Source organism: Phenylobacterium kunshanense (assembly GCF_003254525.1).
GTDB classification, from domain to species: Bacteria; Pseudomonadota; Alphaproteobacteria; order Caulobacterales; family Caulobacteraceae; genus Phenylobacterium; species Phenylobacterium kunshanense.
Genome location: NZ_QFYS01000001.1, coordinates 1 through 55,059 on the forward strand (window position 1 = coordinate 1; position 55,059 = coordinate 55,059).

Sequence of the window (55,059 nt, forward strand, 5' to 3'; positions counted from 1 at the left end):
TTCTGCAGCCTCAAGCACTTCCGACGCATCGCCACCCGCTTCGACAAACTAGCCAGGAACTTCCTCGCCACCGTCCTCCTCGGATCAGCACGCCTCTGGCTACAGGCTTATGAGTCCACGCCCTAGGCGGTCAGGCGGCGACGGGCTCGCGGCCCAGGACGTCGTCGCGCACGCTCTCGGCGATCTTGGCCACCTCCGCGATGTCGCTCGCGGGCACGCCCAGCTCCGTCAGCGTGGCGGCAAGGTTCTCCACCACGGCGTCGAAGTGGCCGTCGTTCAGGCCGCGCGCGACGAGATGGGCGTGGCCGCGGCGCATGTCGGCGCCGGTGTAGGCGTTGGGGCCGCCGAAGGCCATGATCAGGAAGGCCCGCTGCTTGGCGTTCTGGTTGGCCATGTCCACGCCGTCGAAGAAGTGCGCGATCCGGTCGTCGGCCAGCACCTTGCCGTAGAAGATGTCCACCGCAGCCTTCACAGCCGGAGCGCCGCCGATGCGTTCGTAGAGCGTGGTCATGAGTCCCCCATTAAGTGGAATTTCAGATACCTATTTGAGAAGCGGCGCCTGATATACCACTTTTGTGCGAGCCACAAGCGCCCGTGGCCTTGAGGGTCTGCCGTTGCGTCTCAGCCTCCACACCGACTACGCGCTGCGGGCGCTGATCTATCTGGCCGCGATGCGGGAGCCGTCGGCGACGGCGGGCGCCATCGCCCAGTCCTATCGGATCTCGCAGAATCACCTGGTGAAGGTGCTCCAGCGGCTTCGGTCGCTGGGGTATGTGACGACGGTCCGGGGACGCGGCGGCGGCGTGCGGCTGGCCAGGGACCCGGCGGAGATTCGCGTGGGCGAGATCGTGCGCCAGACCGAGGACCTGGGCGAGATCGTCGAGTGCTTCAATCCTGAGACCAACACCTGCCCTGTGGCCCCGGTGTGCCTGCTGCCGCGTCGGCTCGGAGAAGCGATGGAGGCCTATCTGGCGGTGCTGGATCGCTACACCATCGCGGACGTCTCGGCGAACCGAGACGCGCTCGGGCGGATTCTTGGGACCTAGGCCCGCTTGTTGAGCGTGATCGCGGTGGCGGTCGCCGTGCTCACCTGGGCGCCAGCCGATCCGTAGACGCTCGCCTGGCTGCGCTGGCTGGCGACCTCCTCGGCGATGCATTTCACAAGGCCTTCGGTCACGATCCGGGCGGCCTCGATCGCGCGACCCTGGCGGGCCAGCACCGCGTCGAACGCCTCGGTCGCCCGGGCGAGCTTGGCGCGGAGCTGGAGGGGCGCGCCCTCCACAAGGCGTTTGTCGGCCCGCACCCGGGCGCTCTCGTGGCGATAGAGGTTCGCGAGGCGCGAGGTTTCCTCCAGCAGGGCGGCGGCGTCCTGCGGGCGGCGTTGCTCGAACGCCTGCGCCTGGGCGGCGATCAGCTCGGTCAGCCGCTCGGTGAGGACGATGAGCTGCTCACAGCGGTCGGTGGCGTCGTCGGCGGCGAGGGCCATCAGGTCAGTCCCTGCATCTTCAGGATTTCGCGCTGGATCGTGTCGGCCAGGCCGATGCCGCCCGCCTTGGTCATCTGTTTGCCCATGGCTTCGGTCATCATCGAGCGGAACATCTCCTCGCCCTGACCGCCGCCGAAGGGCCCGTCGGTCTCGACCCCTTGGAACATCTGCTGCAGCATGATCGAGAGAAACTGGCTTTCGAACTTCTCGGCCGCGTCGCGCGCCTTGCCACGGGCGAGATCCGCCGTCGTGGCCTGGGCCGTGGGAGTCAGCAGGGCAGGGGAGACGCTGACGGGCGTCGTGAAGCCGCTCATCACATCACCTCGATTTCGGCCTGCAGGGCGCCGGCGGCCTTGATGGTCTGCAGGATGGAGATCATGTCGCGCGGGGTGACGCCCAGGGCGTTCAGCCCGGCCACGAGGGTCGACAGCGAGGCGCCCGACTTCACCGTCAGGAACTGCTTGCCCTTCTCCTCCTCGACCGACACGTCCGACTGCGGAACCACCGCCGTCTGTCCGCCGCGGGAGAACGGCCCGGGCTGGCTCACCGCGGGGCTCTCGCGGACCGTGATGGTCAGGTTGCCCTGCTGGATGGCGACCGTCGAAACGCGGACCGCGTCGCCCATCACGATCACGCCGGCGACCTCGTCGATGACCACCTTGGCCGCATTGTCCGGCTCGACGGCCAGGTTCTCGATCTGCGCCATGAAGGCGACCAGGTTCTCGCCGGCCGGCGGGCGCACCGAGACGATCGTGGGGTTCTCGGCCACGGCCGAGCCCGGATGGTTGGTGTTGATCACGTCGGCCACGCGACGGGCGGTGGTGAAGTCGGGGTTGCGGAGGGTCATCCGCAGCTGGTCCAACTGGGCGAGCTGGAAGCGGATTTCCCGCTCGACCGTCGCGCCGCCCGCGATCCGGCCGGCCGTCGGCACGCCTTTCAGCACCGTCGAGCCCGAAGCGCCGCCGGCGCTGACCGAACCGGTCTGCACCGTGCCCTGGGCCACCGCGTAGGCCTGGCCGTCGGCGCCCAGCAGCGGGGTCACCAGCAGCGTGCCGCCGAGCAGGCTCTTGGCGTCGCCGAGGGCCGAGACCTGGGCGTCGATCTGGGCGCCCGGCGCGGAGAACGGCGGCAGCTTGGCCGTCACCATCACGGCGGCCACGTTCTTGGTGTTGAGGTTCGTCTCTCGCACGTTGACGCCGAGGCGCTCCAGCATCGCCTCCAGGCTCTGCTTGGTGAAGGGCGCGTTCCGCAGCGCGTCGCCCGTGCCGTTCAGGCCCACGACGATGCCGTAGCCGATCAGCTGGTTCTCCCGCACGCCCTCGAAGGCGACGATGTCCTTGATGCGCGACTTGGCCGTCGCCGCCTGGGGCAGGCAGGCCGTCGCGGCGAGGACGAGAGCAGAGAGGAGTCGGGCCAGGTTCATGGGCGCCCTTCGTACGAAAGAGTTCGGCTCCCCTTCGCCAGATGTGTGCCAGCCGGAAAACGCTGAAAAATCAGTGCTCCGACGGATCGGTCGGCAAGTTCGACTAGGCAGAATCCTCCCCTCGTTAACCATGCTGCAAGTTTGGCCGGCAATGCTGCGCGTGAGAGTCGAGGGCCCAGGCGTCCATTCATGAAGGTCACCGGTACAGGCGGTCTGTCGCAGACGTCGGGCGCCAAGCCCGCGCGCAGCGGCGGCGGAGGCGAGGGGTTCCGCGTCGGCGCGTCTTCGGCGCCGGCCGCGCCCGCCCAGGTCGCAGCGGCCAGCGGCGTCGCCAGCGTCATGGGGGTCGAGGCGCTGATCGCCCTGCAGGACGTCGGGACGCCCACCGAGCGCCGTCGGCGGTCGGTCAGCCGGGCCGGCCGGCTTCTGGACTCCCTCGATGACCTGAAGGTCGCCCTGCTGGGCGGCGATCTGTCGGCCGCCCAGGTCGAGGCGCTCGGACGGGCCGTCCGGGAGCAGCGCATGGCCACCGACGACCCCAAGCTCGAAGCCGTTCTAGATGAGATCGAGACTCGCGCCGCGGTTGAGCTTGCGAAGCTGGAAGCCGTCCGTGGGCGCCGATAGTCCGCTGCGACGTTCCAGCGACGTTGAAACCATCGGTCGTTTTGCTATACAGCCCGCGCGTGTCTCAGGGTTCCTAGGGGCGTGAGGTTTTCATGAAGGCAGCCGCTGTGTTGGCTGAAGGTCCTGAATACCGTCCTTCCGAGGACGAGGAATTCATGAACGAGCGCCAGCTTGAGTATTTCAAGCAGAAGCTCCTGGCGTGGAAAGAGGACATTCTCCGCGAATCTCGCGAGACGCTGTCCCATCTCCAGAAGGAGACCGAGAATCACCCCGATATTGCTGATCGGGCGTCCTCGGAAACCGATCGGGCTCTTGAGCTTCGTACCCGTGACCGGCAGCGTAAGCTGATTTCCAAGATCGACGACGCCCTGCGCCGGATCGAGGACGGGTCCTACGGCTACTGCGAGGAGACGGGCGAACCCATCGGCCTGGCGCGACTCGACGCCCGCCCGATCGCGACGCTGAGTCTCGAGGCCCAGGAGCGGCACGAGCGCCGCGAGCGCGTCCACCGCGACGACTGACGGCGCCCGGGGGTGTTTTTGCCCCGCTGACGCGGCTAGACTATATATGCTCAAAGTGAGCATTAGTCCGGTCGGGAGCTGGCGGTGACGAAGGCGTTCCACTCGATCCACACGCACGGGTTCGTCCGGGCCGCCGTCTGCACGCCGGCCGTCCTCCCGGGAGAGCCCGGTTTCAACACCGACGAGACGCTGCGCATGGCCCGGCAGGGCGATGTGGAGAGCTGCGATCTCATGCTCTTCCCGGAACTGGGGATCTCCGCCTACGCCATCGACGACCTGCTGCTGCAGGACGCGCTCCTGGCCCGGGTCGACGCCGAGCTGCGCCGCCTGGTGGAGGCGAGCGCCCACCTGAAGCCGGTGCTGATCGTGGGCGCGCCCCTGGCCCACAACGGCCGCCTCTACAACTGCGGGATCGCGATCTCCCGCGGGCGCGTGCTGGGCGTCACGCCGAAGAGCTTTCTGCCCAACTATCGGGAATATTACGAGAAACGCTGGTTCGCGCCGGGCGCTGGCGTCACGGGGCTGGAGATCGCCGTGGCGGGCCAGACGGCGCCGTTCGGGACCGATCTGCTGTTCGCGGCCGAGGACTATCCGGACTTCGTCTTCCACCTGGAGATCTGCGAGGACTTCTGGGCGCCGACCCCGCCCTCGACCCAGGGCGCGCTCGCCGGCGCGCTGATCCTCTGCAACCTCTCGGCCTCGAACGTCGTCGTCGGCAAGGCGGACGAACGGGAGCTGCTGTGCGCCAGCCAGTCGGCGCGGTGCCAGGCGGCCTATCTCTATTCCGCCGCCGGGCCGGGCGAGAGCACCACGGACCTGGCCTGGGACGGGCAGGCCTCGATCCACGAGTTGGGCCGGCGCCTGGCGCAGACCGAGCGCTTCCCTGCGGCCTCGGAGATGGCCGTGGCGGACATCGATGTGGAGCGCCTGCGGCTGGAGCGCATGCGCACGCCGACGTTCAATGACGCCGCGGTCGCCGCCGGCCATCCCGAGCGACGTTTCCGGCGTGTGGGTTTCGCGCATCGCCCGCACTACGACGACGTCGGCCTGATCCGCCCGCTCGACCGCTTTCCCTTCGTCCCGGACGATCCCGCGCGCCTGGACAAGGATTGCTACGAGGCCTTCAACATCCAGGTGCAGGGCCTGGCCAAGCGCCTCCAGGCCACGAAATCGAAGCACATCTGCATCGGCGTCTCGGGCGGGCTGGACTCAACCCACGCGCTCATCGTCGCCGCCAAGGCGTTCGACTGGGTCGGACTCCCGCGCGCCAACATCCTGGCCTTCACCATGCCCGGCTTCGCCACCAGCGAGGGGACCAAGGCCAACGCCTGGGCGCTGATGCACGGCCTCGGCGTCACCGGCGAGGAAATCGACATCCGGCCGACGGCGCGGCTGATGCTGGAGGAGATGGGCCATCCCTTCGCCAAGGGCGAGCCGGTCTACGACATCGCCTTCGAGAACGTTCAGGCGGGCCTGCGGACCGACTTCCTGTTCCGGCTGGCGAACCAGAGGCACGCCTTCGTGCTCGGCACGGGCGACCTGTCCGAGCTGGCGCTGGGCTGGTGCACCTACGGCGTCGGCGACCAGATGAGCCACTACAACGTCAACGGCTCGCTCGCGAAGACCCTGATCCAGCACATGATCCGCTGGGTCGTGAAGACGAAACAGTTCGAGGAGGGCGCCTCGGCGACCCTGCTCTCGATCCTCGACACCGAGATCTCGCCCGAACTGGTGCCGGCCGACGCCACGGGCGCGATCCAGTCGACCCAGGCCAAGGTCGGGCCCTACGAGCTGCAGGACTTCAACCTCTTCCACATCACCCGCTACGGCCTGCGCCCCTCGAAGGTGGCGTTCCTGGCCTGGCATGCGTGGCATGACGCGGAGCGCGGCGACTGGCCCGAGCATTTCCCGGAAGAGGCGCGCAACCAGTACGACCTGGCGACGATCAAGTCGTGGCTGCGCGTCTTCCTGTTCCGCTTCTTCGAGATCAGCCAGTTCAAGCGCTCGGCCATGCCCAACGGGCCGAAGGTGATCTCGGGCGGGGCGCTCAGCCCCCGGGGCGACTGGCGCGCGCCCAGCGACGGCGTGGCCCGGGTGTGGCTGGACGAGCTGGAGACGGGCGTTCCCTGAGCCGCCGCTCAGCGGAGGGTCAGCGCTTGCTTCAGTGCGCGGCGTTCGCCCTCGGCCGAGCGCCACTGGCGGGTCAGCGCCCTCACGGCCGGGAGGACCCACGCCGTCCAGTATCCGAATGGAACGTCCTTATGGATGCGGTGCAGCTCTTCCATGGTCGGTCATCTCCCGTCAGGGCTTGTCCCTGCCTAGGTAAGATGATCTTCAGGACCGTGCGGAACAAACGGGTTCTCCTGCTGTATCCATAAGGTGGACTTATGAATGACCCGCTGGCCTCTCTGCCGCTAAGCGCCATCCGGGTGTTCGAGGCGGCGGCTCGGCTCGGCAGCTTCACCCGGGCGTCGGAGGAGCTGGGTATGACCCAGGCCGCCGTGAGCTGGCAGGTGAAGGCGCTGGAGCGCCGGCTGGACCAGCCCCTGTTCCGCCGCCTGTCGCGCGAGGTGGCGCTGACGCCGGCGGGCGAGCGTCTGGCCCGCGCGGCCACCGAGGCCATGACGGCCCTGCGCGCAGCGGTCGCCGACCTGACCGACACCGGTGAAGGCATCCTGTCGATCACCACGCTGCAGACCTTCGCGACGCGCTGGCTGGCCAGCCGCCTGGGCGCGTTCCAGGTGGCGCATCCGTCGATCGCGGTGCGCCTCGACACCGATTCCCGTGTCGTCGACCTGCTGCGCGGGGAGGCGGACCTCGCGATCCGGGCCTCCCGCCAGCGCGAGTGGCCGGCGATGGAGAGCGTCCTGCTGTTCCCCTCGGCCCAAACCGTGCTGGCCACCGCCGAGGCGATGGCGAGGCTGCCGCCGGAGCCACGGCCAGCCGATCTGCTGTCGGTCCAGAGGGTCGGGTCGGAGGCGGAATGGGCGGCGTGGTTCCGCAACGCCGGGGTCGAGGCCGTGGGACCTGCGCCGGAAGGGCCGCGGCTGACGGCGGACAATCAGGTGCTGGAAGTGGCCGCGGCCCAGGCCAGCGGCGGCGTGGCGATCGGCTCGCCGGTCATGTTCGCGACCGAGATCGCGGCCGGACGGCTGGTCCAGCCGTTCGAGGTCTATATCGGGGAGGAGGGCGGCTACTGGCTGGTCTATCCGAAGGACCGGCGCCGGGCCCGCAAGATCGCGGCCTTCCGTGACTGGCTGCTGGCCGAGGTCAGGGCCGACGCCACAGCGCAGAAGCTGCTGCAGGATCGGCCCGCCCCCACCACGGGAGATTAGAAGCGGTAGCTCGCCGTCACGCGGAAGCTGTCGACCTCGAAGTCGTCGTCGGTGCGCCGGAAGTCGGTCCCGGCGGTGTTGACCAGCAGGAACGGGTTGGTGGCCGCGGTCGTGCCCGAGTTGGACGCCCGCACGCCAAAGTCGTCGTCGTCGAGGCTGGTGCGCAGCCACTCGACGCCCAGGGTCACGTTGTCGGTCAGCTTGCGCTCGTAGCCGAGGCCCAGTTGGTGGCCCTTGGCGTCGCCGCCGCCCGAACGCGGGAAGGCGTTGACCGTGTTGGTGGTGGTGAAGCTGTGCTTCATGTTGCCCTGGGCGTAGCCGCCGGTGGCGTAGACCAGGTTGTCGCCGAAGGCGTAGCCGCCGCGCGCGCGGACGGCGAACAGGTCGGTCAGCTTGCGGGTGAAGTTGTAGGCCGCCGGCGTGGTCGAGAAGGCGGTCACGCCGTCCTGCAGCTCGAGCCGGCTGTATTCCACCACGCCCCCGACCACGAACGAGCCGATCTGGTAGTCGTAGCCGGCGCGCACGCCGATCTCGACGTCGGTGCCGTCGTCCTTGCGGCAGCCGCCGGGCGCGGCGTTGGTGTTGAACTGCCCGCCGCAGAAGCCGGGCGAGAAGGCGTCGGCGCCGGCGGCCGTGCGCACCGTGTCGCCATAGGTCCCGTCGAGGTTGGTGTCGAAGCCGATCGTCTCGCCGCTGCTCTCGTTGCGGTCGGCGTAGCCGGCGACGACGCCGACGTAGGCGCCGGTCCAGTCGGCGGTCTGGGCCTGGGCGGCGCCGGCGATCGCGAAGGCGGCCGTGGCGAGAAGAAGGGTGCGCATCTGTGGGCTCTCCTGGTCGTAGTCTCTGGTGCGGGATCGCCCTCGGCGCGCCCGTCCCCGGCTCTACGGTCCGTCAGGAACAGCGGATGCGACGCCCTGCCGCGTTCGACGGCAGGTGTGTCTTTCCACCCACAGTTGTCCGTCAGCCCCGGCGCCCCACCGCCGCTTCGGACGGATAGGGCTCGCGCCCCTGGTCGAGGAGGGCGGGGACGATCTGGTCCACCGTGTCCACGGCCACCCACGCGTCCATGAAGCCCGCCGGCGTCAGCCGCTCGTCCACCGTGTGCTGGAACAGCCGGAACAGCGGGTCCCAGAAGCTGCGGGGATTGTAGAACACCACCGGCTTGGCGTGCAGGTCGAGGCGGCGCCAGGAGAGAAGCTCGACCACCTCCTCCAGCGTGCCGATGCCGCCTGGCAGGATCACGAAGCTGTCCGAGCGCTGGAACATGAGCATCTTCCGCTCATGCATGTTGTCGACGATGACGTGCTCCACCTCGGCGAGGGCGCGTTCCTTGGCCACGAGGAAGGTCGGGATGATGCCGAGCACGTCGCCGCCGGCCGCATGGGCGGCCCGCGCGGCCGCGCCCATCAGGCCGACTCCGCCGCCGCCATAGACGAGCCGGATGCGCGCATCGGCCAGCGCCTTGCCCAGGGCGCGGGCGGCCTCCAGGAACGCCGGGTCGGCCTCGTCCGACGAGCCGCAGAACACGCAGGCCGATTCCAGGCGTTGGCTGAGACGCCCCATGACGCGTACTCCAATGGAAATCGAGTCTGGCCGCTTGCTTGCGCGGCGAGCACGTCCAAATAGCTAGGGCCAGGCTTCAGGAGTAGCAAGCACACCGTGACCGCCCCTCCCGAGTCGATGCGAGCGCGTCCGCCCCGGCGCGCGGGTGGGGGCTGAGCCCATGGTCCACGGACATATGGCGCACGGGCGTTTCCACGGGCCCGGCGCGGTCGAGCCGCCGGCGGCGCGCTTCGCCTTCTGGGGCTCCATGCGCGACCTGCTGGCGCTCGTCATGCGCTCGGAGGCGCCGCAGCTCAGGCTGAGGATCGGCGCGGCGCTGGTGCTGGTGCTGGTGGGCAAGCTGGCGGCGGTCATCGCGCCGGTGATGCTGGGCGAGGCGATCAACAGCCTGACCCCGACCGCGCAAGGCGTCGTCGTGGTGGGCGCGGGCTTCATCGGCATGGCCGTCGGGTTCGCCGTCCTGCGGCTGGTGGCCGCCTGCGCGCCTTATGCCCGCGATGCGATCTTCACCCGCGTCTCCCAGTCCACCATGGCGCGGGCGGCGGTGGAGAGCTTCGGCCACGCCCTGGCGCTGTCGCTGGACTTCCACCAGACCAAGCAGTCGGGCGCCCTGGCGCGGGTGATCGACCGGGGCGCCCGGTCCACCGACTTCCTGATCCGCAGTCTGATCTTCAGCCTGGGTCCGACCTTCGTCGAGCTGGTGCTGGCCATGACGGTGATGGCCGTTCGGCTGGACTGGCGCTTCGCGCTCACCGCCTTCGTCACCCTGGTCGTCTATGCGGTGATCACCTTCCGCATCACCGACTGGCGCCTCTCGCACCGCCGCGAGCTGAACGAAACCGAGACCCGGGCGGCGGGTCTCTCCTCCGACGCCCTCATGAACTACGAGACCCTGAAGGCCTTCGGCGCCGAGGACCGGCTGGTCCGCACCTATGGCGAGGCCATGGGGCGCTACGTCGACGCCAGCGCCCGGGCGAACGGCTCACTGAACCTCTTGAACGCCGCCCAGGCCCTGATCCTCAACGTCGGCCTCGCGGCGATGACGGTCATGGCGGGGATGGAGGTCGCCGGCGGGCGGCTCAGCATCGGCGACATCACCATGGCGGTGTTCCTGCTCTCCGGCCTCTACGCGCCGCTCGGCATGCTGGGGTTCCAGTACCGCGAGATCCGCCAGGGGCTGATCGACATGGAGCAGATGGTCGCCCTGCGGCAGATCACGCCCGACATCGTCGACGCGCCCGCGTCGCGGCCCCTGCCGCCGGCCAGCGGGCAGGGCGCGGCCATCGCCTTCGACCACGTCAGCTTCCGCCACGATGCGCGCTCGTCCGGCCTCCTCGACGTCAGTTTCGAGGCGCGTCCCGGCCAGACGGTGGCCCTGGTCGGCCCCTCGGGCGCGGGCAAGACGACGGCCGTGCGCCTGGCCATGCGGCTGCTGGATCCGCAGGAGGGCCGGGTGACGATCGACGGCGTCGACATGCGGGAGGTTCCCCAGGTGGAGCTGCGCCGCGCGGTGGCGCTGGTGCCGCAGGACGTGGCCCTGTTCAACGACACCCTCTTCGCCAACATCGCCTTCGCCCGGCCGGACGCCCGCCCGGAGGACGTCCGCGCCGCGGCCGAGGCCGCCGAGCTCGGGCCGTTCATCGACGGCCTGCCGAACGGCATGTCGACCCGGGTGGGGGAGCGGGGCCTGAAGCTGTCGGGGGGCGAACGCCAGCGCGTCGGCATCGCCCGCGCCCTCCTGGCCGGTCCGCGCCTGCTGATCCTGGACGAGGCCACCAGCGCCCTCGACGGTCCCACAGAGGCGGCGATCCAGGAGACCCTGCGCAAGGTGAAGGCCGGCCGCACGACCCTGGTGATCGCCCACCGCCTGTCCACCATCGCGGACGCCGACCAGATCCTGGTGCTGCGCCGCGGCCGCATCGTCGAGCGCGGAACCCACGCCGAGCTGCTGGACCACAAGGGCGAGTACGCCGCCCTCTGGCGGCGCCAGACGCGGGAGAGCTAGAGGTCGGCCGAAAGGGGCGGGATCTCGCCCCGGCCCACGGCCAGTCCCAGCGACAGGCTGCGGCCGATCATCCGGGAGCGCTCCACGAACAGGTCCGCGGCCTTGGGCGGGCAGACATCCCGGGCCGTCTTCTCGAAGAGGGCGAGCCAGATGGGGAAGTGCTCGTCCCTGATCTGCGGATTGCGGGCGTGCGCCGCCATGGGCGAGCCCTTGAACCGGCCGGTCATCAGGGTGACCGAGGACCAGAAGTCGCACAGCTTGGCCAGGTGCTCGTCCCAGTCATGGATGGCGGCGTTGAAGATCGGCCCCAGAACGGCGTCCTGGCGCACCCGTCCATAGAAGGTGTGCACCAGGGTCCTGATCATGGCCTCGTCGACCCCGGCGGCGACGCCGGGGCCTACCCGAAGGCGGGCGTCCATCAGGCCGCCTCGCGCCAGTGGGGCTCGAGCTGCTCGTGCGGCCACACGGCGGGGACCTTCACGGCCGGGGCGATGCCGGCCAGCTCGTTGGCGAAGCCGTGGTTCACGTCGCGGTGGTGGGCCTCGTCGGCGCGGACCACCTCGACCACGTCGCGCAGGGTCGCGTCGGGGCCAAGGTTCCAATAGCGCCGCGCGATCTCGGGCGCGGCCACGTTGGGCGAGCGGCCCTCGTCGATCTCGGCGAGGTAGTGGGTGTAGCTGATCACCGCCTCTTCCTCGAAATAGCCGACCACGCGGTGGGCGGTCTTCGACGAGACAAGATAGAGGCCGAAGAAGAACAGGTAGAACACCCACTGGGCGGCCACGACCACGAAGCGTTCGAAGGCCGTGGGCTTGGCGACCTCGATGAACGTCATCAGGTGCATCCGTTCGTTCTCGGCCTCGTCCATCAGGGTCTTGATCCAGCCCCGGTCGTCTTCCATCCGGCGCAGGCACTTCAGGTGGTTGAGGGTCGCGCCGACCATGCCGGGCACGGCGGCGACGGTCTCCAGCACCACCGCGCGGTGGCCATAGCGCCTGGCGAAGAAGGTGTCGGCGCAGAACCGCAGCGCCTTCACGAATCCGAACGCGACGCGGTCCGAAAGGCCGCGCGGGGTGTGATGGACGGCGTAGTCGGCGAGGGGGGCGATCATGGGGAACTCCTTCACTCACCGGTCGCTGGGGAGGGGCGACCGATGGCGGGGAGATAGACCTCGCCCGAAGCCGCCGCCATTTCGGAGCGGCCCCTACGTGGCGCTACGGAGACTTGGCCGTAGGGGGCAAGCGATGGGCTTGCCCATCCGGACCAGCGGAACCGCCGCCCCGCCCCGGGCGTCCTCGATCGCCTCGATGTCGACGTAGCCGCATTGGCTGTAGAGCGCCCGTCCGGAGAGGGTGGCCATCAGCTCCAGGCGCCGGAAGCCTTCCGCGCGCGCCGCGTCCTCGCAGAGCCGCAGGATCAGCCGGCCGACTCCCCGGCGCGCAAAATCGGGGTGGGTGTACATGGCCCGCACCCGCGCCGCGTCGGTGGCGGGGTCCAGCAGGGCCGCGTCGCGGCCCGGCGTGTGGTCGCCGCCGTAGAGGGTCGCCCGCCGGCTCCAGCCGCCGCAGCCGGCGATCCGGCCCTCGGACTCGACGATGAAGTAGGTCCCGTCGGCCAGCAGCTGGCGGTCCAGGCCCATGATCGTCCGGCTCGACTCGATCTGCGCCGGGTCCAGGAAGCCGCGCTGCAGCTCGCCGATGGCGGCGTCCATGACGAGATCCAGCGCCGGGGCGTCCTCGGGCCGGGCGATGCGGTGGCTCAGGGGCATGCCCCCGGGCTTACTCCGCCGCGCGCGGGATGTCGTCGTTGCCCAGGCCCGTCGGCTCCGGTTGGCGGCGCGAAGCCGGGCGGCGCCCGCCAAACAGGCCGCGCAGCCTGCCAAAGCGGGCAGAATAGACCTTCGGCGCGGCCAGCATGACCGGCGTCAGGACCAGGGTCAGCAGCGTGGCGAAGGACAGGCCCCAGACCACGGAGGCCGAAAGCTGGACCCACCATTCCGAGCCCGGCGCCTGATACTCGATGTGGCCGGTCCGGAAGTTCGGGTGGACCCGGAACATCAGCGGCAGGAGGCCGACGACGGTCACGAGGGTGGTCAGCAGCACGGGGCGGAACCGCTGGGCCGCCGCGCGCACCGCCGCTTCGTCCGCGGGATAGCCGGCGTGGCGCAGGTGGTAGAACGTATCCACCAGCACGATGTTGTGCCCGACCACGACGCCGAACAGCGCCACCACCCCGGTCCCCAGCATGATCACCGAGATGTACGGGAACGTGCCCCCCAGGTTTACCTGCACCCCCAGCAGGACGCCCACGGTGGACAGGATCACCGCCGAGAGGGTGACGAGCACCCCGTAGAAGCTGTTGAACTGCCACAGCAGGATCACGAACATCATGAAGATCGAGGCGGCCATTGCGGCGATGAAGAACTGCGCCGCCTCCTGGCCTTCCTCGTCGGCGCCGGTGAACTTCCAGGTCACGGCGGGGTCGATCGGCGCCTTCTCCAGCCAGGGCTTCAGGTCGGCGATCTTCTGGTTGGCGGCGACGCCCTCCACGACGTTGGCCTGGACGATCACCAGCCGCTGGCTGTCGCGCCGCTGGATCTGCGTCACCTGCTGGGCGGGCACGCGCTTGATGAAGTAGCTGGCGGGCACGGGACCGCTGGGCGTGGTGATCTTGAGCTGCTCCAGCGCCGCGACGTTACGGGCGCTGGGCGGGAATCGGACGCGGATGTCCAGCTCGTCCTCGGCGTCGTCCGGACGATAGCGGCCCATCAGCACGCCACCGGTGAGGAACTGGATCGTCTGGCCCACCGACAGCACGTCGACGCCGTAGCGGCCGGCGGCCTCGCGGTCGACGGCGAGGTTCCACTCGATGCCGGGCGAGGTCCGATTGTCCTCCAGCTCGATAAGCTGGCGATCCTCGGCCAGCTTGGCCTTCACCAGGTCGGCGGCGGCTTCCAGCGCGGCCGGATCGTGGCTGCGGAACTGCACCTGCACGTCCTTGCCGACCGGCGGGCCGTTCTGCGGTCCCCGCACCTCGACCTGGAGGCCGGGGATCTCGGTGACCCGCTCGCGCACCGCGTTCTCGATGTCCTTGCCGCGCAGGCCCAGGGCCTGGCGATCCTCGAAGTCCAGGAAGTCGACCCGGATGCGGCCGACGGTGTCGTTGGGCGCCGAGTTTGGGCCGCCGTTGCTGCTGAACCCGCCGGCGCGGACGTAGAAGGACTCCACGCCCTTGATGCCGCCCAGCCGGCTCTCGACCTGCCGCACCAGCGCATCCTGGGCCTCGGGCGAGAGGTTGCCGCGGGCCTTCACGAAGACCTGCGTGAACTCAGGGTCGTCCTCGAAGAAGAACTCGGTCCGGTGCTTCGTGGTCGCGAACCAGGCCACGATCGCGATGACGACCAGCAGGCCGCCGGCGAAGGCGCGGGTGGGGTGGGCGCCGAGATAGGTGAGGGCCCGGGCGTACCAGCCCATGAAGCCCTTCATCTCGCGCGGGTCGCCGTGCTCGGACTTCACGATCTCGGCCAGGTGCTCCTCGTCGATCGCCGCCTTGCGGGCGAAGATCGAGCCGAACGCCGGCGTGAAGATCAGCGCCACGAAGATCGAGGCGCCCAGCACGAAGAACAGGGTCAGCGGCAGGAAGCTCATGAACTTCCCGGCGATTGAGTTCCAGAACATGAAGGGCACGAAGGCGCACAGGGTCGTCAGGGTGCCGTTGGCCACCGGCCAGAACATCCGCTTGCCGGCGGAGGCGAAGGCTTCCAGCTTCGGCAGCCCCTCGGCCATGCGGCGGTCGGCGTACTCCACCACCACGATGCCGCCGTCGACCAGGATGCCCACGGCCAGCACCATCCCGAACATGACCATCATGTTCAGCGTGACGCCCATGAAGTTCATCATCAGGAACGCCAGCATGAAGCAGATCGGGATCGAGGCGCCGACCATCAGGCCCTGGCGGATCCCCAGGCTGGCGATGATGATCATCATCACAAGCAGGCTGGCCATGATCAGGCCGGACTCGAGCACCACCAGCGTGCGCCCGATGAACTCGCTCTCGTCGTAGATGTAGTTGAGCTGGACCGTCGACGGCCAGCGCTTGGCCTCGGTCTCGGTGACCTTCTTGATGGTCTCCACCGTGTCGAGGATGTTAGCGCCGCCGCGCTTGGAGACCTCGAGGATGAAGGCCGGATGGCCGTTGAAGCGGCTGATCGAGCTGGCTTCCTTGAAGGTGCGCCGCACCTCGCCGATGTCGCCGATGGTCACCAGGCGGTCGCCGCTCTTCTTGACCGGCAGGGCCAGCACGTCGGCCGGGCTTTCCACCACGCCGGGCACCTTGATCGCGAACTGGCCCGCGCCCGAGCGCAGGGAGCCGGCGGGCACGAGCTGGTTGTTGCGGCCGATCACCTGGGCGAGTTCGCCGGTGGTGACGTTGTAGGCTTCCATGCGCAGGGGATCGATCTCGACCTCCAGCACTTCCTCGCGGCCGCCGCTCATGAAGACCTCGAGCACGCCGTCCGTGCCCTCCAGCCGCTCCTTGAGCACCGTGGCGACCCGGTGCAGCTCGCGCTCGGGCGCCGAGCCCGAGATCACGATGCCGATGACCGGCTCGCCCGAGAAGTTGGCCTCCTGGATGATCGGCTCTTCCGCGTCGGGCGGGAACTTGCCGCGGGCCAGGTCCACCTTGGCGCGGACGTCCTCCAGCGCCTTGTCCTTGTCGAAGTCGGCCTCGAACTCCAGCGTGACGATCGCCGCGCTCTGTCGCGCCACCGCGTTCAGGGACTTGATGCCCTGGATCGTCTGCAGTTCGACCTCGAGCGGCTTCACCAGCAGGCGCTCGGCGTCTTCCGGCGACACGCCGGGGAAGGGGACGACCACCGAGATGTAGGGCAGGTCGATGTCCGGCTCGGATTCGCGCGGCATCGAAAGGTAGGCGAACAGGCCGAACAGGGCGGCGATGAGCGTGACGCCCAGCACAACCTTGCGCCGCTTGATGGCTCCGTCGATCAGCGGACCGATCATCAGTATCTCCCGAAGCGCCTACCGAGGGGGTGGATGACCGGCCCGCCGCCCGGAAAGCGCTCAAACTCCCAAAAAAACGCCAGCGCTCTCCAGAGCGCCGGTGGCGACCCGGCCTAGCGGACCTGGGCCACCCGAACCTTCTGACCATCGGCGACGAACGACTGTCCGACGGTGATTACATTGACGGTCCCCTTGAGGCCGCTGATCCACATGCCCTCGCGCGTTTCCTCCAGCACGCTGACGGGCGCGAATGCGACCCGGCCGTCGGCTTGCACATAGCGCACGCCCTGACGTCCGGCGCTGTCGAGCACCAGGGCGGAGACGGGCACCAGGTGCGCCGGCCCGGCGCCGGCGGCGATGCGCAGGTCGGCCGAGAGGCCCGAGCGCACCACATTGCCTGGATTGGGCACGGTGACCTCGAGGTGATAGGTGCGGGTCTGCGGATCGGCGTCGCGGGCCACATAGCGGACCTGGCCGTTCAGCACCTTGCCGTCCACCAGCCGCGCCTGGGCCGGCGCGCCGACGCGCAGGCGGGCCGCCTCGGTCTCCGGCGCGTCGCCGACCACCAGCAGCGGGTTGAGTTCGATCATCGTGCCGCACGGCTGGCCGGGGGCGAGGTAGGCGCCGATCTCGGCGTCCCGGCGGTCGAACACGCCCGAGAACGGCGCGCGGATCTCCACCTGGCGCAGCGCGATCTCGGCCTGGCGGACGGCCGCCTGAGCCGCGTCGAGATTGGCCTGGGCCTCCAGGACCTGCGTCTCGGATCGGAAGCCCTTTTCGCGGAGCTGCTGCGCCGCCTGACGCTGGAGCTGGCGGGATTTCAGGGCCGCGCGCGCCTGGTCGAGCGCCGCCTGGCGCGCATCGACGGCGAGGCGGCACAGCACCTGGCCCTGACGGACGAAGCTGCCCTCGGCGGTCGGCGTCGCGGCGACCACGCCGGCGGTCTCCGAGCGAACGACGACGGCGCGGGCCGCCTCGGTGCGTCCCCGCATCACCACCTGGGTCTCTCTGACCATCTCCGGCGACATCTTCGCCTGCACGCTTGGCAGCGCCGACCCGGCGGGCGCCTTGGCCTCGGCCTGGTTCGAACCGCCGCCGAAGATCGACCGGATCGCGAAATATACGACCAGGACGGCGACGATGGCGACAATGACGGCGTACTGCGGCTTCAGGCGCATACAGGCGGATCCCCGGACTCAGCTTTGAGCGCGATGTCTCCCCATCCCGCCCGATCGCCGACTATCCGCGGCTTGGGGCGTTTGTGATGCCGTCGTTACGCCAGCGCAAATGAATTTGCGGTCACCTGGACGGCGGGGTTCAATCGGCCTTGGCGAGCCCAAACTACAACGAATGGTAGAGCCGCGCGAGAGGCGCGACCTTGCCGGTGGGTTTACGGGGTAAGTCGATGAATCGCCAGCGCGAGCTGGGCTGTTGAGGGCAAAGCCGTGAGATATCTGCACACCATGGTCCGGGTGACCGATCTCGACGCCTCGCTGGCGTTCTACCGCGACAAGCTGGGGCTGAAGGAGGTGTCGCGCAGCGAGAACCCGGGCGGCCGCTTCACCCTGGTCTTCCTCTGCGCGCCCGGCGACGAGGAGATGGCGCGCCAGCACAAGGCGCCCATGGTGGAGCTCACCTACAACTGGGACCCCGAGGTCTATGAAGGCGGCCGGAACTTTGGTCACCTGGCCTATGCGGTCGACGACATCTACGCGGTGTGCCAGCGCCTCAAGGACGCGGGGGTGGTGATCAATCGTCCGCCCCGGGACGGCCGACTGGCCTTCGTCCGCTCGCCGGACAACATCTCCATCGAGCTGCTCCAGGCCGGCCCGGCGCTTCCGCCCGCGGAGCCCTGGGCGTCGATGCCCAACGTGGGCAGCTGGTAGGGGCGCCAGCCTTCAGCGCGCCCCCCGCTGGCGGGCCAGGCCGACTCGCCAGCGCCAGACCGCCACACCGACCACGACCGCGATCACCGCCGTGCCCGCCGCCACCGGCGCGGCATGGGCGAAGGCGCGCTCCAGCACCGACATGACGACGGGCCCGAAGGCATATCCCAGGGCGACGAAGGCGCCGGCCCAGATGGCTGCCCCTATCGCGTTCAGGATCGCGAACTTCCGCGTGGAGATCGTCGAGACGCCCACCGCGACCGGCCCGGCGGCCCGGAGGCCATAGATGAACCGAAAGCTGAGGATGAAGCCGGAGGGATAGCGCTCGATCAGCGCCAGCGCCCGCCCGAATGCTGGCCCTGAGGTCGTCTTCTGAACCCAGCGCGTGTGGCGGAAGCTGCGGCCCATCGCGAACAGCAGATAGTCGATGATCCCGGATCCGAGGGCCGCGGCGAGGACCACGACCGCGGGCGACAGCACCTGTTCGCGCGCCATGATTCCGCCGGCGACCACGGAGGTCTGCCCCTCGATCGCGGCCCCGAACGCGATGGCGACCGGGCCGAAGGCGGCGAGGTGTTGGGTCCAGTCGGTCATTCGGCCATCCGGCGGGCGCTTCTGCCCCGGATATGGAGGCGCGGCGCCGACCCGGCCAGAGGCTCGCGCTGCGACAAACGAAGCCAAGCCAGGGATTCGCGGATGAGGGAAGGGGCAGGCCTGCGGCCGGCCGATGCTTCGGTGTGGCTCCCCGAGCAGGACTCGAACCTGCGACAAGTCGGTTAACAGCCGACTGCTCTACCAGCTGAGCTATCGGGGATCACAACGAAGAGGGCGGGCGTATACGCTGCGATTCCGGCTTGCGCAAGTCCGGGGACGGCGTGTCGCACGCAGGCCCTGAGGCCATTGAAAAAAGAGCCCGGCGCGAACGCCGGGCCATCAGAAGTTTGGTGATGGTGGGGTGTCTTCAAAGAAGACGATTTGAACCTCTGCTGTGTTGGTAAAGGCAGGGTTAACGCGCGAACCGTGTTCTTGCGGCCGGCCCGGCGCGGGGGCGCCGGATTGTCGCGCGGGGCTGGACGCGGCGTGCGGATCGGCCGATCAGAAGGGCGAGGCAGGCACCACGGACTGAAGGCGAATGCGCATCCATTTCACCGGCATCGCGGGCGCGGGCATGGCCGCGGCGGCGCTGATGATGCGCGAAGCGGGCCACCAGATCAGCGGCTCGGACGAGGACGTCTTCCCGCCCATGTCCACCTATGTGGAAGGGCTGGGGTTCCCCTTCTTCCGGCGGTTCGACGCCGCCAACTTGCCGGAGGGCCTGGACCTGCTGGTGCTCGGCGCCTCGGCCAAGCTCGGGGGCGAGGCCAACGCCGAGGTCGTCGCGGCCCGGGCGCGCGGCGTCCGCGTCACGACCTTTCCGGAACTGGTGGGCGAGGCGACCCAGGGGCGCCGCAACACCGTGGTCGCCGGATCCTTCGGCAAGTCGACCTGCACCGCGCTGATGTCCCACGTCCTGCGTGCCAGCGGCGTCGACGCCGGCTGGATGATCGGGGCGATCTCGCCGTCTCTTCCGGACACCGGCCACTGGGGGGCCGCGCCGCAGGTGGTGCTCGAGGGTGACGAGTACATCGTCGGCCCCACCGATCGCCGCTCGAAGTTCGTCCTCTACCACCCGCGCGACTTGCTGCTGACCTCGTTGATCCACGACCACGTGAACGTCTTCCCGACCTTCGACGACTATGTGAAGCCGTTCGCCGAGCTGCTGCGGCTGCTGCCGGGCGACGGTCTGCTGGTCGCCCGCGAGCATCCCGCCACCCGCGCCATCGCCGGCGAGGCCGCCTCCCGGATCGTCTGGTACGACACCGCCCCCTGCGACGGCTGGTATCCGGAAGGGATCGTCTACGGCGAGACCACGCGCTTCACCCTGGTCGGGCCCGGTGGCCGCCGCGTGGCCCTCGCCACGACGCTGCTCGGCGAGCACAACGTCGAGAACATCGTCGGCGTCTCGGCCTACCTGCTGGAGAGGGGGCTGGTCTCCGAGGCCGACCTGGTCCGCGGGGTCGAGAGCTTCGCGGGAATCCGCCGGCGTCTCGACCGGCTGACGCGGCGCTCGGCCGTCCCGGTCATCGAGGGCTTCGGCTCATCATACGAGAAGGCCCGCTCGGCCATCGAGGCCATGCTGCTGCACTACCCCGAGCGGCGCCTGACGGTGGTGTTCGAGCCGCACACCTTCTCGTGGCGCAACCGCGACGCGCTGCCCTGGTACGACACGGTGTTCGAGGGCGCCGCCCGCGTGCTCGTGATCCCGCCGCCACACCATGGCGAGGCCAGTCACAACCAGTCGAGCTTCGCCGAGATCCTGGCGCGCGTGGCCGCCACCGGCATGGCCGTCGAGGGCGTGGAGACGGCCGACGCCGCCCTTGCCGCGCTTGGCCGCCTCGCCGGCGACGAGGTCGTGCTGCTGCTGTCGTCGGGCCCGCTGCTGGGCCTGCCGGACAGCCTGCCCCCGGTGTTCGACGAGCTCTACGGACAGGCCGCGGCGGCCTGATCGACCGCCGCGGCGCCGTTCTTACGGGCGCGAGGCGTTGTGGTGCGCCGGGATGGGCTGGACGTAGTCGCCCTTGGCGGCCTTCTCCGCCTCGTTCAATTCCTTGAAGAACGGGTCGGCGCGCTTCGGCCCGAGGTAGCCGAACAGATAGGCGGCCACCTTGCGCATCTGGATCTCCTCCGAGCCTTCGGTGATGCGGTAGCGGCGGTGGTGGCGATAGATGTGCTCGAACGGCTTGTGGCGCGAATAGCCGATGCCGCCGTGCACCTGCATGGCCCGGTCGGCCGCCTCGCAGACCAGCCGGTTGCCCCAGTAGTTGCACATGGAGACCTTGTCCGAGATCGTCTTCTCGATCTCCTTATGCTCCATGTGGTCCATCTGCCAGGCGGTCTTGCGGATCAGCAGGCGCAGCATCTCGCACTGGGTCTGCAACTCGACCAGCGGCCACTGGATGGCCTGGTTCTCGGCCAGCGCCTTGCCGAATGGCTTGCGCTCGCGGGCGTAGCGGACGCTCTCGTTGATGCAGAACTGCGCCGCGCCCAGGCTCGAGGCGGCCTGACGGATGCGGTTCTGGTGCACGAAGCTCTGGCCGATGCCCAGGCCATGGTCGATCTGGCCCCAGTAGCTGTCCTCCGGGATCCAGACATTGGTGAAGCTGACCCGCGGGTGGTCGGTCGGCATGTTGAACGTCCAGAGGTACTCCTCGACCTTCACGCCCGGCGCGTCGGCCGGGACGATGAAGCAGGTGATCCCCTTGGCGTCGCCGTCGTTTCCGGAGGTGCGGGTGAAGCACATCACGTGGGTCGCCACGTGCATGCCCGTCGTCCACATCTTTTCGCCGTTGATCAGCCAGCCCGGCTTGCCGTCCTTGTCCTGGCGGATCGCGCGGGTCTCCATCCAGGTGGCGTCCGAGCCGTGGTTCGGCTCGGTCAGGCCGAAGCCCGTCCGCATCTTCCCGTTCAGCAGGGCGTCGGCGTACCGGTCGTACTGCTCGTTCGTCGCGAACTCCTTGAACATCAGGATGAAGGGGTTGTTGCCGACGATCGAGTGCTCGGTCTGCAGGTCGTTGAACAGGCCCAGGCCCTTGGCCGCCAGGTGCTCGCGGATGATGGCCATGGCGAGCTGGCTGCCGCCCTTGCCCCCCATCTCCTTGGGCCAGGCGTAGCGCAGGTGGCCGGCGTCGTCGGCCAGCTTGCGGGCCTTGGCGAGCAGCTCCTCCCACTCGTGGCGCGGCAGGCCGCCGTTGTCCCAGTCGGTCCGCGCGTGCTCGCGGCGATGGTCGAAGAACCGGTCGTTATCGTCCGCCCGCTGCAGCGGCATGATCACGTCGTCGATGAAGCGATCGAGTTCGTCCAGGTAGTCCTGGATGTCCTGAGGAATGTCGAAGTCCATGGCCGTTCTCCCAAGCGTCATCGCACGTGCTCTTGGGCGGACTTGACGTAGGGGACCGGTTTACAACGGCCCTTGAAGCCCGCCAGATCGGACCCAGTCTAGACCAGCCGCGAGGTTCCGCCGGGTCATGGAAGTTGATGTTCGCCAAGGACTTTCGCAGCTCGCCGTGAGGCTGGGGGGCGAGGGCGCGGCGGTGGCCGACGCGCAGCGCCTCTCGGGCGGCGCCAGCATGGAGACCTGGGCGTTCGCGCTTACCGGTCCAGGCGGCCGTGAGGACCTGATCCTGCGCCGACGCAGCGCGCCGTTCGACGAGGAGACCGCCCGCTCGGTCAGCCTCCGCACCGAGGCGGCGCTCATTCAGGCCACGGCCGCCAACGGGGCCAAGGTCCCGATCGTCCGCCACGTCTGCGACGACGCCGACGGGCTGGGCGAGGCCTATGTGATGCGCCGGGTCGCCGGCGAGACCCTGGGCAAGAAGATCGTCTCCGATCCGCGCTTCGACGCCATCCGGCCGGCCCTGGCCCGCCAGTGCGGCGAGGCCCTGGTCCCGATCCACCGGACCGCGCTGCCGGCGGGCGTCAGTCTCAAGACCGCCGACGCGGCCGCCGATCTCGACCGCTACGAGGAGGTCTACCGCGCCACCGGCGCCCAGCGTCCGGTGCTGGAGCTGGCGTTCCAGTACCTGCGCAAGCGGATCCCGGAGCCGGTCGAGCCGGTCCTTCTGCACGGCGATTTCCGCAACGGGAACATCATGTTCGACCCGGAGACGGGCGTCGCCGCCGTGCTCGACTGGGAGCTCGCGCACCTGGGCGACCCGGCCGAGGACATGGGGTGGATTTGCACCAATTCCTGGCGCTTCGGCCGTCCGGACCGGCCCGTCGGCGGCTTCGGCGACTACGCGGACCTGCTGGCCGGCTATGCCGCGGCGGGCGGCAAGCCGATCGAACTCTCCCGCGTGCGCTTCTGGCAGATGCTGGGCTCGCTGCGCTGGGGCGTCATGTGCCTCACCATGTACCTCTCCTGGGCCAGCGGCGTGGAGAAGTCGGTGGAGCGGCCGATGATCGGCCGGCGGGTCTCGGAGACCGAGGCCGACCTGGTGGTGCTTCTGGAGCAGGGCCTGTGATCACCCATCCCAAGACCGAGGAGCTGGCCGAGTCCGTGGCGCTGTGGATCGAGCAGATCCGCCCCTCGCTCGACCCGCGCAACGCCTTCCTGGCCCGCGTCGCCGCCAACGCCATGGCGACCATCCGGCGCGAGCTCACCGACGGTCCGGCGGCGGAGGCGAGGGCGACCACGGCCATGGCCGGCGTCCTCGGCCACGACGGCGACTTCGCGGCGCTGAACGCCGAGCTTTGCGACCGCATCCGCGCCGGCGAGCTGACGGTCGAGACGCCGGGCCTGCTGGCAGCGCTACGCGTCATGGCCATGGACCAGCTCGCCATCGACCAGCCGAGCTACAAGCACGAGGTCTGAGCCTCAGGCCGCGGCGCGGTCCTCGAAGCTCTCCAGCACCCGGATGATCTCGCTCTCGCGCTCGTTCCAGAGGATGGCGACGCGGGCGGCGCGCTGGCCTTCCGCCCCGAGGGCGGCGGCGACCTCGGGCTCGCGCAGGCGGCGGTCCGAAAGGCGCAGCAGGGTGCGCTCGCCGCCCTGATCGACGCTCACGTCGTGATAGCGCAGGATCGCGTCCACCACGGCCGCGGGCGGCAGGGCCGGGCGGCTGGGCTGGACCTTGGCCGGCGGCGCCTTCGCGGGGCGCGGCGCGAAGCGGGCGGGGCTGAAGCGGTCGGGACGACGACGGGGCTGGAAACGGGAGGCCATCGGTGTCGAGCTCCTTGCGGGTTGCCGATGGTTCTGGTTTTGTCTGGCTTGTACGACAGAAACGGACGTAGATTTTCCGATGCGGCACGAAAAAGGGGCCCGGCTGCTGGAGCTGGCGCGGATGCTCGCCTCCACCGCCGAGGGGCTGACCCTCGACGAGATGGCCGAGCGGCTGGGCGTCAGTCGGCGCACGGCCGAGCGGATGCGCGATGCGGTCTGGGAAGTGTTTCCCCAGCTGGAGGCGGTGGAGGAGGGCGTCAGCCGCCGGTTCCGCATTCCAGCGGGACTGGACGGCCTCTTCCAGGCCCCGACCGCGGAGGAGCTGGCGGCGCTCGCGGCGTCGGCCGAGCTCATGGATCGCCAGGGCGCCGCCGCCCGGGCGGCGGCGCTCCGCTCTCTCGAACAGAAGGTGCTGTCCGCCACCCGCGCCTCGGCCCGCCGCCGCCTCGCGCCGGACCTTGAGGCCCTGCTGCAGGCCGAGACCATCGCCGTCACCGCCGGCCCGCGTCCCTTCGAGGAGGAGACCATCCTGGCCGCTGTGCGCGAGGGCCTGAAGTCCCTCTCGACGCTGCGCTTCCGCTACGAGGGCGGCTCGAACCCCGGCCGCGTGCGGGAGGTGACCCCGTACGGCATCCTGTTCGGGCGCTCGAACTATCTGGTGGCCGAGGAGGTGGGGGCAGGAACGGGCCCGCGGAACTGGCGTCTCGACCGCATCTTCGACGTCGAGGTCACCGGCTCACCCGGCGCGCCGCCGGCCGACTTCTCGCTCCAGGCCTATGCGGACGAGAGCTTCGGCATCTACCAGGACGACACCCATGACGTGGTCCTGCGCATCCTGCCCCACGGCCGGGAGGACGCGGTGCGCTGGCGTTTCCATGCGCGGCAGAAGGTCGAGGACCAGCCCGACGGCTCCACCATTGTCCGCTTCCGCGCCAGCGGCATGCGCGAGCTGGCCTGGCACCTCTTCACCTGGGGCGACAAGGTCGAGATCGTCGAGCCCCAGGCGCTGAAGGACATGATGCGGGCCGAGCTGGAGGTCGCGCTCAAAACCCACGTCCGGAATTGACGTAGATGGACTCCAGGGTCGCTCCACCAGACCGGAGACGACCCATGGACACCCTCGACTACGCCGCCTTCTTCGAAGCCCACGTCCGGCCGCGCCAGCGCCGTCGGCGCCTCGCCCTCGGGGTGATGGCCGCGGTGGTGTGGATCCTGCCGGTGCTCTACGTCGGCGTCTTCGCCCAGGGCTGACGTCCGGGTTGGCGCTCGGCGAACCCCGCTCGCCGCAAACCGCTTGAGCTTGCGCGGCGCATCGGCCCCTATCACCGGACGATGATTTGGGAATTTGCCACATGCCGATGCGTGTTCTTGGGGCGGCCCTCGCCGCGGTGTTTCTGATGGGGGCGGCCGCGCCGGAGGACGATCCCTACACCTGGATGGAGGAGATCGAGGGCGCCCGGGCGCTCGAGTGGGCGAAGGCGGAGAACGCCCGCTCGCTGCCCCAGCTCCAGAACGACCCCCGCTATGCCGGCCTCTATGCCGAGGCCCTGAAGATCGCCACCGCCAAGGACCGCATCCCCGGCGTCTGGTTCGCCGGCGACGGGTCCCTGCGTGACTATTGGCAGGACGCCGACCACGTCCGGGGCATCTGGCGCGCCGCCAGCCTCGACAGCTATCGGGGCGGCAATCCCGAGTGGCGCACGATCCTCGACATCGACGCCCTGGCGAAGGCCGAGAAGGCCAACTGGGTCTGGAAGGGCGCCGACTGCCTGGCCCCCGACGACCGCCTCTGCCTGGTGAATCTCTCCGACGGCGGCAAGGACGCCGTGGAGATCCGCGAGTTCGACGCCGCCGCCGGCAAGTTCGTCGAGGGCGGGTTCCGCCTGCCCGAGGGCAAGCACCGCGTGGACTGGATCGACCAGGACACGCTGCTGGTCGTCACCGAGTGGAACAAGGGCGAGGTCACCACCTCGGGCTACCCCTATATCGCCAAGCTGCTGAAGCGCGGCCAGCCGCTCTCGGCGGCCAAGCAGGTCTTCACGGGCCAGAAGGCCGACGGCGGCTACGGCGTGCAGTCGATCGTTCTGCGCGACCCCGACGGCAAGGTGCAGGCCGTGGTGATCCAGCGCCCCTTGGACACCTTCAACGCCGAATACTACCTGCTGGTCGGCGACCGACCGCTGAGGCTGGACCTGCCGAAGAAGTCCTCCATCCAGGGCTACCTCGATGGCCGCGTGATCATCAGCCTGGAGGAGGACTGGTCCGCCAAGGGGATGAAGGAGGGCGACCTCGTCGACTTCGACCTGGCCGCCTTCAGGAATAAGCCCGCCGCCCTCACGCCGTCCCTGGTCCTGCGGCCGACCCTCAGCCAGAGCGTCGAGCAGGTGGCCACCACCCGCGGGCGCCTCGTCGTCGCCCTGTTCGACAATGTGAAGGGCCAGGTGCTCAGCTTCCGGCGCGCGAACGACGCCTGGGCGTCCACGAAGCTGGATCTTCCGGCCGACTCCACCATCGGCATCGCCTCGGCGTCCGAGCACGACGACCGTCTGATCCTCAACGTCACCAGCTACCTGACGCCCTCCAGCCAGTGGCTGGCGGACGCCTCGGCCGGCAAGCCGGAACAGCTGCGCACCCTGCCGCCGCGCTTCGACGCCTCCGACATGAAGGTCGAGCAGCACTGGGCCACGTCGAAGGACGGCACGAAGGTCCCGTACTTCGTGGTGTCGAAGAAGGACGTGAACCTCGACGGCTCGAACCCGACGCTGCTCTACGCCTACGGCGGCTTCCTGGTCAGCCAGACGCCGGCCTATGCGGCGACCGCCGGCAAGCTGTGGCTGGAGAAGGGCGGCGTCTACGTCGTCGCCAATATCCGCGGCGGCGGCGAGTTCGGCCCCCGCTGGCACAACGCCGGCCTGAAGCTGAACCGCATGCGGGTCTACGACGACTTCTTCGCGGTCTCCGAAGACCTGATCGCGCGCAAGATCACCAACCCGAAGAAGCTCGGCATCATGGGCGGCTCGAACGGCGGCCTGCTCATGGGCGTGGCCCTGACCAAGCGGCCCGAACTCTACAACGCCGTGGTCATCCAGGTGCCGCTGTTCGACATGATCGGCTACGACCACATCGGCGCCGGCTCGTCCTGGATCGGCGAATACGGCGACCCCAAGGTGCCGGAAGAGCGGGCGATGCTGATGAGCTATTCGCCGTACCAGAACCTGAAGCCCGGCCAGCCCTATCCGCGGGTGTTCATCGAGACGTCCACCAAGGACGACCGCGTCCACCCGGCCCACGCTCGCAAGGCCGCCGCGCGGCTCAAGGAGTACGGCTACGACTACCTCTACTACGAGAACATCGATGGCGGTCACGCCGCCGCCGCCAACCTCAACGAGCGGGCCATGCGCCAGGCGCTGGAATACACCTACCTGATGCAGCGGCTGATGGACTGATGCCCAAGGCCCCCGTCGTTAGCGCCGGCGTGCTGGCCTGGCGGCGGGGCGCCTCGGGCCCGGAGTTCCTGCTGGTTCATCCCGGCGGGCCCTACTGGGCGAAGAAGGACGCCCAGGGATGGTCGATCCCCAAGGGGCTGGTCGATCCTGGCGAGGACGGCTGGACTGCCGCCCGCCGCGAGTTCCGCGAGGAGCTGGGTCTGGAGATCGACGGGGAGGGCGAGCCGCTGGCCCCGGCGACGTCCTCGGGCAAGACCGTGCACGCCTGGCTGGTGGAGGCGGACCTCGACGTCTCCGCCATCGCCTCCAACACCTTCGAGGTCGAATGGCCGCCGAGGTCCGGCCGCCGGCAGGCGTTTCCGGAGGTCGACCGCGCCGCCTGGTTCGACGCCGACACGGCCCTCGTGAAGATCCACGCCGGCCAGCGCCCGATCCTCGCCGAGGCGCTCCGGCGGCTCGCGTCCGGTCCCGCGCAATCCTGATTATGCGACGAAGGGCGACAAGCCTGCGGCCAGTGACCTTCGCCGGCTTCCGGCTGGCCGCTAAGCCTCGCCGATGTTCTGCGAGCTTCCCGACCTGCTCACCGCCGATGAAGTGGCCCAGCTCAAGGCCATCGCCACCAGCCTGTCGTTCGTCGACGGGCGGGTGACGAACCCCGACTCCAAGGTGAAGAACAACCTCCAGGGCCTGCCGGGCGACCCGCAGCATGACCGGGCGTCGCAGATCCTGCTGGGCGGCCTGAAGCGCAGCGCCGTGTTCATCGCCTACGCCTTTCCGAAGATGGTCGCCCCGCCGGCCCTGTCGCTCTACCGCCCGGGGATGAACTACGGCGCCCACGCCGACGCCGCCTTCCTGCCAATCGGTGCGCGGCCGATCCGGGCGGACCTGTCGTGCACGGTGTTCCTGAACGATCCCGCGGACTACGACGGCGGAGAGCTGTCGGTGCGGCTGGGCGCGCGGGCGGTGGATTTCAAGCTGAGCCCCGGCTCGGCGATCCTCTATCCCTCGACCACCATCCACGAGGTGAAGCCGGTGACCCGCGGCGAGCGCCTGTGCGGGATCACCTTCATCGAGAGCGACATCGTCGATCAGGCAGGCCGGGAACTGCTCTTCACCCTGAACGACGTCCTCGCCACCGAGGGCGAGAAGCTGAGCTGGGAGGCGCGCACGCGGCTGAGCCACGTGGCGACCTCCCTGCATCGGCAGTGGGGCGACGCGGGTTGAAGCGACCGGCGGGGCGCTTCAACCGGTTAGAAAATTCGCGAATCCCATCGCGTCGAGGGTGCAGTTGGCGAGGCGCACGGCCGTGTCGGCTACGCCATTGTTGGTGAGCGAGTCAGCAAACACGAAGACATCGCTTCCCACCTGAATGGCGACATAGTTGATTTCGCCGGCCGCGATCTGGGCATTGGCCATCGCGAGTGCTGCCTCATAGGTGGACGCGAACCCTTCAAAGTAATTGAAGCCGACGCCTGGGCCCACTGCGTCGCCCGTCTTCAAATCCTGAAAATAGAGATAGTCCGCACTTGTCCAATCAAGGATGACGTCCAAATCGCTGAGCTCGGTGAAGGACTGTCCGCCGTAGAAATCGAACTCGTCGGCGCCATCTCCTCCGGACAGGGTGTCCTGTCCGCCCCAGCCGGCGAGCACATCGTTTTCAGAGCCGCCGCTGATGCTGTCGGCGCCGTTGGTGCCACGGATCAGATCGCGACCGGAACCGCCAACGATAGTAGCCTGACCGACCCCGCCTTCGAAGAGGCCGATGCATGCGTCATCGCCGTCTCCCATATCGACCCAGAACGTGCCGTCGCGAAGGTCGATCACGTCGCCGCCAGAGCCGGCGTAGACGGTGGCTTCGCCCGCTACATCGATGAAGTCTTTGTCCGCACCCGCGTCGATGAAATTTCGGCCGCCGCTGTCGACGATGTGGTCGCGACCGTCTTCGCCGATCAGGGTGTCGTCTCCGGTCCCGCCGAAGATGACGTCGTCTCCGAGATTCCCATTGATGACGTCGTTGCCGCCACCGCTGACGCCGACGGGATTTTCATACAGCGTGAAGAGGCCGGAGCGGCGTCCAGGACCTGCGTCCGAGGCGCCCAGCACGTCGTTGCCTTGTCCGCCCAAGAGCGTGTCGCTGTCGACCCGGGAGCCGCTTATCGTGTCATCGCCCCGATTGCCCTGAGCGAAATTGGTCCCACCGCCGCTGCTCTCGCCGACAATGATCGTATCGTTATCCTGCCCGCCATAGATGACGTCGCGCCCGCGCCCGCCGATGAGCTTGTCTTCGCCCTGGTTGCCCTGAAGCTGGTTGGCGCCGTCGCCTGCATCGAGGGTGTCCGCACCTGCGCCCCCGTAAAGTCCGTTGTCTTCCGCGCCGAATGCAGAGGGGGCGTCGTTGCCCGTGGTCCCTATGAACAGCCGCGATCCGTCGGCGAAGGTCGCGGTAGCATTCCCCAGCCCCGCGCCGAACACGACACTGGTTCCCGCGACCGTCATGACGATCGTCGTGGCTCCAAACTGAATTGTAGTCGTGTTGGCGGAGCCCTGGTCCACGAGCAGGGTATCGGCCGCCGAAAAGGCAAGCGCCTGCGCGGCCGACATGGTCGAGTAGTTGAAAATTGGCACAATGCTATCCCCCAGTTGATTCAGGCATAGCTTGTTGTGTGCATATCGCCAATCAGGAGCCGCCTCTGTCGGCAGAAGCGGCTCCCGGGGCCGACGCCGCAGACGCCGTTCCCCGACGATCGGCCTGGGGTCAGGCCCGCGCCAGCACGCTCCGCCGGGCGCGGATCGTCGAGCCGAGGCCGAAGAAGCCCAGCAGCATCATCGCCCAGGTGGCGGGCTCGGGAACGGCGGCGACGCTGCCCGTCAGCCGGATGTTGTCGATCTGGACGTTCTGGCCGACCTCGCGGGTTCCGATCAGGAACGCCTTGAGGTTCTTCTGGTTGACGGTGAACGTCTCAAGACCGGCGGTGGAATTGGTGTTGAGGTAGAGAGTCTGCTGCTTGTTGTCTGCATAAACGAACCGCAGCGTGAAATCGTAATTCGCGCCGATGTTCATGATATCAGCGATGTCGATGGAGAAAATTTCGAATAATGAGCCATCCTCTTTAGTGATGTTCATCTCGTACCGGTCCCAAGTGTGGCCAAATGTCGTGCCGCTTGGGTCCGCATTGGTCGCATCATCCAGGCCCAAAGTGAAGAAATTTGGATTTCCCGAGTAGGTCGAGTAGAAATTGAAGCCCTGATATTTGAAGTTATTCTGGGCGATATTCTTGCGGCCCGTTCCCGCCTGGGCCAGGTCGTCGAAGGTCAGCACCGACGCCGCCTGGGCCGCCGACGCGCCGCCGAGCAGCGCCACCGCGCAGATTGCAGAAGCCAGAGCTCTCATCACACACCCACATCCTATCGTTGTCGAATGGCGTGGGTGTGCGGGGGCGCAGGCAATGGCGGCAATCAGCCTGCGACGAACGTCGGTGGAGCTGCGCCAAAGCTGTCGCTATTCCCCTGGCGCGCGAGTGTCCCGGGCCGCCCGGACAAGCTGTACGAACTCCGCCCGCTCGCCGAACGGGTCGGCGCCCCGCGCGCCCTGGGCCAGGGCCAGGATGTCGTCCCAGCCGAAGGCGTCGGACAGGCGCGGATCCTGTTTCAGCTTCTGGCCGAACCCGGCCACCGCCACCGCCCAGCGGGTCGGCTCGGGCGCTGCCGCGATACTGGGCCTCACGTCGGCACGCGTGATCGGCCGCTCCATCAGCCGCGAACGGTCCTCGCCGGGCAGCTTGTAGCGGATCTTCAGGTAGGCCAGTTCGCCCGACGGGCCGGGCCTCGGCGCCTGCCGTCCATAGCGCAGCGGGTCGGCGGAGGGCCGCGCGCCCGCCGGGGTGATCTCGTACAGGGCCGTCACCGACGCCCCCGCGCCGACCTCGCCCGCGTCCACCCGGTCGTTGTTGAAGTCCTCCCGCGCCAGCATGCGGGTCTCGTAGCCGATCAGTCGGTACTCGCTGACCTGGGCGGGGTTGAACTCCACCTGCACCTTCACGTCGTCGGCGATGGGGAAGAGGCTCTTGGTGAAGTCCTCGCGGAACAGCTTGCGCGCCTCCTGCAGGCTGTCGACGTAGGCGGCGGTCCCGTTTCCGTTCTGCGCCAGGGCCTGCATCATCGTGTCGTTGTAGTTGCCGCGCCCGAAGCCGTAGACCGACAGATAGACCCCGTCCTTGCGCTTCTCCGCCACGAGGTCCTTCAGCCGGCGCGGATCGGCGACGCCGACGTTGAAGTCCCCGTCGGTCAGCAGGATCACGCGGTTCACCGCCTTCGGGTCGAACCGCTCCTTCGCGAGGGCGTAGGCCAGTTGCAGCCCCTGGCCCCCGGCCGTCGAGCCGCCGGCGTGCAGGGCGCCCAAGGCGCACTTCATCTTCAGCTTCTCGCGCCCGCTGGTGGGCCCCAGCACCGCTCCCGCCGAGCCGGCATAGGCCACCATCGACACCCGGTCCTGCGGCCGGAGCTGTTCGATCAGCAGGCTCAGTGACTTGCGCGCCAGGGGCAGACGGTCCGGCCCGGACATCGAACCCGAGGTGTCGATCAGGAACACCAGGTTCAGCGGCGGCGGCTCGGTCCGCGTCAGGTCATAGCCCTGGATGCCGATGTGCAGGATCTGCCGCTCGGCCGACCACGGCGAGGGCGCCAGCGCCACATAGGTCGTGAACGGCTGCGCGCGGCCCGTCGGCTTGGCGTAGCCGTAGTCGAAATAGTTCACCAGTTCCTCGACCCGCACCGCGTCGGTCGGCGGGCGCGCCCCGTCGTTCAGGAACCGGCGGACATTGGCGTAGGCGGCGGTGTCGACGTCGACGGAGAAGGTCGAGACCGGGTCGGTCGCCGTCTGGCGGATCGGATTGGCGGCCGCGTCCGGATAGCGCTCGGTGTCGCGCGGCGCATAGGCGGGCGGGGCGGGCAGGCGCCGGCCGCTGGTGACGACCATCTCCTGCACCGCCGCGGCTGGCGGCCGGGGCTCCTTGATTCGCCGCTCGACCGGGGGGAGCGGCAGGGGCGGGACCGTGGCGACGATTGGGGGCGAAGGCGGGGGAGGCGGCGCGGCCGTCGGCGCTGGTCCGGCCATGGCGGGGTAGGATCGATCCTCCGGTGCGGCCCGAAAGCCCAGCGCCTCACAGTCGGCCGGGGTGGGATCGCGGCCCGCGTCGCGGCCGAGGTCGCGCACCGGCGCCTGGGCGGGCGCAGGCGTGCCGCTGGCCGCGGTCAGCAGCGCGAGTCCGATCGCCGGCAGACGTTGGCGGGTCATGGTCGTTCCTCCCTGGGTGGTCTTGCGGGCCAGCTCGCGCCGCCATCGTGGCGCGTCTGTGGCGAAGCTCTGGCGATCGGATGACATTTGTAATCTTCGCAAGGGCGTCGCGCCCTGCGCACGGATAGGGTGGGGCCAGCTTGGCTGCGCCAGCGCTCGTGCTAGGTTCGTCTGAGGGGAGGACTACCGACAACGGCCGCGGCTCAGCCGGGGCGGAGGGGGCGCCAGCACGTGGCCAGTGGATCGAACGAGCAGACCGGCGGAATCCTTCGCTGGATCGAACGCACGGGTAACCGGCTGCCGGATCCCGTCTTCATCTTCGTCTACCTGATCGGCGTCCTCATCCTGGTGAGCGTGGCGGCGGCGATGTTCGGCTGGTCGGCCGCGCACCCGACGAAGATCGACGAGCAGACGGGAGCCGCTGCGGTGATCGCGGCGGAGAGCCTGCTCTCGGCGGACAATATCCGCCGGCTGTGGGTGGAGATGCCCACCACCTTCACCCACTTCCACCCGCTGGGGTACGTCCTGGTGGTGATGCTGGGGGCGGGCGTGGCCGAGCGTTCCGGTCTGTTCGGGACCGCCATGAGCGCCGCCGTGCGCGATGCGCCGAAGTTCCTCCTGACGCCGCTTGTGGCGCTGGTCGCCATGCTCGGAAACCTGGCGGCGGACGCGGCCTATGTCGTGTTGATCCCGCTTGCGGGGGCCCTGTTCGCTGCGGCGGGCCGGCATCCCGTCGCGGGCATCGCCGCGGCGTTCGCCGGCGTGTCCGGGGGCTTTTCCGCCAATCTGCTGCCTGGTCAGCTCGACGCCCTGCTGTTCGGGATCACCGAGGCGGCGGCCGAGACCATCCTGCCGTCATGGGACGCGAACATCGCCGGCAACTGGTACTTCATCTCGGCCATGACCGTCGTCTTCCTGCCGGTCATCTGGTACGTGACCGACCGCGTGATCGAGCCGCGCCTCGGCCGGTACGATCCCGCGTCCAGGGCTGAACCGCCGCCGGAAACCGCCGCGGAGCCTACGCCCGACGCCCCGCTGACGCCGGCGCAGAAGCGGGGGCTGCTCCATGCCGGCCTCGCCACGCTGGCGGTCGCGGTTCTCTGGCTATTCTTCACCTTTGGCCCGGGTACGCCCCTGATCGACGAGGCGGCCGCCCCGACCGGCCGGCTGACGCCCTTCTACCAGTCGCTGGTGGCGGGCTTCTTCCTTCTCTTTCTCGCGGCCGGCTGGGCCTACGGCCGGGCCGCCGGGACGGTGAAGAGCCATCGCGACCTGGTGCAGATGATGGCGGGGTCGATGGGCGACATGGCCTACTACCTCGTGCTGGCCTTCGCCGCGGCGCACTTCGTCGCGATGTTCAACTGGTCGAACCTCGGTCTGATCACCGCGGTTCACGGCGCGGCCGGCCTTGAGCAGCTGGCCCTGCCGGCCCCCGCGCTGCTGGCCGTGATCGTGGTCTTCACGGCGGGCCTCAACCTGTTCGTCGGCTCGGCCAGCGCCAAGTGGGCGCTGCTGGCTCCGGTTCTGGTGCCGATGCTGATGCTGCTCGGGATCAGCCCCGAAACCACCACGGCCGCCTACCGCGTCGGCGATGGGGCGACCAACATCATCACCCCCCTGATGGTCTATTTCCCGCTGATCCTCGTGTTCTGCCAGCGGTGGCAGAAGGACTTCGGCATCGGCAGCCTCGCCGCGACCATGACGCCCTATTCGATCTGGCTGCTGGTCGTAGGGGTGGGCCTCGTCGTGGCCTGGGTGGCCCTGGACGTTCCCCTGGGCCCGGGCGCGACGGTCGGCTTCACGCTGCCGGCGGCGGCGCCTTGAGCCTTTCGCGTTCAAACGACTCCGACGGGAAGGGCTCTAAGGCTCACGGCACAGCGGCTCGAGATCTCCGGGGTAGGGCATCGGCCGGAAGGCCGAGACATCCGCGCCGCCGGTGTTGCCCGCGGGCGCCCAGCCGAGCCAGGTGAAGAGGCCGCCGCCCGCCAGCCTCAGGATCTGGCCGGCCACCTCGCGCGGGTCGCGCCGCCGCCAGCCCACGCGGAGCATCATCCAGTGGGTCCAGCTGTGGGCGCCGACCCAGGGCTGGCCCAGGATGTGGGCGCGCTCCAGGCGGGCGAACGCTACGTCGAGGTCGCCGGCGGCCAGCGCCTCGCGCGCGGCTGCGGCCTCGACCACATAGGCCGCGCGTCGTTCGGGGGATCGGTTCATGTGGGGCTCCTTCGCGCCCCCTCATGCCCCGCGCGCCGGCTCCTCGCTTGAACGTAGCGGCTGCCGCGCACGGGTCGCGGAAAGCCGCCCGGCGGAGATGCCGAAGCAGGCGCGCATCGTCCGCGCCAGGTGCGCGCTGTCGGCGAACCCCGCGGTGTGGGCGGCGGCGGTGATCTCCTGGCCGTCCGAGATCAGGCCCACGGCGCGCGTTATCCGACGCCAGAGCAGATGGCGGCGGAAGGAGACGCCGAACGCCTCCGAAAAGGCGTGGCGGTACCGGTCCGGCGAAAGTCCGGCCGCGGCGGCCACCGTCGCCAGGCGCACCGTCCCATCTTCCAGCGCCGCGTCTATCGTCGCCAGCGAGGCCAGCAGGGCCGGCGAGACGGCGCGGCGGGGAACGGCCGGTTCGGCGAGGAGGGGGCCCCAGAAGCGCAGCGACGGTTCGGTCGCCTCGACGATCACCGGGTCGCGCAGCCGTGGACCTAAGTCCGCCACGAGCGACTCAAGCACCGCGCGGCTGTGTGTCGGCTCGATGAAGATCAGTTCGGCGTCGCCCTCGGTTTCCAGGGCGTGCAGCGCGAGGGGATCGACGAGCAGGCACCGACCGGTCCAGATCCGCCCCTGGCCGTCCCGGATCGTGGCGGGAGACACGGCGAAGACGGCCTGCGCCGCCAGATGCCGGTGCGGGCGGTTGTCGCCCACCGGACCCTGCCAGCGGGCGCCGGCGGCCGTCATCTCGAGCTGTCCGGCCCAGGCGGCGCGTCCCCCAGTGCGGGTTGGGTGCGACATGCGGGCCTCCTGCGCCGTCCCGTCGCCTATCGCACGAAGCTGGCCCCGTTGATGTCGATCACCGCGCCGGTCATCGACGGCGGGGCCTCCAGGGCCAGGTAGGCGGCCGCGCTGGCCACTTCCTCGGGCATCGCGACGCGGCCGAGCGGGATGTCGGCCAGCAGCTTGTCGCCGCCACGGCTGGCCAGGTAGTCCTCGGCCATGCCGGTCATGGTGAAGCCGGGGCAGACCGCGAAGGCGAGGATGCCCTCGGCCGCGAAGCCCCGCGCGATCGACTTGGTCATGCCGACCATCCCCGCCTTCGACGCCGCATAGTGCCAGTGGGCCGGCGAGTCCCCGCGATAGGCTGCGCGGCTGGCGATGTTGACGATCCGGCCTCCCGTCCCGCGCTCGCGCCAGTGCAGGATCGCCCGACGGCAGAGGTCGGCCGAGGCCTGCAGGTTGATCTGCATCGTCCGGCCCCAGCCGGCCTGCCAGTCGTCGAGGGGCGCGTCCACCGCCACCGGCTCGAACACCCCGGCGTTGTTGATCAGCACGTCGATGCGTCCGCCCAGGCGCTCCAGCGCCGCGTCCCACAGGCGGTCGGCCGCCGCGGGGTCGGAGAGGTCGGCGCCGATGGTCGCGGGACCGTCGCTGCGGCCGTGTCCGACCACGTTCGCCCGGCCCGAGAGCGCCTCCACGATCGCGGCGCCGATGCCGCGGGTGGAGCCGGTGACCAGGATGGAGGGGAGTTCGTTCGCCATGCCCACCGTTAGGCCGGCTCGCCTCCCAGGTTCAAGCTTCCGCGGGGTTCAAGCTTCGAACCGGCGGCCGAACCGGTGTAGGTCTGTCGCCGAGGCAAGGTGAGGGCGCATGCCGGAAGAGTTCCAACGGCTGGGTCTGGCGCTGGCGATCGGCTTCCTGGTCGGCGTCGAGCGCGGCTGGCGCGGACGCGACATCGCCGAGGGCGGGCGCACCGCGGGCATCCGCACCTATGCGCTCATGGGCCTCCTGGGCGGCGTCGCGGCGCTGCTGGCGGAGACGCTCGGCGGCTGGGCCTTCGCCACGGTCGGCCTGCCGCTGGCCGCGGCCTTCATCCTCTTCAAGCAGCACGAGCAGCAGGAGGAGGACGACCATTCCGTCACCGCCATCGTCGCCGCCCTCATGGTCTTCGCCCTCGGCGCCTATGCCTGTATCGGCGACTGGCGGGTCGCGGCGGCCGCGGCGGTGATCGTCACCGCGCTGCTGGCCTTCAAGCCGGTCCTGCACGACTGGCTGAGGAAGCTGACCTGGCCCGAGCTGCGCAGCGCCTTGATCCTGCTGGCCATGAGCTTCGTCGCCCTGCCGCTGCTGCCTGATCAGGCGTACGGCCCCTGGGACAGCGTCAACCCGCGCGAGCTCTGGCTGCTGACCATCGCCATGGCCGGCATCTCGTTCCTGGCCTACGTGGCCATGCGGGTGCTGGGGCCGACACGCGGCGTCATCGTGGCCAGCCTGGCCGGCGCGCTGGTCTCGTCCACCGCCGTCACCATCCAGCTCGGCCGGCTGAACCGCCAGGCGCCGGACGGAACCCTGGCCCACGCCGGCGGCGCCCTGCTGGCGGGCGGGGTCATGGTGGCGCGCATCGCGGCCATCGCGGCGGTCCTGGCTCCGGCGCTGTTCCAGCGCCTGCTGCCGCCGCTGGCGGCCTTCGCGGTGGTTTCGGCGATCCTCGGCGTCGCCGCCGCGATCAAGTCCCGGGACGGGGAGGGCGCCCAGGACCTCTCGGGCATGAAGAGCCCCTTCGATCTCGGCCTCGTCCTCAAGTTCGCCCTGGTGCTCGGCGTCGTCATGGCCGCCGCGCGCATCCTTTCGGGCCTCTACGGCGCGGGCAGCCTCCTGCCGGTGGCGGCGCTGGCCGGCCTGGTGGACGTCGACGCCATCACGCTTACGGTCAGCCGCATGGTGGAGCAGGGGCTGGACCTGCGCCTCGCCGCCCTCGCGGTCCTGGTCGCCGCCGCCGTGGACAGCGTCTCCAAGTCGGTCATCGCCCTGGTCGTCGGCGGCAAGCGCTTCGGCCTGATGTACGCCGCCGGCACGGTGATCGCCGGCGCCGCGGCCGGCGCGGCCCTGCTCTGGCAGGGATGATCGGGAAGCGAGGAAGTTGGAGGCCTGACCGGGAATCGAACCCGGGTTCACGGATTTGCAGTCCGGTGCGTCACCACTCCGCCATCAGGCCGCCGGAGGTGAGGCGCGGTGCTAACAGAACGGCCCTTCGCCCGCAATTGCCTTCCGCCCGTGGGGGCCTATAACCCGCCGCAGCAAACCTACCCTCGAGGACTCGATGGCCGACTTCGCCGCCGCCCGCCTGAACATGGTGGAAAGCCAGGTGCGCACCCAGGACGTCACGGACGTGCGCATCCACGACGCCATGCGCGCCATCCCGCGCGAGCGCTTCGTGCCCGCCGACCGGCAGCACCTGGCCTATACCGACATCGAGGTGGAGTACGCCCCGGGCCGCTTCCTGCTGAAGCCGCGCGACGTCTCCAAGCTGATCCAGGCCCTGCGGCCGATGCCGGGCGAGAAGGTGCTGGCGATCAGCGCGCCCTACGCCGCGGCGGTGATGGAGGAGATGGGCGCCGAGGTGACCCGCGCCGAGGCTGGCGAATCGGTCCCGGCCGGCGCCTTCGACATCGTGGTCTGCGAGGGCGCGGTGTCGCGCGTCCCCGACGCCTGGACGGCCGCACTGGCGCCCCAGGGACGGCTGGGCCTGGTCGAACGTGATGGTCCCGTAGGCAAGGCCTGCCTCTATGTGCGCACGCCCGAGGGCGTGGCCCGGCGCGATCTGTTCGACAGCTTCCCGCCCGTGCTGGCCGGCTTCGAGGCGCGCCACGGATTCGCCTTCTGACGAAGGCTGGATGAAACACCCACGAAACCCTGGCGTGAAAAAAGCTTAAGGTGACGCTGCTTGGCCCAGGCGGCAGAGGTCAGGAATATAACGACGAGTCTCTCGCGAGATCGGGGATAGCAGATGTCGATTAACTTCCGCGGCCGTCTGATGGCCGCGACCGTGTGTGTAGGCGTCCTTGGCGCCGCCGCCTCCGCCAGCGCCGAGACCTTGGCCGACGCCATCGCCCTGGCTTACGAGAACAATCCGACCCTGCAGGCCCAGCGCGCCACCCAGCGCGCGCTCGATGAGACCTACGTCCAGGCCCGCACCGGCTGGCGGCCGACGCTGACGCTGGGCGGCCAGGCCCAGTGGACCGAGAGCCAGACGCCGCTTCTCGGTCGGCTGCAGGATTTCAACGGCGACGGGGTGCCTGACTCCAGCGGCAGGGCCGGAGCGGTCCGCAGCAATTCGGGCGCCGCCCAGCTTACCTTCACCCAGCCCCTGTGGACCGGCGGCCGGGCCGCCGCGGCGGTGAACGCCGCCAACGCCGACGTCCTGGCCGGCCGCGAGAACCTGCGCCGCGTCGAGGCCCAGGTGCTGGTCAGCGTGATCCAGGCCTATTCCGACGTGCGCCGCGACCAGGAGGTGCTGCGGATCCGGCAGGAGAACGTCAACGTCCTGACGCGACAGCTCCAGGAGTCCCAGGCCCGCTTCGACGTGGGCGAGGTGACCCGCACCGACGTCGCCCAGTCCCAGGCGCGCCTCGCCCAGGCCCAGGCCTCGCTGCAGGCCGCCCAGGCCCAGCTGGCGATCAGCCGCGCGGGCTACGCCACCCTGGTCGGTCAGAACCCCGGCGAGCTCGCGCCCGAGCCGTCCCTGGCCTACCTGCTGCCGTCCGACCCGGACCAGGCCTACCAGCTCGCCGAGCAGTTCAATCCCCAGCTCCGCGCCCAGCAGTTCGCCGAACAGGCCAGCCGCGCCCGCGTCGCCGGCGCCAGGGCCGAGCGGATGCCGCAGGTCAGCGCCCAGGTCGCCGTGGCTCAGCGGGGCGTGATCGAGCCCTTCGAGCCGGAGGACCGGTTCGGCCGCGCCTATACCGCCACCATCAGCGCCTCCGTCCCGCTGTTCTCCGGCGGCCTGACCTCGTCGCGCGTCCGCCAGGCGGTGGAGCGCAACACGTCCGACCGCATCACCGTCGAGGGCGTGCGCCGCAACGTGCTGCAGGGCGTGACCCAGTTCTGGAGCCAGCTCATCGCCGCCCGCGCGACCATCGCCTCCAGCGAGGAGCAGGTCCGCGCCGCCCGCATCGCCGCCGAGGGCACGCGCCAGGAGCAGCAGGTGGGCCTGCGCACCACCATCGACGTGCTGAACGCCGAGCAGGAGCTCCGCCAGGCCGAGCTCAACGCCGTCAGCTCGCGCCGCGACGAATATGTGGCCGCCGCCAACGTCCTGGCCGTGATGGGCCGGCTGGAAGGGCGCAACCTCGTGCCCAGCCAGCCGCAGTACGACGCGGCCAAGAACTTCCGGAAGCTGCGGATGACCTGGGGATGGACGCCCTGGGAGGAGCCGATCGGCATCATCGACCAGCTGCTGACGCCGTATCCGGCCAAGGCGCCGGGCGCCAAGCCGCTCGAGGCGCCCATCGGTCCCGGCCTCGAACCGCCGCCGGTGGCGCCTGCAAAGTAGCCCGCGGCGACGCTTCGACGCGTCGCGCGCGGGGGAAATTGCAGGATCGGCCGGGCGCGCTTAGGCTCACCCACGCAGATTCACTCGCGGCGGCAGGCACATGTCCGAACAGAGTTCCCAAGAACCGACGATGGAGGAGATCCTCGCCTCCATCCGCCGCATCATCTCCGAAGACGAAGCCCCGGCGGGCGAGGCGCCGGCTGGGCCTGAGATCGACATCCGTCCCGAGCCGGTGCCCGAGCACGGCGCGCCGGTGGTGGCGACGCCGGAGCCCGAGCCCGAGCGTGAGCGCGCCGCCGCCGCTCCCGCCGCCGATGAGGACGAGGACGACGGCGACCTGGAGCTGACCCAGAAGGTCGAGACCCACGGCGACCTCGATTTCGTCGACGCCGCCCCGCCGCCGGCCGACTTCGCGCCCGAGCCGGCCCCCGCGCCGATGGCCGAGGCGCCGCCGCCGCTGGCCCCGCCGGGCGAGGGCCTGGTCAGCGAGCCGGTGGCCGCCGTGGCCGCCGCCGCCTTCGGCCGCCTCTCCAGCAACATCCTGATGCCCGCCGAGGGCCGCACCCTTGAGGACGTGGTCCGCGAACTGCTGCGCCCGCTGCTGCAGCAGTGGCTCGACGACAACCTGCCCGGCATCGTCCAGACCGCGGTCGAGGCCGAGGTCGAGCGCATCGCCCGCGGCCGAGTACGCTAGACCGCGCAATTCCCGCTCATCCCCGCGAAGGCGGGGACCCCATTCCCGCTCATCCCTGCTTTCGCGGGGGTGAGCGGCTGTGTATGCACGCCCCTCACACAGAAGCCTGCTCCCGATGCTCGACAAGACCTTCGATCCCAAGACCGCCGAACCGCGCCTCTACGCCGCCTGGGAGGCCTCGGGCGCCTTTGCGCCGACCGACGACCCGGCCGCCGAGCCGTTCTCCATCGTCATCCCGCCGCCCAACGTCACCGGCTCCCTGCACATCGGCCACGCGCTGAACAACACCCTGCAGGACGTGCTGATCCGCTTCGAGCGCATGCGCGGCAAGGCGGCCCTGTGGCTGCCCGGCACCGACCACGCCGGCATCGCCACCCAGATGGTGGTCGAGCGCCAGCTCGCCGCCCAGGGCAACCAGAGCCGCCGCGACCTCGGCCGCGAGGACTTCGTGGCCAAGGTGTGGGAGTGGAAGGCCCAGTCCGGCGGCACGATCGTCAACCAGCTGAAGCGCCTCGGCGCCTCCTGCGACTGGAGCCGCGAGCGCTTCACCCTGGACGAGGGCCTCAGCGCCGCCGTCCGCAAGGTGTTCGTCCAGCTCTACAAGGAAAAGCTGCTCTACCGCGACAAGCGCCTGGTCAACTGGGACCCCCACTTCCAGACCGCCATCTCGGACCTGGAGGTCGAGCAGCGCGAGGTCGAGGGCCACTTCTGGCACTTCGCCTATCCGCTGGAGGACGGCTCGGGCGAGATCGTCGTCGCCACCACGCGCCCTGAGACCATGCTGGGCGACGTCGCCGTCGCGGTCCATCCGACCGACGAGCGCTACCAGCACCTGATCGGCAAGTGCGTCCGCCTGCCGATCGTGAACCGCCCGGTCCCCATCGTCGCCGACGAGTACGCCGACCCGGAAAAGGGCTCGGGCGCGGTGAAGATCACCCCGGCCCACGACTTCAACGACTTCGCGGTCGGCAAGCGCCACAACCTGCCGCTCATCAGCGTCTTCGACGACTTCGCCAAGATCAACGACAACGCCCCGCCCGAGTACCGCGGCCTCGACCGCTTCGAGGCCCGCAAGAAGGTGGTCGAGACCTTCGAGGCCCTGGGCCTGCTGCGCGGCATCGAGAAGACCCGCCACGTCGTGCCGCACGGGGACCGCTCGGGCGTCGTCGTCGAGCCCTATCTGACCGACCAGTGGTACGTCGCCGCCGACGTCCTGGCCCAGCCGGCCATCAAGGCCGTGGAGGAGGGCGCCACCGTCTTCGTGCCCAGGCACTGGGAGAAGACCTACTTCGAGTGGATGCGGAACATCCAGCCGTGGTGCGTCTCCCGCCAGCTCTGGTGGGGCCACCGCATCCCGGCCTGGTACGGCCCCGACGGCAAGGTGTTCGTCGAGGAGACGGAGGACGAGGCCCGCCGCCAGGCGCGCGAGCTCTACGGCCGCGACGTCGACCTGCGCCAGGACGAGGACGTCCTCGACACCTGGTTCTCCTCGGGCCTCTGGCCGTTCTCCACCCTGGGCTGGCCGGAAAAGACCGACGACCTGCGCCGGTTCTACCCGACCCACACCCTGGTCACCGGCTTCGACATCATCTTCTTCTGGGTCGCCCGGATGATGATGCAGGGCATCCACTTCACCGGCGAGGTCCCCTTCAAGCGGGTCTTCATCAACGCCCTGGTGCGCGACGCCAGCGGGGCCAAGATGTCGAAGTCCAAGGGCAACGTCATGGACCCCCTGGAACTGGTGGACGAGTTCGGGGCCGACGCCCTGCGCTTCACCCTGACCGCCATGTCGGGCCAGGCGCGCGACATCAAGCTCGCCAAGCCCCGCATCGAGGGCTACCGCAACTTCGGCACCAAGCTCTGGAACGCCACCCGCTTCTGCCAGATGAACGGCTGCGCCCGGGCCGAGGGCTTCGACCCCGCCGCCGTCAAGGCGCCGCTCAACCGCTGGATCGTCGGCGAGACGGCCCGCACGGCCCAGGCGGTCACCGCGGCCCTGGCCGACTGCGGCTTCGACGAGGCGGCGAACCAGCTCTACCGCTTCATCTGGAACCGCTTCTGCGACTGGTACGTGGAGCTGGCCAAGCCGCTGCTGAACGGCGCCGACGCGGCCGCCAAGGCCGAAACCCAGGCCACCACCGCCTGGGTGCTCGACGTGGTGCTGAAGCTGCTCCACCCGGTGATGCCCTACATCACCGAGGAGCTGTGGGCCCAGACCGCCGACCTCGGCGCGCCGCGCGGTCACGACGGCTTCCTGATGACCGCCCGCTGGCCCGACCTCGGCCCTGAGCTGATCGACCCGGCCGCCGACGCCGAGATCGGCCTCATCATCGAGGCGATCAGCGAGGGCCGCTCGGTCCGCGCCGAGCTCAACGTGCCCAATTCGGCCCGCCCGTCGCTGCTGATCGTGGAGGCCGGCGAGGCCCAGCGCCGCGTCCTCGACGCCGCCGCCCCCCTGATCGCCCAGCTCCTGCGCGTGGCCGAGGTGAAAAGCGTCGACGCCGCCCCGGAAGGCTCGATCCCCTATGTGGTCGAGGGCGTCACCCTGGCCCTGCCGGTGGCCGAGTTCATCGACCTCGCCGCCGAGCGCGCGCGCCTGGCCAAGGAGGTCGCCGGCCTCGCCGCCGACATCGACAGGACGGCGAAGAAGCTCGGCAACCCCGACTTCGTCGCCCGCGCGCCGGAGGAGGTGGTCGAGGAAAACCGCGAACGCCTCGCCGACGCCGAGGCCGCCAAGGCCAAGCTGGAAAGCGCCCTCGCGCGCCTCACCGCCGCCGGCTGAGGGCAGGGCAGACCCAATCCCTCCCCGTCATGGGGACGGTGTCGCCCCCGGCGGGGGCGACGGGTGGGGAAACCGGCCGCAGCAGGCCCGCTCAATCCCTCCCCGTCATGGGGAGGGTGTCGCCCCCTGCGGGGGCGACGGGTGGGGAAGTGTGGGCCGGAGCGCTGACTCCGCAGCAGTCCCACCCCATCCCTCCCCTTCATGGGGAGGGTGTCGCCCCCGCCGGGGGCGACGGGTGGGGAAGCGTCGTCCGGAGTGCTGACTCAGCAGTTGTCCCACCCCCGCCACGGCGAAGTCGGGCGAGCAGGGCCACCCCGGCATGGCCTACGGCGAACAGCCAAGATGCAGATTGCCGAGCCGGAGCGCATCGACCCGAACCCCCACGCCTGGGCCGACAAGCCGGCCCCCGGGCGCGGTCGGGCGCCACATCTTCGAGGAGGAGGGGACCTGGTTCCTCGATCTCAAGAAGGACTACGACGACCAGGCCTTCCTCACCCGCCGCTTTCGCGAGGAGTTCGAACGCTACGCCGCCCACGTGCCGCCCAGCAGCGAGCGCCGCAGCTTCGCGGACGAGGGGGAGATCTATCAGAAGCCGTTGGGGTGAGGGAGCGGGGCCCCTTCGAAGGTGACGAGTGGGGAGCGTGGTGGGAGGTCCCCTCGGGTGATGCTGCCAACCGTACAGCTAGACCTTCAGTAACCGCCAGACTCGCTCCTCCTCGTCGTCTAGCTCTCGCCGATTCCGCACCAAACTGAGCACCTCCTTTGCCCGTTCCAATGTCCCGACGATTACTGCAGTAGATGCTGCTCCAATTCTCGACTTCGTTGCATTGCGAAAGGTTAGGAGAGGGTCGACCAGTCGGTATGCATAGATGTCGATTTCGCCGCCCCGTTCAGCTAATCTGGCGCCCATCAGCTCGCATGCGCGAATTGCAGCTTGATCGAGATCTTTTTGGTATCCGGCAACACCACTCACGAGTAAAAATCGGGCCATCTGATTATCGAGCATGTAAGTGCGATATCCAGGGCGAGCTTTCGCTTTTTCGTAAGCAGTCTGAAGCGCTTTATCCGCCTCCAGCCAGTGCGCTCCTTCGGCCCGAGCCATCGCGAGCTGGAGCCAAAACTGAGGGTCGTCCCGAATGTAACCTAGTTTCAGTACGCGCTCATAAAGGGCTTCAAGGAAATGTCGCCGTTCGCCCCCACGAAAAAGGCGAGTCACACCCGCGAACCGGAGGATGCGTGGAATTGATTCCTCAAATCTCGAGTCCGCATCACGGAAGCTAACGAGGCGCTCGACCATCGCCGCTATGGACTCGAGTACGAGGCTCCCTGGCAGCACCTCGGCCAGCAAGTGTTCGGAAAGGACTGGCGATCTGGCTTTGAAGTCGATTTCGGCATCTTGGAACAGGTCGCTCACGCCTGTTCGGCTGAAGGTTGAATGAACATCCCGTGGTTCGACATCCATTAGGTCGCAGATGTCGTGGAAGCCGAGTTCGCAGTCGGCGAAGCGGGCAGCAAGAAGCGCGGCGAGGAGGGTTGGCATCTGCCCTCCCTCGGCTAATAGGCGATTCACCGGTTCGCGAATTCTCGAACTGATCATGGAATCGCGAAAAAGGTGGAGGAACAGCGACCGGGACTCGGCCCCACACTCGTGCCGGATGAAGCGGCGCCGACTGTCAGTCGTTCGGCCCGCTGCCTTTCCCCAGATTCCATAGAAGTCGAGCAAGTGTTCGGCCTCGGCGATATCGGCTTCTGGGAGGGTGTCGAGGTCGATCCGGCGGAACCCCTCGCCAATCACGTTTCTTAGATTTTGGTAGTCACCCGCAAAGGAGGCTGGCCGAGCGGCTACTAGAAGTACATCGCGAGCCTGAAGCGTTGGAGACACCGCCTTGATCGCGGCTTCGAACTCACGCGCCCCTTCGTATATAAACACTAGCGGCTTGCCGTCGCGTCGGAGCGCGTCGATCTCATCACCGATGGTTGCTGCTGCGTGACCACCCATCAATACGCGGTAGCCGTCATGTGCAAAATGTACGGCAAGTTCCCGCAGGAAGACGCTTTTTCCATTTCCGATTCGGGATGAAACCAAGAACTTGCGCGGACCTACAGTATTGTGTTGAGCGATTTCTCGCATCGCATAGTTGCGCTTGAATGCGTATGGTGAAGTCTTGTCGATGATGCTGTGAAGATATACCTCCGAATCAAATTCTCCACCTATGACAAGCTTGTATACGTCCTCTGAGCGAGGCTCTCGAGTACTTGCTGGAAGTGCGAATTCATCAAAACTTACGATAATTGGATCGGAAGATTCGGTAATGTCTCCGGGGTCCGCATCATTAAGAAGAGTTACAATTCCTGACGTTCCCACATCCATTACGGTTCCGTATTCGGAAGCAGCCTCTTTCAATCCCTGGGACGCGCCAGGCTTTATTATTACAAAGGACTTGCGGCGCAAGGCGCTTGATTCTCTGAAGAGGCGAGCTAAGTGAAGGTCTTCAAATGAGAAGCCGATTATGAAGACGGCGTCCGCGCGAGCCAGATCCGCTTGTAGCTGCGTCGGCCAAGCCGTCTGCATGACTTCGAGGCGGATGTAGCTCGATTTGTCGATCACGATCTGGGCCTGACGACCGCCGGTGACAAGTTCGGAAGGAAGACCGTGGAGGTGCACGATCCACGGCTTCGATCCATCGTTCTGGTGGGGCGGAAAAGCAGTCGACAGGGAAAGGCGTTGAATTCCAACTGCATCAGACGCGACCTCTACGAGGTTGTCGTAGTTTGTGCTGTAGATGCGTCTCCAAGGAATTCGCGCGAATCCGAGATGTGGCTCTTCTGCCTTTTCAACGCTGAACTGCTTGGCAAGAAAAGTCGCTAGAGCATGTGGATCGGCCGCATGACGCTTGCGGTAGACCTCTGCGGCGACGTCGAACGCCAAGCCTTCCTCGCCTAGCTCCAGACATAGCCGCGCAGCAAGGTCGGGCGTCGTCGGAATTTTCTGGCCGTTCGCTGCCATTGCATCGAACGAGAAGCCTGAGCCTAAGAAGGCGAGAGCCCTTCCGCGGCGAGCGGCAATGAGTGCGTCTTTGAGGTCCATGCATTCTTCCGGAGGGACGCTTGATGGGTTTTGCTTCAGCCACGACGGCAGACCTACCGAACGTGAAGCTAGGCGGTGGTATTTGTCGCGACTAGTCAGCCAGCCCAGCAAATTGCACTAGTCTAAATGGCATACGTCACCATCACAATCTATGATTTAGATGATGACGATGAATGCGGTCAAATGCAGGGTGGCGGGGGCCGCTCCTCGGTTTGTCGGCCTTGTGCTTCGACGCTCACTCGTCGCCCAGCCGCCCTTGACCCCACCGCTTCGATGTTCTACAAATGTTCCCATCATGTCCACCCCGCTCCCCAGCGCCGCGATGCTCGCCGAGATGGCGGAGTGCGCCTATCGGCTGGGGATCGCGTTCGGGGCTGAGGCGGAGCGGGCGGAGACGCATGAGCGGCGGATGGAGGCCTACCATCTGTTCGACCGCTGCTTCTTCGCGGTGCGGGTGTCCATCGCCCTGCAGCTTCGCCTGAAGCGCACGCCGCAGGCCCTCGCGCCCGCCGCCGGTCAGGCTCAAGCTCAGGTCCAGGCCCGCGAATGGCCCGAGCGCGAGCGGGGCGATCCGTCCGACGCCGACCGGGACGAGGCGGTCGACCGCGACGAGCCCGACCGGGACCGCGACCGCGAACCGGTCAGCGTCCCCGCGTTCCTCAGCACCCTCCGGGACGTCGCCGCCGGCGCCGCGGCCCGGCCGGGGCCGGCGCCCGCGGCCCTGACCACCCTGCGCGGGCTGCTGGACCAGGTTCCGGCGGGTCCGCTCGCGAAGACCCCGAGCCCGCCGGCGCGGACCTCCGCCCCGGCGCTGCGATCCCGCCTCGCCGGGTCCGGCGCCGCCGCCATGCTGGCGCCGGCGAAACTGGCCCTGCCGACGGGCCCCCCGGGCGATCTCGGTGGCGCACCGCTCCGCCGCGCCACCGGCCCGCCGCCTCGGCGCTAGTCACCCGGGTAGGGCGCCGCCGAGCCTCGCGCGCCGATCCCCCCGCACGCCCACCGTTTCCAGCCTCGATCCATTCCCCCCGACGGGCCTCCGGTCCGGCGGCGAAGACCCATGCCCGGTCAGCGGCGTGCAGGTCGCCGCCACCGCCGCCAATCACCGCCGATCGTCATCAAACGGCCGTTTGCCTCCGGCCCCAGGTTATGCTTGTTCACCTACCCATGACGCTGGGGCAGGGACCCGGCGCGACCAGTAGGGAGATGCGTGATGTCCGAGGCCACGTTGCCGGCGGGTTGGCCCGCCATGTCGATCCAGCAGGCCCACGCCCTGATCGGCCAGCCTGGCCTGCCCACCGAGGTCGCCGAGGAGACGATCCGGGGCGTCACCTACAAGGTCTGGAAGAACCAGCCGCCGACCCTGCGCGCCGTCGCCGAGGGGGCCAAGGCCCACGGCGAGAAGATCTTCCTGGTCTATGAGGACGAGCGCGTCAGCTACGACGCCTTCCACCGCGCCGTCGCCGCCTTCGCCATCGAGCTGCAGGCGCAGGGGGTGGAGAAGGGCGACCGCGTCGCCGTCATCATGCGCAACGTGCCCGAGTGGGTGGTGGCCTTCTACGCCGCCGCCTCGATCGGGGCGATCGTCACCCCGCTGAACGCCTGGTGGACCGGCCCCGAGCTGGAATACGGCCTCACCGACTCCGGGACCAAGGTCGCGGTGATGGACGCCGAGCGCTACCAGCGCATGACCGAGCACTTCGCCAACTGCCCCGAGCTGAAGCGCGTCTATGTCAGCCGCGAGGTGGACGAGATCGCCCACCCCTACGTGGCCAAGCTGGAGAGCGTGCTGGGCGAGCCGAACGCCTGGGCGGGGCTGCCCGACGCGGCGATCCCGCCGGTGGAGATCCACCCCGACGACGACGCCACCATCTTCTACACCTCGGGCACGACCGGTAAGCCCAAGGGGGCGCTCGCGACCCACCGCGCGGTGAACTGCAACATCCTGACCGCCGGCGCCGCCAGCGCGCGGGTGTTCCTGCGCAAGGGCGAGGCCCCGCCGGCGCCCGACCCGAACGCGCCGCAGCGCGCGGCCCTCCTGTCGGTGCCGTTCTTCCACGTCACCGGCTGCTTCGCCGTGCTGAACCCGACGCTCTTCACCGGCGGGAAGCTGGTGCTGATGTTCAAGTGGGAGCCGATCCGCGCCTTCGAGCTGATCCAGCGCGAGAAGGTGAACCTGGCCGGCGGCGTGCCGACCATCGCCTGGCAGATCCTGGAGCATCCGGCCCGCGAGCAGTTCGACCTCTCGTCCCTGGAGCAGGTGAGCTACGGCGGCGCCCCCTCGGCGCCCGAGCTGGTGCGGCGGCTGAAGGAGGTGTTCCCAAAGTCGCAGCCGGGCCAGGGCTGGGGCATGACCGAGACCTGCGCCACCGTCACCTCCAACAGCGGCGAGGACTACCAGAACCGCCCCGACAGCTGCGGCCCGGCCGCCGCCGTCGCCGAGCTGCAGATCCGCGATCCGGCCGACGGCAAGACCGTGCTGGGGCCGAACGAGGTGGGTGAGCTGTGGTCGAAGGGGCCGATGAACGCCCGCGCCTACTGGAACAAGCCCGAGCCCTCGGCCCAGACCTTCGTCGACGGCTGGGTCCGCACCGGCGACCTCGCCCGCCTGGACGAGGAGGGCTTCTGCTACATCATCGACCGGGCCAAGGACATGCTGATCCGGGGCGGCGAGAACATCTACTGCGTCGAGGTCGAGAACGTCCTCTACGACCACCCGGCGGTGATGGACGCGGCGGTCGTGGCCAAGCCGCACCGCATCCTCGGCGAGGAGCCGGCGGCCGTGGTCACCCTTAAGCCGGGCGCCGAGGCCACCGAGGAGGAGCTGCGCGCCCACGTGGCCGAGCGCCTGGCCGCCTTCAAGGTGCCGGTGGCGATCCGGTTCTGGAAGGAGACCCTGCCGCGCAACGCCAACGGCAAGATCCTGAAGACCGAGCTCAAGAAGCTCTTCCAGGAAGAGACCGCCTGAAGACGCGGCCTTGAAGACCAGGGCGGACGTATTGCTGGTCGAGCGCGGCCTGTTCGAGAGCCGCGCCAAGGCCCGCGCCGCCATCGAGGCCGGCGGCGTCACCGCCGACGGCCGCGTGGTCGCCAAGGCCGCCGAGCTGCTGGAAAGCGACGCGGTGATCGCGGCCGCGCCGGCCCACCCCTGGGTCGGTCGCGGCGCGCTGAAGCTGGTTCACGCCCTCGACCTCTGGCCGGTGGCCGTGGAGGGGCGGGTGGTGCTGGACGTCGGCGCCTCCACCGGCGGCTTCACCGAGGTCTGCCTGGCCCGCGGCGCGGCCCGCGTCTACGCCGTCGACGTCGGCCGCGGCCAGCTCCATGCCCGGCTCGCCGCCGACCCGCGCGTGGCGAGCCTGGAGGCCACCGACGCCCGCGACCTGACGCCTGCGCTCGTCCCCGAGCCGCCGGGCCTGATCGTCACCGACGTCTCCTTCATCGGCCTTGCCAAGGCCCTGCCGGCCGCGCTGGCCCTGGCAGAGCCCGGCGCCGACCTCGTGGCCCTGGTGAAGCCGCAGTTCGAGGTGGGCCCGGCCAAGGTCGGCAAGGGCGGCCTCGTCAGCGACGCGGGCGCCCGCGCCCAGGCCCTCGCCGACGTCTGCGCCTTCCTGGAGGCCTCGGGCTGGCGGGTCCGCGGGACCGCCGACAGCCCCATCGAGGGCGGCGATGGCAACCGCGAGTTCCTCGCCTGGGCCCAAAAGGAACGGGCCGCCCCTTAGAGGAGCGGCCCGAGGCGGTTGCTCGACCAGAGCTGGGATCAGTCGACGACGGCGTACTTCCCGGCCGCGTCGCGGCAGACGCGGACGAAGCGGGTCTGGGTGCGGCCGTCGGGCATGTAGATCGGGCTCTCGGCCAGGGTGCAGTCCTCGGCGTCGCGCGGCCGCTCGGCCACGCGGTAGCCGTCGTCCTCGCGCCAGGCGTCGTCGCGCCGCGGCGTGGCGGCCGGCGCGGCATAGGCGTCGCGGTCGTAGTAGGGCGCTTCGACCCGCGGCGGCGGCGGCGGCGGCGGAGCGGCGCCATAGCCGTAGCTGGTCGTCGTCGGGCCGCAGGCGGCGCTCTTGTTGCCGACCACGCCGCCCAGCACCGCACCCAGCAGGCCGCCCAGCAGGGCGCCTTCGGTGCGGGCGTTGCGCGCCGCGGCGTTGGAGCCGATCACCGCGCCCATGCCGCCGCCGATCAGGGCGCCGGCCGTGCCGCGCTGGGTCTGGTCGCGCTTGCAGGGATCGTAGTGGTAGCCGGCCCGGTCCTGGGCGCTGTACGAGCCGTAGGACGGCGACTGCGCCATAGCCGGCGCGGCGGACGACAGGGCGAGCGCGCCCGCCAGCGCGGCGGCTCCAGCCTTGGCGATCATGGTGGACATCCGGTATCCCTCTCTCGAAGCACTCAGGCCGCCATACGGCGACGCTTGCCGCGACCATGCGGCGGCCAACCTGAACGGCCGTTGAGAATCTCGTTCATGTTCGTTCATTTTCCGCTAACCACGCCGCCTGTCCGGAGCCCGGCATGAGGCCCCCGAAGCGCCGCTTCCCGTCCACCCGCCCCGACCCGCGCCCCGCGCCCGGCCCGCCGGCGGAGTTCGTTATCCAGGGCGTGGGCGGGGAGGGCGACGGCGTCGCCCCCGGCCCGGTGTTCATCCCCTTCAGCCTGCCCGGCGAGCGGGTGATCGCCAAGGGCAGCGGCGACCGGCGCGAGCTGGTCGAGGTGCTGGAGAGGAGCGCCGAGCGGGTCGAGCCGCCGTGTCCGCACTTCCACGCCTGCGGCGGCTGCGCCCTCCAGCACTGGGACCACGCCGCCTACCTCACCTGGAAGGTGGAGCGTCTCGTCGGCACCCTGGCCCGCGAGCGCATCGAGGCCGAGATCCTGCCCGCCTACGCCGCCGGCCCCGGCACGCGCCGCCGCGTGGCGCTGCACGCCCGCAAGGGCGGTCCCGGCTCCGCCCGCGTCGGCTACAAGGCCCGCCGCTCCTGGGACCTGGTGGACGTCTCCGTCTGCCCGATCGCCGACCCGCGCCTGCAGGCGGCCATCCCGGCCCTGAAGCGCCTCGCCGCGCCGCTGTTCGAGCACCCGAAGTCCGCGCCGACGCTGCACGTCACGCTCACCGACACCGGCCTCGACATCGACATCACCGGCGTGGAGGCCAAGAGCGGCGGCCTCTCCGCCGACGCCCGGATGCAGATCGCCGAACAGGCCGCCGCCGCGGACCTCGCCCGCGTCACCCTGGCCGGCGAGATGGCCTACATGGCCCGCGCCCCGCAGGTGCGCCTTGGGCCCGCCCGCGTGAACCTGCCGCCGGGCGCCTTCCTCCAGGCCACCGCCGGCGCCGAGGCCGCCATGGCCGCCTTCGTCGCCGAGGCCGCCGGCGGCGCTCAGCGCATCGCCGACCTCTTCTGCGGCGTCGGCACCTTCACCTTCCGTCTGGCCGAGATCGCGCCGGTCTACGCCGCCGACTTCACGCCCGAGGCCGTGGCCGCGCTCACCGGCGCCCTCGCCACCGCGCCAGGCCTGAAGGGCGTCACCGCCGAGGCCCGCGACCTCGTCCGTCGCCCGATGCTGTCCGACGAGATGAAGAAGGTGGACGTGGTGGTCTTCGACCCGCCCCGCGCCGGCGCCGCCGAGCAGACCGTCGAGATCGCCCGCTCGAAGGTGGGCCGCGTGGTCGGCGTCTCCTGCAACCCCGCCACCTTCGCCCGCGACGCCCGCACCCTCATCGACGCCGGCTTCCGCCTGGAGCGCGTGCTGCCGGTCGACCAGTTCCTCTGGTCCCCGCACGTGGAGCTGGTCGGGGTGTTCAGCCGCTAGGGCGCGAAGAGGTCGATCTGGTCGCCGGCCTTGGGCGGGATGCGAAACCGGCCGGTGTCCAGCGCCGCCCACGGCGCATCCAGGCCGAAACGCCGCTGCGCCGCCTTGAAGCGCCGGGACATCAGGTCGGCGAGCGGGCCTTCGCCGCGCATCCGGCTGCCCCACTGGCTGTCATAGTCCTTGCCGCCGCGCATCTGGCGGACCAGCGACATGACCCGGCGCGCCCGGTCGGGGTGGTCGCTCTCCAGCCATTCGCGGAACAGGTCCTTGATCTCCAGCGGCAGGCGCAACGCCACGTAGCCGGCCCCCAAGGCGCCCGCTTCGGCGGCGCGTTCCAGCACCGCCTCCAGTTCGTGGTCGTTCAGGCCCGGAATGCTGGGGGCGAACATGACGCTGACCGGCACGCCGGCCGCAGAGAGGCGGCGGATCGCATCGAGGCGCTTCTCGGGCGTGGCGGCGCGCGGCTCCATCGACCGGGCCAGCCGGCGATCGAGGGTCGTCACCGAGATCGCCACCCGCGTCAGCCCCTGCGCCGCAGCCTCGGCCAGCAGGTCGAGGTCCCGGACGATCAGCGCCGACTTGGTGATGATCGTGAAGGGGTGTCGAAAGCGGACGAGCACTTCCATGACCTGGCGCGTCACCCGCAGCGTCCGCTCCTGCGGCTGGTAGGGGTCGGTGTTGCCGCCGATGTGGATGAACTCGGGCCTGTAGCGCGGCTTGCGGAGTTCGGCCTCCAGCAGTTCGGCGGCGCGCGGCTTGAAGAACAGCTTCGTCTCGAAGTCGAGGCCGGGGGAGAGGCCCATGTAGGCGTGGGCGGGACGGGCGTAGCAGTAGGTGCAGCCGTGCTCGCAGCCCCGGTAGGGGTTGATCGAGGCCGAGAAGCCCACGTCGGGGCTGTCATTGCGCGTGATGATCACCCTGGCCGTCTCGGGGGCCACCTCGGTCGTGATCTGCCTGGGTTCGCCGTCGTCCGCTGTCCAGCCGTCGTCGAAGGCCTCGCGGACCTGGCTCTCATAGCGGCCCGTGACGTTCGAGCGGACGCCTCGGCCGCGGATCTGCTGCGTGAAACTGGACACGCCGGCAGAGTAGATGCTCCAATGAACAAAACAAGAACTCTTGACCTTGGCCGTAAAAGCAAGGTCTGAGGACGGGATGCTGACGGTGATCATCGACGCGCGCGCAGACGCCGAACGCCTTCCGGCGTTGCTGGCCCAGCTCACGGCCGGCGCCGTGGATGGGCTGGTGAAGCAGGTCGCGATCGTGGCGGCGGCCGATCAGCCCGGCATCGATCTGCTGTGCGAGGACATGGGCGCCGACGCCTTTCCCAGCCTGGAGGCTGCAGCGGTCGCTGCGAGAGGCGAGCGGCTGCTCGTCGTCCCCGCGGAACTCCGTCTGCGCGACGGCTGGATCGGGGCGCTGGAAGCGCACCTCGCCGCCGGCGGAGCGCCAGCGCTGGTCGAGGGGTTGGGGAAGGGCGGGCTCTTCGTGCGCCCGCCCTGCGGCGTGCTAGTCGAACGCGACCGTCTGAAGGGCCGCCGCGGCGCCGATCTGCAGCGGCTCCGTCGCGAGCTCGGGCTGCGTCCGCGCCGCATCGGGTAGGTCGAGGCGGGCGTCGATGCGCCGCGCGCCGCCGGCGATGGCGTCGAGCGTGCGGGTCTCCTCACCGAGGACGCGCTTGTACGTCCAGTAGGAGGTCATGACCTTCTCGACGTAGTTGCGGGTCTCGAGGGCCGGCAGCGTCTCGATCATCAGCAGCGGGTCGTCGTCGCCCACCTTCTGGATGGTGTTGAGGACCGCGCCGGGGCCAGCGTTGTAGGCCGCCACCACCTTCAGCAGGTCCGAGCCGACGCCGCGGTCCATGAGGTAGGCGAGATAGTCCTGTCCGGCCCGCAGGTTGATGGCGGGGTTGAGCAGGATCTTCGGCTTGCGCTGGAACGTCCGGTCGCCGGTCGCGAGCGCCGCCGACGACGGCAGGAGCTGCATCAGCCCCATGGCCCCGGCGTGCGAAATGGCGCGCGGATTGAACGCGCTCTCATGCCGCACGATCGCATAGACCAAGGCCTTGTCGACCGTGAAGCCGTCCTTCGGCTGCAGCGGCGGAAGCTGATAGTCGCCGAGCGCGAGGTACGAGGCGCGTCCGCCCGGATCGGCGGCAGGGCCGAGGTTCGTCAGCAGGGCCGACCAGGCTGTACGCTCCTGCGACGTCCGGGCGAGGGCGAGGCCTGCGCGGAGTTCCTGTCGAGCGTCCTCGATGCGACCGATCTGGGCGAGGGCCGCGGCGCGGTGCGCGCGGGGATTCTCGCGAACGAAGCTGCCCAGCTCCTGCGCAGGCGGATGGTACGATGCGAGCACCAACTCGCCAGTCGGCGCCTCTGCGCGCTGCATCACGACCTGACGTTCGGCGATCATGCCGTAGAACGTCTGCGGCGCCTGGGCGGCGAGCCTCAGATAGGCCTGGGCGGCGGAACCGTCCCCAAGGGCGAGGGACGACCGCGAGGCCCAGTAGGCGCCGGCGGCGCGAAGCCACGGATCTTCCCGATCATCCTGGGCGACCTGGGCGAAATAGTCGCGGGCCTGGCCGTATTCGCGAAGGCGCCAGGCGGCGAGGCCGGCGATCCAGCGCTCGCCGACGCCGACGGCAAGTTCGAAGGCCGTGCGGGCGTCGCCGGAATAGAAGGCCTCGCGGGCGGGGCGGGTCACCTCGCTGCGGGCGGTGTCCATCAGCGCGACCTCGGGCGTCGCCAGCGGCATGGCCGCGTCGGCGGGCTTGCGCTTGGCGGCGAGGGCGAAGATGCGATCCGCCACGG

Annotated in this window: 52 protein-coding genes, 2 tRNA genes and 1 pseudogene (1 of these 55 only partly in view); 28 read left to right on the top strand and 27 right to left on the bottom strand. The window is 69.4% G+C overall.

Annotation, left to right across the window (positions count from 1 at the left end):
• Nucleotides 1-126: pseudogene (locus DJ019_RS00005) on the top strand (IS5/IS1182 family transposase); the annotation flags it as partial.
• A gap of 4 nt (nt 127-130) precedes the next feature.
• Here DJ019_RS00005 and DJ019_RS00010 read toward each other — a convergent pair.
• On the bottom strand, nt 131-511 hold the full coding sequence (locus tag DJ019_RS00010; protein ID WP_111273945.1) for a group I truncated hemoglobin: 381 nt from the start codon (nt 509-511) through the stop codon (nt 131-133).
• Nucleotides 512-614: 103 nt separating this feature from the next.
• Here DJ019_RS00010 and DJ019_RS00015 point away from each other — a divergent pair, with 103 nt between their 5' ends.
• Nucleotides 615-1,046 carry an RrF2 family transcriptional regulator gene (locus DJ019_RS00015; RefSeq protein WP_111273946.1) on the top strand — a complete coding sequence of 144 codons (432 nt, stop codon included), beginning with the start codon at nt 615-617 and terminating at the stop codon, nt 1,044-1,046.
• On the opposite strand, the gene DJ019_RS00020 is transcribed toward DJ019_RS00015, so the two are convergent.
• Genes DJ019_RS00020 through DJ019_RS00030 form a run of 3 tightly spaced genes read right to left on the bottom strand, consistent with a single transcriptional unit; the run spans nt 1,043 to nt 2,909 of the window.
• Nucleotides 1,043-1,486, bottom strand: a complete 444-nt coding sequence (locus DJ019_RS00020) for a flagellar basal body protein (RefSeq protein ID WP_111273947.1) — start codon at nt 1,484-1,486, stop codon at nt 1,043-1,045. The two genes, DJ019_RS00015 and DJ019_RS00020, sit on opposite strands and share 4 nt — an antisense overlap.
• Nucleotides 1,486-1,800 (bottom strand): rod-binding protein, encoded by a 315-nt coding sequence (locus DJ019_RS00025; protein WP_111273948.1) that lies wholly within the window; start codon nt 1,798-1,800, stop codon nt 1,486-1,488. The genes DJ019_RS00020 and DJ019_RS00025 overlap by 1 nt, the downstream gene beginning before the upstream one ends.
• Entirely contained in the window at nt 1,800-2,909 is a 1,110-nt protein-coding gene (locus DJ019_RS00030) for a flagellar basal body P-ring protein FlgI (protein WP_111273949.1), read from the bottom strand. Before DJ019_RS00030 ends, DJ019_RS00025 begins: the two co-directional genes overlap by 1 nt.
• 189 nt (nt 2,910-3,098) lie before the next feature.
• Here DJ019_RS00030 and fliX point away from each other — a divergent pair, with 189 nt between their 5' ends.
• The 3 genes from fliX (at nt 3,099) to DJ019_RS00045 (ending at nt 6,184) form a co-directional block, all read left to right on the top strand.
• Nucleotides 3,099-3,533: a flagellar assembly regulator FliX gene (gene fliX / locus DJ019_RS00035; RefSeq protein ID WP_111273950.1), complete on the top strand. Its 435-nt coding sequence runs from the start codon at nt 3,099-3,101 to the stop codon at nt 3,531-3,533.
• Between the two features lie 92 nt (nt 3,534-3,625).
• Entirely contained in the window at nt 3,626-4,054 is a 429-nt protein-coding gene (gene dksA, locus DJ019_RS00040) for an RNA polymerase-binding protein DksA (RefSeq protein WP_111273951.1), read from the top strand.
• Between the two features lie 84 nt (nt 4,055-4,138).
• Complete coding sequence (locus DJ019_RS00045; RefSeq protein ID WP_111273952.1) at nt 4,139-6,184, top strand: NAD(+) synthase; 2,046 nt, start codon at nt 4,139-4,141, stop codon at nt 6,182-6,184.
• Nucleotides 6,185-6,192: 8 nt separating this feature from the next.
• Here DJ019_RS00045 and DJ019_RS20810 read toward each other — a convergent pair whose 3' ends face one another.
• Entirely contained in the window at nt 6,193-6,339 is a 147-nt protein-coding gene (locus DJ019_RS20810; protein ID WP_165843838.1) for a hypothetical protein, read from the bottom strand.
• Between the two features lie 102 nt (nt 6,340-6,441).
• Between DJ019_RS20810 and DJ019_RS00050 the strand changes: the two genes are divergently transcribed.
• The gene (locus tag DJ019_RS00050; RefSeq protein ID WP_111273953.1) at nt 6,442-7,389 is read left to right on the top strand and encodes a LysR substrate-binding domain-containing protein; all 948 of its coding nucleotides are present in this window, start codon (nt 6,442-6,444) and stop codon (nt 7,387-7,389) included.
• Here DJ019_RS00050 and DJ019_RS00055 read toward each other — a convergent pair.
• Both DJ019_RS00055 and DJ019_RS00060 read right to left on the bottom strand, forming a co-directional pair.
• Complete coding sequence (locus tag DJ019_RS00055; RefSeq protein WP_111273954.1) at nt 7,386-8,207, bottom strand: outer membrane protein; 822 nt, start codon at nt 8,205-8,207, stop codon at nt 7,386-7,388. The two genes, DJ019_RS00050 and DJ019_RS00055, sit on opposite strands and share 4 nt — an antisense overlap.
• A gap of 142 nt (nt 8,208-8,349) precedes the next feature.
• A complete protein-coding gene (locus tag DJ019_RS00060) occupies nt 8,350-8,952 on the bottom strand; it encodes an LOG family protein (protein WP_111273955.1) in 603 nt (200 codons plus the stop codon).
• Between the two features lie 160 nt (nt 8,953-9,112).
• Between DJ019_RS00060 and DJ019_RS00065 the strand changes: the two genes are divergently transcribed.
• The gene (locus DJ019_RS00065) at nt 9,113-10,957 is read left to right on the top strand and encodes an ABCB family ABC transporter ATP-binding protein/permease (protein ID WP_111273956.1); all 1,845 of its coding nucleotides are present in this window, start codon (nt 9,113-9,115) and stop codon (nt 10,955-10,957) included.
• On the opposite strand, the gene DJ019_RS00070 is transcribed toward DJ019_RS00065, so the two are convergent.
• From DJ019_RS00070 to DJ019_RS00090, 5 genes are all read right to left on the bottom strand, one after another.
• Nucleotides 10,954-11,376: a group III truncated hemoglobin gene (locus DJ019_RS00070; RefSeq protein WP_111273957.1), complete on the bottom strand. Its 423-nt coding sequence runs from the start codon at nt 11,374-11,376 to the stop codon at nt 10,954-10,956. The two genes, DJ019_RS00065 and DJ019_RS00070, sit on opposite strands and share 4 nt — an antisense overlap.
• On the bottom strand, nt 11,376-12,068 hold the full coding sequence (locus tag DJ019_RS00075; protein WP_111273958.1) for an alternative oxidase: 693 nt from the start codon (nt 12,066-12,068) through the stop codon (nt 11,376-11,378). Before DJ019_RS00075 ends, DJ019_RS00070 begins: the two co-directional genes overlap by 1 nt.
• A 93-nt stretch (nt 12,069-12,161) precedes the next feature.
• A complete protein-coding gene (locus tag DJ019_RS00080) occupies nt 12,162-12,725 on the bottom strand; it encodes a GNAT family N-acetyltransferase (protein WP_111273959.1) in 564 nt (187 codons plus the stop codon).
• Nucleotides 12,726-12,735: 10 nt separating this feature from the next.
• The gene (locus DJ019_RS00085) at nt 12,736-15,975 is read right to left on the bottom strand and encodes an efflux RND transporter permease subunit (protein WP_111273960.1); all 3,240 of its coding nucleotides are present in this window, start codon (nt 15,973-15,975) and stop codon (nt 12,736-12,738) included.
• Between the two features lie 113 nt (nt 15,976-16,088).
• Entirely contained in the window at nt 16,089-17,153 is a 1,065-nt protein-coding gene (locus DJ019_RS00090; protein WP_111273961.1) for an efflux RND transporter periplasmic adaptor subunit, read from the bottom strand.
• 267 nt (nt 17,154-17,420) lie between these two features.
• Here DJ019_RS00090 and DJ019_RS00095 point away from each other — a divergent pair, with 267 nt between their 5' ends.
• A complete protein-coding gene (locus DJ019_RS00095; protein ID WP_111273962.1) occupies nt 17,421-17,861 on the top strand; it encodes a VOC family protein in 441 nt (146 codons plus the stop codon).
• Between the two features lie 12 nt (nt 17,862-17,873).
• On the opposite strand, the gene DJ019_RS00100 is transcribed toward DJ019_RS00095, so the two are convergent.
• Both DJ019_RS00100 and DJ019_RS00105 read right to left on the bottom strand, forming a co-directional pair.
• Nucleotides 17,874-18,455: a DedA family protein gene (locus tag DJ019_RS00100; RefSeq protein WP_111273963.1), complete on the bottom strand. Its 582-nt coding sequence runs from the start codon at nt 18,453-18,455 to the stop codon at nt 17,874-17,876.
• A gap of 144 nt (nt 18,456-18,599) precedes the next feature.
• Nucleotides 18,600-18,675, bottom strand: a tRNA-Asn gene (locus tag DJ019_RS00105).
• Nucleotides 18,676-18,993: 318 nt separating this feature from the next.
• Between DJ019_RS00105 and DJ019_RS00110 the strand changes: the two genes are divergently transcribed.
• Nucleotides 18,994-20,406, top strand: a complete 1,413-nt coding sequence (locus DJ019_RS00110) for a Mur ligase domain-containing protein (RefSeq protein ID WP_111273964.1) — start codon at nt 18,994-18,996, stop codon at nt 20,404-20,406.
• Between the two features lie 21 nt (nt 20,407-20,427).
• On the opposite strand, the gene DJ019_RS00115 is transcribed toward DJ019_RS00110, so the two are convergent.
• Nucleotides 20,428-21,798 (bottom strand): acyl-CoA dehydrogenase family protein, encoded by a 1,371-nt coding sequence (locus DJ019_RS00115; RefSeq protein WP_111273965.1) that lies wholly within the window; start codon nt 21,796-21,798, stop codon nt 20,428-20,430.
• Between the two features lie 127 nt (nt 21,799-21,925).
• Between DJ019_RS00115 and DJ019_RS00120 the strand changes: the two genes are divergently transcribed.
• Nucleotides 21,926-22,921 carry a phosphotransferase family protein gene (locus DJ019_RS00120; RefSeq protein WP_111273966.1) on the top strand — a complete coding sequence of 332 codons (996 nt, stop codon included), beginning with the start codon at nt 21,926-21,928 and terminating at the stop codon, nt 22,919-22,921.
• Nucleotides 22,918-23,271, top strand: coding sequence for a DUF6285 domain-containing protein (locus DJ019_RS00125; RefSeq protein ID WP_111273967.1), 354 nt, complete (start codon nt 22,918-22,920; stop codon nt 23,269-23,271). The genes DJ019_RS00120 and DJ019_RS00125 overlap by 4 nt, the downstream gene beginning before the upstream one ends.
• 3 nt (nt 23,272-23,274) lie before the next feature.
• Here DJ019_RS00125 and DJ019_RS00130 read toward each other — a convergent pair whose 3' ends face one another.
• Nucleotides 23,275-23,619: a hypothetical protein gene (locus DJ019_RS00130; protein ID WP_111273968.1), complete on the bottom strand. Its 345-nt coding sequence runs from the start codon at nt 23,617-23,619 to the stop codon at nt 23,275-23,277.
• A gap of 79 nt (nt 23,620-23,698) precedes the next feature.
• Here DJ019_RS00130 and DJ019_RS00135 point away from each other — a divergent pair, with 79 nt between their 5' ends.
• The 5 genes from DJ019_RS00135 to DJ019_RS00150 all read left to right on the top strand — a co-directional run bounded on the left by DJ019_RS00135 (nt 23,699) and on the right by DJ019_RS00150 (nt 28,289).
• The gene (locus DJ019_RS00135; RefSeq protein ID WP_111273969.1) at nt 23,699-24,685 is read left to right on the top strand and encodes a helix-turn-helix transcriptional regulator; all 987 of its coding nucleotides are present in this window, start codon (nt 23,699-23,701) and stop codon (nt 24,683-24,685) included.
• A 44-nt stretch (nt 24,686-24,729) separates the two neighbouring features.
• The gene (locus tag DJ019_RS20815) at nt 24,730-24,870 is read left to right on the top strand and encodes a hypothetical protein (RefSeq protein ID WP_165843839.1); all 141 of its coding nucleotides are present in this window, start codon (nt 24,730-24,732) and stop codon (nt 24,868-24,870) included.
• Between the two features lie 107 nt (nt 24,871-24,977).
• The gene (locus tag DJ019_RS00140) at nt 24,978-27,065 is read left to right on the top strand and encodes a prolyl oligopeptidase family serine peptidase (protein ID WP_240606359.1); all 2,088 of its coding nucleotides are present in this window, start codon (nt 24,978-24,980) and stop codon (nt 27,063-27,065) included.
• Nucleotides 27,065-27,547, top strand: a complete 483-nt coding sequence (locus DJ019_RS00145) for an NUDIX hydrolase (protein ID WP_111273971.1) — start codon at nt 27,065-27,067, stop codon at nt 27,545-27,547. The genes DJ019_RS00140 and DJ019_RS00145 overlap by 1 nt, the downstream gene beginning before the upstream one ends.
• Nucleotides 27,548-27,620: 73 nt before the next feature.
• Nucleotides 27,621-28,289 (top strand): Fe2+-dependent dioxygenase, encoded by a 669-nt coding sequence (locus DJ019_RS00150; RefSeq protein ID WP_111273972.1) that lies wholly within the window; start codon nt 27,621-27,623, stop codon nt 28,287-28,289.
• Between the two features lie 18 nt (nt 28,290-28,307).
• Here the strand turns inward: DJ019_RS00150 and DJ019_RS00155 are convergent, their stop codons facing one another.
• From DJ019_RS00155 to DJ019_RS00165, 3 genes are all read right to left on the bottom strand, one after another.
• Nucleotides 28,308-29,690, bottom strand: a complete 1,383-nt coding sequence (locus DJ019_RS00155) for a calcium-binding protein (RefSeq protein WP_133255206.1) — start codon at nt 29,688-29,690, stop codon at nt 28,308-28,310.
• 130 nt (nt 29,691-29,820) lie between these two features.
• Entirely contained in the window at nt 29,821-30,459 is a 639-nt protein-coding gene (locus DJ019_RS21105) for a PEPxxWA-CTERM sorting domain-containing protein (RefSeq protein ID WP_205854054.1), read from the bottom strand.
• Between the two features lie 105 nt (nt 30,460-30,564).
• Entirely contained in the window at nt 30,565-32,358 is a 1,794-nt protein-coding gene (locus DJ019_RS00165; protein WP_111274718.1) for a vWA domain-containing protein, read from the bottom strand.
• A 231-nt stretch (nt 32,359-32,589) separates the two neighbouring features.
• Here DJ019_RS00165 and DJ019_RS00170 point away from each other — a divergent pair, with 231 nt between their 5' ends.
• Nucleotides 32,590-34,182, top strand: coding sequence for an AbgT family transporter (locus DJ019_RS00170; protein ID WP_111273974.1), 1,593 nt, complete (start codon nt 32,590-32,592; stop codon nt 34,180-34,182).
• Between the two features lie 36 nt (nt 34,183-34,218).
• On the opposite strand, the gene DJ019_RS00175 is transcribed toward DJ019_RS00170, so the two are convergent.
• The 3 genes from DJ019_RS00175 to DJ019_RS00185 are packed head-to-tail and all read right to left on the bottom strand — an operon-like array spanning nt 34,219 to nt 36,101.
• Complete coding sequence (locus DJ019_RS00175) at nt 34,219-34,569, bottom strand: DUF3703 domain-containing protein (RefSeq protein ID WP_111273975.1); 351 nt, start codon at nt 34,567-34,569, stop codon at nt 34,219-34,221.
• 21 nt (nt 34,570-34,590) lie between these two features.
• On the bottom strand, nt 34,591-35,358 hold the full coding sequence (locus DJ019_RS00180; protein WP_111273976.1) for a helix-turn-helix transcriptional regulator: 768 nt from the start codon (nt 35,356-35,358) through the stop codon (nt 34,591-34,593).
• Nucleotides 35,359-35,384: 26 nt separating this feature from the next.
• The gene (locus tag DJ019_RS00185) at nt 35,385-36,101 is read right to left on the bottom strand and encodes an SDR family NAD(P)-dependent oxidoreductase (RefSeq protein WP_111273977.1); all 717 of its coding nucleotides are present in this window, start codon (nt 36,099-36,101) and stop codon (nt 35,385-35,387) included.
• A 109-nt stretch (nt 36,102-36,210) separates the two neighbouring features.
• Between DJ019_RS00185 and DJ019_RS00190 the strand changes: the two genes are divergently transcribed.
• The gene (locus tag DJ019_RS00190; RefSeq protein WP_111273978.1) at nt 36,211-37,464 is read left to right on the top strand and encodes an MgtC/SapB family protein; all 1,254 of its coding nucleotides are present in this window, start codon (nt 36,211-36,213) and stop codon (nt 37,462-37,464) included.
• A gap of 17 nt (nt 37,465-37,481) precedes the next feature.
• Here DJ019_RS00190 and DJ019_RS00195 read toward each other — a convergent pair.
• Nucleotides 37,482-37,555, bottom strand: a tRNA-Cys gene (locus DJ019_RS00195).
• Between the two features lie 105 nt (nt 37,556-37,660).
• On the opposite strand from DJ019_RS00195, the gene DJ019_RS00200 reads away from it, so the two are divergent.
• The 5 genes from DJ019_RS00200 (at nt 37,661) to DJ019_RS00220 (ending at nt 43,972) form a co-directional block, all read left to right on the top strand.
• Nucleotides 37,661-38,224, top strand: coding sequence for a protein-L-isoaspartate O-methyltransferase family protein (locus DJ019_RS00200; protein WP_111273979.1), 564 nt, complete (start codon nt 37,661-37,663; stop codon nt 38,222-38,224).
• 123 nt (nt 38,225-38,347) lie between these two features.
• Nucleotides 38,348-39,892 carry a TolC family outer membrane protein gene (locus tag DJ019_RS00205; protein ID WP_111273980.1) on the top strand — a complete coding sequence of 515 codons (1,545 nt, stop codon included), beginning with the start codon at nt 38,348-38,350 and terminating at the stop codon, nt 39,890-39,892.
• Between the two features lie 100 nt (nt 39,893-39,992).
• On the top strand, nt 39,993-40,586 hold the full coding sequence (locus DJ019_RS00210) for a DUF2497 domain-containing protein (protein ID WP_111273981.1): 594 nt from the start codon (nt 39,993-39,995) through the stop codon (nt 40,584-40,586).
• A 115-nt stretch (nt 40,587-40,701) separates the two neighbouring features.
• Nucleotides 40,702-43,368, top strand: a complete 2,667-nt coding sequence (locus DJ019_RS00215; RefSeq protein ID WP_111273982.1) for a valine--tRNA ligase — start codon at nt 40,702-40,704, stop codon at nt 43,366-43,368.
• Nucleotides 43,369-43,717: 349 nt separating this feature from the next.
• The gene (locus tag DJ019_RS00220) at nt 43,718-43,972 is read left to right on the top strand and encodes a hypothetical protein (RefSeq protein ID WP_111273983.1); all 255 of its coding nucleotides are present in this window, start codon (nt 43,718-43,720) and stop codon (nt 43,970-43,972) included.
• Between the two features lie 78 nt (nt 43,973-44,050).
• Here DJ019_RS00220 and DJ019_RS00225 read toward each other — a convergent pair whose 3' ends face one another.
• Nucleotides 44,051-46,456: an SIR2 family protein gene (locus DJ019_RS00225; protein WP_111273984.1), complete on the bottom strand. Its 2,406-nt coding sequence runs from the start codon at nt 46,454-46,456 to the stop codon at nt 44,051-44,053.
• 295 nt (nt 46,457-46,751) lie between these two features.
• On the opposite strand from DJ019_RS00225, the gene DJ019_RS00230 reads away from it, so the two are divergent.
• The 3 genes from DJ019_RS00230 to DJ019_RS00240 all read left to right on the top strand — a co-directional run bounded on the left by DJ019_RS00230 (nt 46,752) and on the right by DJ019_RS00240 (nt 50,172).
• Nucleotides 46,752-47,402 (top strand): hypothetical protein, encoded by a 651-nt coding sequence (locus DJ019_RS00230; RefSeq protein WP_111273985.1) that lies wholly within the window; start codon nt 46,752-46,754, stop codon nt 47,400-47,402.
• Nucleotides 47,403-47,666: 264 nt separating this feature from the next.
• Entirely contained in the window at nt 47,667-49,421 is a 1,755-nt protein-coding gene (locus DJ019_RS00235) for a class I adenylate-forming enzyme family protein (protein ID WP_111273986.1), read from the top strand.
• Between the two features lie 10 nt (nt 49,422-49,431).
• A complete protein-coding gene (locus DJ019_RS00240; protein WP_111273987.1) occupies nt 49,432-50,172 on the top strand; it encodes a TlyA family RNA methyltransferase in 741 nt (246 codons plus the stop codon).
• A gap of 38 nt (nt 50,173-50,210) precedes the next feature.
• Here the strand turns inward: DJ019_RS00240 and DJ019_RS00245 are convergent, their stop codons facing one another.
• Nucleotides 50,211-50,813, bottom strand: coding sequence for a glycine zipper 2TM domain-containing protein (locus DJ019_RS00245; RefSeq protein ID WP_111273988.1), 603 nt, complete (start codon nt 50,811-50,813; stop codon nt 50,211-50,213).
• A 143-nt stretch (nt 50,814-50,956) separates the two neighbouring features.
• Between DJ019_RS00245 and DJ019_RS00250 the strand changes: the two genes are divergently transcribed.
• On the top strand, nt 50,957-52,252 hold the full coding sequence (locus DJ019_RS00250) for a class I SAM-dependent RNA methyltransferase (protein WP_111273989.1): 1,296 nt from the start codon (nt 50,957-50,959) through the stop codon (nt 52,250-52,252).
• Here the strand turns inward: DJ019_RS00250 and DJ019_RS00255 are convergent.
• The gene (locus DJ019_RS00255) at nt 52,249-53,328 is read right to left on the bottom strand and encodes a PA0069 family radical SAM protein (protein ID WP_240606320.1); all 1,080 of its coding nucleotides are present in this window, start codon (nt 53,326-53,328) and stop codon (nt 52,249-52,251) included. The genes DJ019_RS00250 and DJ019_RS00255 overlap by 4 nt on opposite strands.
• 76 nt (nt 53,329-53,404) lie before the next feature.
• Between DJ019_RS00255 and DJ019_RS00260 the strand changes: the two genes are divergently transcribed.
• A complete protein-coding gene (locus tag DJ019_RS00260) occupies nt 53,405-53,851 on the top strand; it encodes a cell wall biosynthesis glycosyltransferase (protein WP_111273991.1) in 447 nt (148 codons plus the stop codon).
• Here the strand turns inward: DJ019_RS00260 and DJ019_RS00265 are convergent.
• Nucleotides 53,759-55,059: the 3' portion of a lytic transglycosylase domain-containing protein gene (locus DJ019_RS00265; RefSeq protein WP_111274719.1), read on the bottom strand. It continues 298 nt past the right edge of the window; only the last 1,301 of its 1,599 coding nucleotides appear in the window; its start codon lies off the right edge, out of view; its stop codon occupies nt 53,759-53,761. The genes DJ019_RS00260 and DJ019_RS00265 overlap by 93 nt on opposite strands.

Excerpts from the sequence above, each read along its gene's own strand:
- DJ019_RS00020 (WP_111273947.1), bottom strand. The coding sequence starts at position 1,486 with ATGGCCCTCGCCGCCGACGACGCCACCGACCGCTGTGAGCAGCTCATC.
- DJ019_RS00025 (WP_111273948.1), bottom strand. The coding sequence starts at position 1,800 with ATGAGCGGCTTCACGACGCCCGTCAGCGTCTCCCCTGCCCTGCTGACT.
- DJ019_RS00085 (WP_111273960.1), bottom strand. The coding sequence starts at position 15,975 with ATGATCGGTCCGCTGATCGACGGAGCCATCAAGCGGCGCAAGGTTGTG.
- DJ019_RS00260 (WP_111273991.1), top strand. The coding sequence starts at position 53,405 with ATGCTGACGGTGATCATCGACGCGCGCGCAGACGCCGAACGCCTTCCG.
- DJ019_RS00135 (WP_111273969.1), top strand. The coding sequence starts at position 23,699 with ATGCGGCACGAAAAAGGGGCCCGGCTGCTGGAGCTGGCGCGGATGCTC.
- DJ019_RS00145 (WP_111273971.1), top strand. The coding sequence starts at position 27,065 with ATGCCCAAGGCCCCCGTCGTTAGCGCCGGCGTGCTGGCCTGGCGGCGG.
- DJ019_RS00245 (WP_111273988.1), bottom strand. The coding sequence starts at position 50,813 with ATGTCCACCATGATCGCCAAGGCTGGAGCCGCCGCGCTGGCGGGCGCG.
- DJ019_RS20815 (WP_165843839.1), top strand. The coding sequence starts at position 24,730 with ATGGACACCCTCGACTACGCCGCCTTCTTCGAAGCCCACGTCCGGCCG.
- DJ019_RS00080 (WP_111273959.1), bottom strand. The coding sequence starts at position 12,725 with ATGCCCCTGAGCCACCGCATCGCCCGGCCCGAGGACGCCCCGGCGCTG.
- DJ019_RS00065 (WP_111273956.1), top strand. The coding sequence starts at position 9,113 with ATGGTCCACGGACATATGGCGCACGGGCGTTTCCACGGGCCCGGCGCG.
- DJ019_RS00215 (WP_111273982.1), top strand. The coding sequence starts at position 40,702 with ATGCTCGACAAGACCTTCGATCCCAAGACCGCCGAACCGCGCCTCTAC.
- DJ019_RS00115 (WP_111273965.1), bottom strand. The coding sequence starts at position 21,798 with ATGGACTTCGACATTCCTCAGGACATCCAGGACTACCTGGACGAACTC.
- DJ019_RS00070 (WP_111273957.1), bottom strand. The coding sequence starts at position 11,376 with ATGGACGCCCGCCTTCGGGTAGGCCCCGGCGTCGCCGCCGGGGTCGAC.
- DJ019_RS00100 (WP_111273963.1), bottom strand. The coding sequence starts at position 18,455 with ATGACCGACTGGACCCAACACCTCGCCGCCTTCGGCCCGGTCGCCATC.
- DJ019_RS00030 (WP_111273949.1), bottom strand. The coding sequence starts at position 2,909 with ATGAACCTGGCCCGACTCCTCTCTGCTCTCGTCCTCGCCGCGACGGCC.
- DJ019_RS00110 (WP_111273964.1), top strand. The coding sequence starts at position 18,994 with ATGCGCATCCATTTCACCGGCATCGCGGGCGCGGGCATGGCCGCGGCG.
- DJ019_RS00090 (WP_111273961.1), bottom strand. The coding sequence starts at position 17,153 with ATGCGCCTGAAGCCGCAGTACGCCGTCATTGTCGCCATCGTCGCCGTC.
- fliX (WP_111273950.1), top strand. The coding sequence starts at position 3,099 with ATGAAGGTCACCGGTACAGGCGGTCTGTCGCAGACGTCGGGCGCCAAG.
- DJ019_RS00190 (WP_111273978.1), top strand. The coding sequence starts at position 36,211 with ATGCCGGAAGAGTTCCAACGGCTGGGTCTGGCGCTGGCGATCGGCTTC.
- DJ019_RS00175 (WP_111273975.1), bottom strand. The coding sequence starts at position 34,569 with ATGAACCGATCCCCCGAACGACGCGCGGCCTATGTGGTCGAGGCCGCA.
- dksA (WP_111273951.1), top strand. The coding sequence starts at position 3,626 with ATGAAGGCAGCCGCTGTGTTGGCTGAAGGTCCTGAATACCGTCCTTCC.
- DJ019_RS00205 (WP_111273980.1), top strand. The coding sequence starts at position 38,348 with ATGTCGATTAACTTCCGCGGCCGTCTGATGGCCGCGACCGTGTGTGTA.
- DJ019_RS00150 (WP_111273972.1), top strand. The coding sequence starts at position 27,621 with ATGTTCTGCGAGCTTCCCGACCTGCTCACCGCCGATGAAGTGGCCCAG.
- DJ019_RS00210 (WP_111273981.1), top strand. The coding sequence starts at position 39,993 with ATGTCCGAACAGAGTTCCCAAGAACCGACGATGGAGGAGATCCTCGCC.
- DJ019_RS00230 (WP_111273985.1), top strand. The coding sequence starts at position 46,752 with ATGTCCACCCCGCTCCCCAGCGCCGCGATGCTCGCCGAGATGGCGGAG.
- DJ019_RS00060 (WP_111273955.1), bottom strand. The coding sequence starts at position 8,952 with ATGGGGCGTCTCAGCCAACGCCTGGAATCGGCCTGCGTGTTCTGCGGC.
- DJ019_RS00075 (WP_111273958.1), bottom strand. The coding sequence starts at position 12,068 with ATGATCGCCCCCCTCGCCGACTACGCCGTCCATCACACCCCGCGCGGC.
- DJ019_RS00130 (WP_111273968.1), bottom strand. The coding sequence starts at position 23,619 with ATGGCCTCCCGTTTCCAGCCCCGTCGTCGTCCCGACCGCTTCAGCCCC.
- DJ019_RS00225 (WP_111273984.1), bottom strand. The coding sequence starts at position 46,456 with ATGGACCTCAAAGACGCACTCATTGCCGCTCGCCGCGGAAGGGCTCTC.
- DJ019_RS00185 (WP_111273977.1), bottom strand. The coding sequence starts at position 36,101 with ATGGCGAACGAACTCCCCTCCATCCTGGTCACCGGCTCCACCCGCGGC.
- DJ019_RS00050 (WP_111273953.1), top strand. The coding sequence starts at position 6,442 with ATGAATGACCCGCTGGCCTCTCTGCCGCTAAGCGCCATCCGGGTGTTC.
- DJ019_RS00165 (WP_111274718.1), bottom strand. The coding sequence starts at position 32,358 with ATGACCCGCCAACGTCTGCCGGCGATCGGACTCGCGCTGCTGACCGCG.
- DJ019_RS00200 (WP_111273979.1), top strand. The coding sequence starts at position 37,661 with ATGGCCGACTTCGCCGCCGCCCGCCTGAACATGGTGGAAAGCCAGGTG.
- DJ019_RS00120 (WP_111273966.1), top strand. The coding sequence starts at position 21,926 with ATGGAAGTTGATGTTCGCCAAGGACTTTCGCAGCTCGCCGTGAGGCTG.
- DJ019_RS00010 (WP_111273945.1), bottom strand. The coding sequence starts at position 511 with ATGACCACGCTCTACGAACGCATCGGCGGCGCTCCGGCTGTGAAGGCT.
- DJ019_RS00140 (WP_240606359.1), top strand. The coding sequence starts at position 24,978 with ATGCGTGTTCTTGGGGCGGCCCTCGCCGCGGTGTTTCTGATGGGGGCG.
- DJ019_RS00180 (WP_111273976.1), bottom strand. The coding sequence starts at position 35,358 with ATGTCGCACCCAACCCGCACTGGGGGACGCGCCGCCTGGGCCGGACAG.
- DJ019_RS00250 (WP_111273989.1), top strand. The coding sequence starts at position 50,957 with ATGAGGCCCCCGAAGCGCCGCTTCCCGTCCACCCGCCCCGACCCGCGC.
- DJ019_RS00055 (WP_111273954.1), bottom strand. The coding sequence starts at position 8,207 with ATGCGCACCCTTCTTCTCGCCACGGCCGCCTTCGCGATCGCCGGCGCC.
- DJ019_RS00235 (WP_111273986.1), top strand. The coding sequence starts at position 47,667 with ATGTCCGAGGCCACGTTGCCGGCGGGTTGGCCCGCCATGTCGATCCAG.
- DJ019_RS20810 (WP_165843838.1), bottom strand. The coding sequence starts at position 6,339 with ATGGAAGAGCTGCACCGCATCCATAAGGACGTTCCATTCGGATACTGG.